This window comes from Chitinophaga sp. 01L420 (genome assembly GCF_056399985.1).
The window spans coordinates 1-57,671 of the sequence record NZ_JBFTSK010000027.1; the positions used below are offsets into that span (position 1 = coordinate 1).

48 protein-coding genes (1 of these 48 running past the window's edge) are annotated in these 57,671 nt (G+C 44.8%); 36 read left to right on the top strand and 12 right to left on the bottom strand.

The window, feature by feature from the left end:
- Window positions 1-455: cupin domain-containing protein (locus tag AC1DP6_RS22990; RefSeq protein WP_477056926.1), on the bottom strand; the 455-nt coding region annotated here is incomplete at its 3' end.
- A gap of 314 nt (window positions 456-769) precedes the next feature.
- Here AC1DP6_RS22990 and AC1DP6_RS22995 point away from each other — a divergent pair.
- The 5 genes from AC1DP6_RS22995 to AC1DP6_RS23015 all read left to right on the top strand — a co-directional run bounded on the left by AC1DP6_RS22995 (window position 770) and on the right by AC1DP6_RS23015 (window position 12,343).
- Window positions 770-1,789 carry a LacI family DNA-binding transcriptional regulator gene (locus tag AC1DP6_RS22995; protein WP_477056927.1) on the top strand — a complete coding sequence of 340 codons (1,020 nt, stop codon included), beginning with the start codon at window positions 770-772 and terminating at the stop codon, window positions 1,787-1,789.
- Between the two features lie 214 nt (window positions 1,790-2,003).
- Window positions 2,004-5,114 (top strand): SusC/RagA family TonB-linked outer membrane protein, encoded by a 3,111-nt coding sequence (locus tag AC1DP6_RS23000; RefSeq protein ID WP_477056928.1) that lies wholly within the window; start codon window positions 2,004-2,006, stop codon window positions 5,112-5,114.
- Between the two features lie 11 nt (window positions 5,115-5,125).
- On the top strand, window positions 5,126-6,694 hold the full coding sequence (locus tag AC1DP6_RS23005) for a SusD/RagB family nutrient-binding outer membrane lipoprotein (RefSeq protein ID WP_477056929.1): 1,569 nt from the start codon (window positions 5,126-5,128) through the stop codon (window positions 6,692-6,694).
- A gap of 666 nt (window positions 6,695-7,360) precedes the next feature.
- Window positions 7,361-10,612 (top strand): SusC/RagA family TonB-linked outer membrane protein, encoded by a 3,252-nt coding sequence (locus AC1DP6_RS23010; protein ID WP_477056930.1) that lies wholly within the window; start codon window positions 7,361-7,363, stop codon window positions 10,610-10,612.
- 30 nt (window positions 10,613-10,642) lie between these two features.
- Window positions 10,643-12,343 (top strand): SusD/RagB family nutrient-binding outer membrane lipoprotein, encoded by a 1,701-nt coding sequence (locus AC1DP6_RS23015; protein WP_477056931.1) that lies wholly within the window; start codon window positions 10,643-10,645, stop codon window positions 12,341-12,343.
- 82 nt (window positions 12,344-12,425) lie between these two features.
- On the opposite strand, the gene mutS is transcribed toward AC1DP6_RS23015, so the two are convergent.
- Window positions 12,426-15,035: a DNA mismatch repair protein MutS gene (gene mutS, locus AC1DP6_RS23020; RefSeq protein WP_477056932.1), complete on the bottom strand. Its 2,610-nt coding sequence runs from the start codon at window positions 15,033-15,035 to the stop codon at window positions 12,426-12,428.
- A gap of 46 nt (window positions 15,036-15,081) precedes the next feature.
- Here mutS and AC1DP6_RS23025 point away from each other — a divergent pair, with 46 nt between their 5' ends.
- The 9 genes from AC1DP6_RS23025 (at window position 15,082) to AC1DP6_RS23065 (ending at window position 22,000) form a co-directional block, all read left to right on the top strand.
- Window positions 15,082-15,621, top strand: a complete 540-nt coding sequence (locus AC1DP6_RS23025) for an RNA methyltransferase (RefSeq protein ID WP_441572353.1) — start codon at window positions 15,082-15,084, stop codon at window positions 15,619-15,621.
- 93 nt (window positions 15,622-15,714) lie between these two features.
- Window positions 15,715-16,581 (top strand): UbiA-like polyprenyltransferase, encoded by an 867-nt coding sequence (locus AC1DP6_RS23030; RefSeq protein WP_477056933.1) that lies wholly within the window; start codon window positions 15,715-15,717, stop codon window positions 16,579-16,581.
- A gap of 62 nt (window positions 16,582-16,643) precedes the next feature.
- Window positions 16,644-17,057 (top strand): Holliday junction resolvase RuvX, encoded by a 414-nt coding sequence (gene ruvX, locus AC1DP6_RS23035; RefSeq protein ID WP_477056934.1) that lies wholly within the window; start codon window positions 16,644-16,646, stop codon window positions 17,055-17,057.
- 94 nt (window positions 17,058-17,151) lie between these two features.
- On the top strand, window positions 17,152-17,730 hold the full coding sequence (def, locus tag AC1DP6_RS23040; RefSeq protein WP_477056935.1) for a peptide deformylase: 579 nt from the start codon (window positions 17,152-17,154) through the stop codon (window positions 17,728-17,730).
- 149 nt (window positions 17,731-17,879) lie between these two features.
- Entirely contained in the window at window positions 17,880-18,353 is a 474-nt protein-coding gene (locus tag AC1DP6_RS23045; protein WP_441572349.1) for an RNA polymerase sigma factor, read from the top strand.
- 66 nt (window positions 18,354-18,419) lie between these two features.
- Complete coding sequence (locus tag AC1DP6_RS23050; protein WP_477056936.1) at window positions 18,420-19,283, top strand: anti-sigma factor domain-containing protein; 864 nt, start codon at window positions 18,420-18,422, stop codon at window positions 19,281-19,283.
- A 204-nt stretch (window positions 19,284-19,487) separates the two neighbouring features.
- A complete protein-coding gene (locus tag AC1DP6_RS23055) occupies window positions 19,488-20,036 on the top strand; it encodes an RNA polymerase sigma factor (protein WP_441572347.1) in 549 nt (182 codons plus the stop codon).
- 60 nt (window positions 20,037-20,096) lie between these two features.
- Window positions 20,097-20,900 carry an anti-sigma factor gene (locus AC1DP6_RS23060; RefSeq protein ID WP_477021719.1) on the top strand — a complete coding sequence of 268 codons (804 nt, stop codon included), beginning with the start codon at window positions 20,097-20,099 and terminating at the stop codon, window positions 20,898-20,900.
- 149 nt (window positions 20,901-21,049) lie between these two features.
- Window positions 21,050-22,000, top strand: coding sequence for a hypothetical protein (locus tag AC1DP6_RS23065; protein WP_477056937.1), 951 nt, complete (start codon window positions 21,050-21,052; stop codon window positions 21,998-22,000).
- Here the strand turns inward: AC1DP6_RS23065 and AC1DP6_RS23070 are convergent, their stop codons facing one another.
- Both AC1DP6_RS23070 and AC1DP6_RS23075 read right to left on the bottom strand, forming a co-directional pair.
- Complete coding sequence (locus AC1DP6_RS23070; protein WP_477056938.1) at window positions 22,001-23,674, bottom strand: gliding motility-associated C-terminal domain-containing protein; 1,674 nt, start codon at window positions 23,672-23,674, stop codon at window positions 22,001-22,003.
- A gap of 170 nt (window positions 23,675-23,844) precedes the next feature.
- A complete protein-coding gene (locus tag AC1DP6_RS23075) occupies window positions 23,845-24,918 on the bottom strand; it encodes an RluA family pseudouridine synthase (protein WP_441572343.1) in 1,074 nt (357 codons plus the stop codon).
- Between the two features lie 118 nt (window positions 24,919-25,036).
- Between AC1DP6_RS23075 and lipB the strand changes: the two genes are divergently transcribed.
- Complete coding sequence (gene lipB / locus AC1DP6_RS23080; protein ID WP_477056939.1) at window positions 25,037-25,741, top strand: lipoyl(octanoyl) transferase LipB; 705 nt, start codon at window positions 25,037-25,039, stop codon at window positions 25,739-25,741.
- Window positions 25,742-25,816: 75 nt separating this feature from the next.
- Here the strand turns inward: lipB and AC1DP6_RS23085 are convergent, their stop codons facing one another.
- From AC1DP6_RS23085 to AC1DP6_RS23095, 3 genes are all read right to left on the bottom strand, one after another.
- A complete protein-coding gene (locus tag AC1DP6_RS23085) occupies window positions 25,817-26,548 on the bottom strand; it encodes a hypothetical protein (protein ID WP_477056940.1) in 732 nt (243 codons plus the stop codon).
- A 68-nt stretch (window positions 26,549-26,616) separates the two neighbouring features.
- Window positions 26,617-27,486, bottom strand: coding sequence for a 1-aminocyclopropane-1-carboxylate deaminase/D-cysteine desulfhydrase (locus tag AC1DP6_RS23090; RefSeq protein WP_477056941.1), 870 nt, complete (start codon window positions 27,484-27,486; stop codon window positions 26,617-26,619).
- Window positions 27,487-27,549: 63 nt separating this feature from the next.
- Complete coding sequence (locus AC1DP6_RS23095) at window positions 27,550-28,890, bottom strand: alpha-L-fucosidase (RefSeq protein ID WP_477056942.1); 1,341 nt, start codon at window positions 28,888-28,890, stop codon at window positions 27,550-27,552.
- A 130-nt stretch (window positions 28,891-29,020) separates the two neighbouring features.
- Between AC1DP6_RS23095 and AC1DP6_RS23100 the strand changes: the two genes are divergently transcribed.
- From AC1DP6_RS23100 to ilvA, 8 genes are all read left to right on the top strand, one after another.
- Window positions 29,021-29,920 carry a sugar phosphate nucleotidyltransferase gene (locus AC1DP6_RS23100; RefSeq protein ID WP_441572339.1) on the top strand — a complete coding sequence of 300 codons (900 nt, stop codon included), beginning with the start codon at window positions 29,021-29,023 and terminating at the stop codon, window positions 29,918-29,920.
- Window positions 29,911-31,008 (top strand): phosphotransferase enzyme family protein, encoded by a 1,098-nt coding sequence (locus AC1DP6_RS23105; protein WP_441572338.1) that lies wholly within the window; start codon window positions 29,911-29,913, stop codon window positions 31,006-31,008. The genes AC1DP6_RS23100 and AC1DP6_RS23105 overlap by 10 nt, the downstream gene beginning before the upstream one ends.
- 548 nt (window positions 31,009-31,556) lie before the next feature.
- Complete coding sequence (locus AC1DP6_RS23110; protein ID WP_477056943.1) at window positions 31,557-32,459, top strand: branched-chain amino acid transaminase; 903 nt, start codon at window positions 31,557-31,559, stop codon at window positions 32,457-32,459.
- Between the two features lie 313 nt (window positions 32,460-32,772).
- Window positions 32,773-34,452, top strand: coding sequence for a dihydroxy-acid dehydratase (gene ilvD, locus AC1DP6_RS23115; protein WP_477056944.1), 1,680 nt, complete (start codon window positions 32,773-32,775; stop codon window positions 34,450-34,452).
- Window positions 34,418-36,166 carry a biosynthetic-type acetolactate synthase large subunit gene (ilvB, locus tag AC1DP6_RS23120; RefSeq protein WP_477056945.1) on the top strand — a complete coding sequence of 583 codons (1,749 nt, stop codon included), beginning with the start codon at window positions 34,418-34,420 and terminating at the stop codon, window positions 36,164-36,166. Before ilvD ends, ilvB begins: the two co-directional genes overlap by 35 nt.
- Before the next feature lie 48 nt (window positions 36,167-36,214).
- Entirely contained in the window at window positions 36,215-36,754 is a 540-nt protein-coding gene (gene ilvN, locus AC1DP6_RS23125) for an acetolactate synthase small subunit (protein WP_477056946.1), read from the top strand.
- A 151-nt stretch (window positions 36,755-36,905) separates the two neighbouring features.
- Window positions 36,906-37,952, top strand: coding sequence for a ketol-acid reductoisomerase (gene ilvC, locus AC1DP6_RS23130; RefSeq protein ID WP_370912358.1), 1,047 nt, complete (start codon window positions 36,906-36,908; stop codon window positions 37,950-37,952).
- A gap of 162 nt (window positions 37,953-38,114) precedes the next feature.
- Window positions 38,115-39,371 (top strand): threonine ammonia-lyase IlvA, encoded by a 1,257-nt coding sequence (ilvA, locus tag AC1DP6_RS23135; protein WP_477056947.1) that lies wholly within the window; start codon window positions 38,115-38,117, stop codon window positions 39,369-39,371.
- Window positions 39,372-39,396: 25 nt separating this feature from the next.
- Here ilvA and AC1DP6_RS23140 read toward each other — a convergent pair whose 3' ends face one another.
- Together AC1DP6_RS23140 and AC1DP6_RS23145 are read right to left on the bottom strand one after the other, a co-directional pair.
- The gene (locus AC1DP6_RS23140) at window positions 39,397-39,921 is read right to left on the bottom strand and encodes a hypothetical protein (RefSeq protein ID WP_477056948.1); all 525 of its coding nucleotides are present in this window, start codon (window positions 39,919-39,921) and stop codon (window positions 39,397-39,399) included.
- Window positions 39,922-40,070: 149 nt separating this feature from the next.
- Window positions 40,071-41,117 carry an NAD(P)-dependent alcohol dehydrogenase gene (locus tag AC1DP6_RS23145; RefSeq protein ID WP_477056949.1) on the bottom strand — a complete coding sequence of 349 codons (1,047 nt, stop codon included), beginning with the start codon at window positions 41,115-41,117 and terminating at the stop codon, window positions 40,071-40,073.
- Between the two features lie 149 nt (window positions 41,118-41,266).
- Here AC1DP6_RS23145 and AC1DP6_RS23150 point away from each other — a divergent pair, with 149 nt between their 5' ends.
- Window positions 41,267-42,067, top strand: a complete 801-nt coding sequence (locus AC1DP6_RS23150) for an SDR family NAD(P)-dependent oxidoreductase (RefSeq protein WP_477056950.1) — start codon at window positions 41,267-41,269, stop codon at window positions 42,065-42,067.
- 9 nt (window positions 42,068-42,076) lie between these two features.
- Entirely contained in the window at window positions 42,077-43,216 is a 1,140-nt protein-coding gene (locus AC1DP6_RS23155; protein WP_477056951.1) for an NAD(P)/FAD-dependent oxidoreductase, read from the top strand.
- Between the two features lie 35 nt (window positions 43,217-43,251).
- Here AC1DP6_RS23155 and AC1DP6_RS23160 read toward each other — a convergent pair whose 3' ends face one another.
- Entirely contained in the window at window positions 43,252-44,298 is a 1,047-nt protein-coding gene (locus AC1DP6_RS23160; RefSeq protein ID WP_477056952.1) for a DUF481 domain-containing protein, read from the bottom strand.
- Window positions 44,299-44,763: 465 nt separating this feature from the next.
- Here AC1DP6_RS23160 and AC1DP6_RS23165 point away from each other — a divergent pair, with 465 nt between their 5' ends.
- From AC1DP6_RS23165 to AC1DP6_RS23190, 6 genes are all read left to right on the top strand, one after another.
- Window positions 44,764-46,449: a sodium/sugar symporter gene (locus AC1DP6_RS23165; protein WP_477056953.1), complete on the top strand. Its 1,686-nt coding sequence runs from the start codon at window positions 44,764-44,766 to the stop codon at window positions 46,447-46,449.
- 107 nt (window positions 46,450-46,556) lie between these two features.
- Window positions 46,557-48,035 (top strand): xylulokinase, encoded by a 1,479-nt coding sequence (locus AC1DP6_RS23170; RefSeq protein ID WP_477056954.1) that lies wholly within the window; start codon window positions 46,557-46,559, stop codon window positions 48,033-48,035.
- Window positions 48,036-48,077: 42 nt separating this feature from the next.
- Window positions 48,078-49,406, top strand: coding sequence for a xylose isomerase (gene xylA / locus AC1DP6_RS23175; RefSeq protein ID WP_477056955.1), 1,329 nt, complete (start codon window positions 48,078-48,080; stop codon window positions 49,404-49,406).
- Window positions 49,407-49,524: 118 nt separating this feature from the next.
- Window positions 49,525-50,478 carry an aldose epimerase family protein gene (locus AC1DP6_RS23180; protein ID WP_477056956.1) on the top strand — a complete coding sequence of 318 codons (954 nt, stop codon included), beginning with the start codon at window positions 49,525-49,527 and terminating at the stop codon, window positions 50,476-50,478.
- An 81-nt stretch (window positions 50,479-50,559) separates the two neighbouring features.
- The gene (locus tag AC1DP6_RS23185) at window positions 50,560-50,745 is read left to right on the top strand and encodes a CsbD family protein (RefSeq protein WP_133810180.1); all 186 of its coding nucleotides are present in this window, start codon (window positions 50,560-50,562) and stop codon (window positions 50,743-50,745) included.
- Window positions 50,746-50,926: 181 nt separating this feature from the next.
- On the top strand, window positions 50,927-51,649 hold the full coding sequence (locus tag AC1DP6_RS23190; RefSeq protein WP_477056957.1) for a carboxypeptidase-like regulatory domain-containing protein: 723 nt from the start codon (window positions 50,927-50,929) through the stop codon (window positions 51,647-51,649).
- A gap of 110 nt (window positions 51,650-51,759) precedes the next feature.
- Here the strand turns inward: AC1DP6_RS23190 and AC1DP6_RS23195 are convergent, their stop codons facing one another.
- Entirely contained in the window at window positions 51,760-52,893 is a 1,134-nt protein-coding gene (locus AC1DP6_RS23195) for a S1C family serine protease (protein WP_477056958.1), read from the bottom strand.
- Entirely contained in the window at window positions 52,868-53,443 is a 576-nt protein-coding gene (locus tag AC1DP6_RS23200) for an RNA polymerase sigma factor (RefSeq protein WP_477056959.1), read from the bottom strand. Before AC1DP6_RS23200 ends, AC1DP6_RS23195 begins: the two co-directional genes overlap by 26 nt.
- 132 nt (window positions 53,444-53,575) lie before the next feature.
- On the opposite strand from AC1DP6_RS23200, the gene AC1DP6_RS23205 reads away from it, so the two are divergent.
- The 5 genes from AC1DP6_RS23205 to AC1DP6_RS23225 all read left to right on the top strand — a co-directional run.
- Window positions 53,576-53,809: a hypothetical protein gene (locus AC1DP6_RS23205; protein ID WP_477056960.1), complete on the top strand. Its 234-nt coding sequence runs from the start codon at window positions 53,576-53,578 to the stop codon at window positions 53,807-53,809.
- Window positions 53,810-54,364: 555 nt separating this feature from the next.
- Entirely contained in the window at window positions 54,365-55,189 is an 825-nt protein-coding gene (locus AC1DP6_RS23210; protein WP_441572319.1) for a prephenate dehydratase, read from the top strand.
- An 8-nt stretch (window positions 55,190-55,197) separates the two neighbouring features.
- Complete coding sequence (locus AC1DP6_RS23215; protein ID WP_477056961.1) at window positions 55,198-56,361, top strand: pyridoxal phosphate-dependent aminotransferase; 1,164 nt, start codon at window positions 55,198-55,200, stop codon at window positions 56,359-56,361.
- Window positions 56,358-57,200, top strand: coding sequence for a prephenate dehydrogenase (locus tag AC1DP6_RS23220; RefSeq protein ID WP_441572317.1), 843 nt, complete (start codon window positions 56,358-56,360; stop codon window positions 57,198-57,200). Before AC1DP6_RS23215 ends, AC1DP6_RS23220 begins: the two co-directional genes overlap by 4 nt.
- 33 nt (window positions 57,201-57,233) lie before the next feature.
- Window positions 57,234-57,671: the 5' end (the start) of a chorismate mutase gene (locus tag AC1DP6_RS23225; protein ID WP_441572316.1), read on the top strand. Its footprint extends 666 nt past the window's final position; the window shows 438 of its 1,104 coding nt (coding positions 1-438); it begins with the start codon at window positions 57,234-57,236; its stop codon lies beyond the right edge, outside the window.

Below are 57,671 nucleotides of genomic sequence, written 5' to 3' on the forward strand. Positions count from 1 at the left end.
GAAATAATCCTGTCCAGCCCTTCTTTCCTGGGCAGCGCCAGTATTTCCGGCTTCAGCTGCTCATGGGTGGCACCGGTAATTTTCATACCCCGCTGGGCACGATGGAAAAGCTCACTGAGCGCCTTTGTTTCCGGCAATCCATAAAATTTCTCGCCGAAAATATCTTTAGGGAAATAGATCACTACAGACCTGGCTTTCAGGTTGTCATCTCCCTTATAATATTCTTCTTCATTATACCACACATGTGGTATATGCGGTCCAAGAAACACCATGTCGCCTTCTTCAAAGCTTTCGATGCTATCCCCCACTATTCTCTTCCCGTGGCTTTCCGTAACATATACCAATTCACATTCCGGATGGAAGTGGAAAGGTGTATTAAAATAAGGATCACTTCTCTCTATAATGGTGATCTGGTTATCGGCAAAAGCCCCAACTTTAATAAGGATGGGTTTCATTCATGTATTAATTTAAGCTACTATATTACTGTGGCAGTCCTATACTTTATTACCATAACCATTATTCCCACCAAGTGGAACCTTATGTGTGCAGGTGAGCAGTATTGAGATCGTCCTATGAATGATGCCAAATTAATAAAAAGTGGTTAAAAAAATATCATTCTCCCCAAAATAACCAATTTATGTGATAGAAAACTGACATGGTCGCTTTGAATAAGTTTTCAGTACTTCCTTGGAATAATTAGTACAACAACGTAATTTCCAAGTTCATTTTGTAAATTACGTCAGGCTAAATCGATGTAGCATTTTTTTCTATGAAAGGGATCTCTATTAAAGATATTGCAAAACAAGCCGGTGTATCTCCTACAACGGTATCTTTTGTACTCAACGGAAAAGCAAAGGAGAAAAGAATCAGTGAACAGGTGAGCAAAAAAATACAGAAAATTGCTACCCGGCTGAAGTATAAGCCTAACCAGCTTGCCCGTGGCCTGCGCACAGGAAAAACAAAAACAATCGGTCTCATTGTGGAAGATATCGCCAACAACTTCTTTGCCTCACTGGCCAAAGTAGTGGAAGACGAGGCCGACAAGTACGGCTACAAAGTACTCTACGGCAGCACAGAAGATAATACAGAGAAAGCAAAAGGCTTACTGGAAGTGCTCAAATACAGGCAGGTAGATGGTTACATCATCACACCCACCAAAAACCTGGACAAGGAAATAGAACTGTTGCAAACAGCTGCCAAGCCAATCGTACTCATGGACCGCTACTTCCCGCATGTAAGCAGTCATTATGTAGTACTCGACAACTTCAAAGGCGCTTACGATGCTACTGCTCACCTGGTGAAACAAGGCTATAAAAAAATTGCCATCGTTACTATCGCCTCCGAGCAAACACAAATGAAAGACCGCCTGGATGGATTTACAGCCGCACTCAAAGACAATAAAATTCCTTTTAATAAATCATTGGTGAAACGCCTGCCATTTGACCTGGACAGGGAAAGCTTTAACAATGAAATAAAAAAATTCCTGACTTCGGTGAAAGATCTCGACGCCGTTTTCTTTGCTACCAACTACCTGGGTATTTCCGGTATCGAAAGTATCCGCTCTCTGGGATGGAAGATAGGTAAGGAAATAGGCCTGATAGGATTTGATGACCATGATCTTTTCCGTCTCCACAGCCCGTCTATCACCTGCGTATCACAACCCATAGGCGCCATCGGCAAACATATTGTAGAAGTACTGATGAATGAATTGAATCATCCTTCAGCCTCTCCACAACAAATTGTACTGGCACCGGAACTGATCATCAGAGAATCTTCTTCACTCACGTAATCATCTCTTTTTATATTTTATTCTAAACGCTGGCATCACGCCGGCGTTTTTTTATGTCTGACCGGCAACACTTTTTTACTTCACGGTGTTAATAATATTATTACCAAAACAATCTAACTACCAAATGACCATGTAGAATGATCGATCCATCTTTCTATTTCCTGTTTTCCCTCGCTATGGCATTAATTCTATTCTTCACTTTATTCATTTAAGCATGATCCGGAAATCTATTAACCTTATTTTACTGGCCGTGTTATTCCTGTTGGCCACCCCTGCTGCATGGGCGCAACAGGCTATTACCGGTAAAGTAACTGACACAGGTGGCCAGCCGCTGACTGGTGTAAATATCCTGGTGAAAGGAACTTCGAAAGGCACCGTTACTTCGGGCGATGGTAACTTTTCCATCACAGTGGCAGCGGGAAGTACACTGGTCTTTCGTTACCTTGGCTATCTTACGCAGGAAGTACCCGCGAATAACAGTCCCCTCAATGTTGTCCTGAAAACGGATGAGAAAAATCTCAGCGAAGTAGTGGTAACCGCACTCGGCATCCGCAAGGAAAAGAAAGCCCTGGGATACGCGGTATCTGAAATAAAAGGAGATGAGCTTACACAAGCCCGGTCTACCAATATCGCTAACACTCTCTCCGGTAAAGTGGCCGGCTTGAATGTTACCTCCACGGCCACCGGCCCTGCAGGATCCAGCCGCATTATCCTGAGAGGAAATACCTCCATTGATAAAAACAGAAATAACCAACCTCTCATTGTGGTAGATGGGATTCCTATCAATAATGATAACCTGGGGCAAGCCAATGAGTACGGCGGCACTGATGCCGGCGATGGTATTTCCAGCATCAACCCGGATGATATTGCCACTATGTCTGTACTGAAAGGGGGGACTGCCGCTGCTTTGTACGGTTCACGTGCATCCAACGGCGTGATACTCATCACCACTAAAAGCGGCGCCAAACGAAAAGGCGTAGGCGTGGAATTCAGCAGTAACATTACCATCGACAAGCCTATTGTGAATAACCTCGACTGGCAATACGACTATGGAATGGGTACCAACGGGCTGAAACCACAAACACAGGCAGAAGCCACTTCTACTGGCCTGATGAGCTGGGGTGCCAAACTCGATGGATCTCCCGTGATCCAGTTCGATGGCAAAATGCATCCTTATAGTGCGGTAAAAGATAATTTCAAGAAATTCTATAAAAGCGGATATACTTTTACCAATTCCATCGGTATGAGTGGTGGTACCGATAAAATTAATTATCGCTTTGGTGCCACGGATATGAAGAACGAAGCCATTCTGCCTAACTCCGGCATCAGAAGAGATAACCTCTCCCTGAATGTATCAGCGCTGCTGGGAAAGAAGTTAACGCTGAATGTATATTCCAAGTACATCCGGGAACGTACCTATAACCGCCCCCGTGTATCGGACTCCCCGGGTAACGCCAACTTCTCTTTGTATATGCTGCCTACCAGTCTGGCTGTACAAACACTCAAGGATAGTAAACTGGGCCCAGATGGCTTCGAGCGTTACTGGAATGCAAATCAGTATATCACCAATCCCTGGTTTTCCGTATATGATTTTGAACAGAATGATAAAAAAGACAGATTCATTAACTCCGCAGAACTGCGCTACGACATCCTCCCATGGTTGTATGCCAAAGGACGCATAGGAGCGGATATGTACAACAGAAGCAACTTTGCCATTACGCCAACCGGTACAGCCTATAATGTGGGTGGCCAGATCAACGATCAGACACGACAAACCTTTTATGAACTGAATGCCGATGTAATGCTGGGGGTAGATAAACAATTTAATGACGACTGGCGCCTCACCGCTTTTGTAGGAGCCAACGTGATGCACAACAAAAATGATAAACTGTACCTCACCGGTAATACTTTCAATATTCCTTTCTTCTACGACCAAACTAATCTGCAAACAAAAACAGTCACTAACGATATCTTTGAAAAGAAGATCAACTCCGTATATGCATCAGCGGAATTGGCCTTCAAAAGCTATCTGTACCTGACTTTAACGGGTCGTAACGATTGGTTTTCCACATTGCCGCTCAATAGCAACAGCATCTTCTATCCTTCCGCAGGATTAAGCTTTGTATTGTCTGATGCAGTAACGATGCCCAAATGGATTAACTACGCTAAAATCAGGACTTCCTGGGCACAGGTGGGTGGAGATACGGATCCTTACCGTTTGAGATTGTCTTACAATGTGCAAAATCCACTATCACTGGGCACTACCAGCTACCCTGTGGCCGATGTGAAAAAAGCGCAGGATGGTACTTATGCTGTAGCAAATCCCATCCTGAAACCATATGTTAACACCAGCTTTGAAGCCGGTTTCGAAACGCGGATGTTCGACAACAGACTGAATATAGACTTCTCTTATTATACCCGTACTACCAAAGATGATATTGTACAAACTACCATCTCCAATGCTTCCGGTTTTAATACCGCATTCATCAATGTGGGTAAAGTGAGTAATAAAGGGGTAGAAGTAATGATAACTGCTACGGCTATACGCACTAAAAATTTTACCTGGGATATCACCCCTAACTTCGCTTACAACAAAAGTGAGGTCATACAACTCGCAGCCGGGCTGAAAGCATTGAAAGTATCAGATGTACGTACTTTTAACGCAACCATACAACAGGTGCCCGGACAGCCTTTTGGTGTAATAGAAGGATATAAGTTCAGGAGAGATGCGCAGGGTAATATTCTCTTCAACAGTGCCGGTAAACCGCTGCAGGGTGACTACACCATTTTTGGAACCGGTGTGGCGCCTTATACACTGGGCTTTAATAACAACTTTACCTACAGGGATTTCTCGCTCGGTATACTGGTGGATGCCCGCTGGGGAAATAAAATATATTCCGGTACCAACGACTACGCTACCTATTTTGGTTTGCAGAAAAATACATTGGAAGGACGTAGCGGAGGGGTAACCGTGAAAGCGCAGGATGCGGCCGATCCTACCAAATATGTGGATAAAGTTATTCCTGCACAGGACTATTATCAAAATATTGCATTCAATATTGCTGAGCCATTTATTTACGATGGCAGCTTTATAAAGCTCCGTCAGATTATCCTGACTTACAGTCTGCCTGCACGCATTATGAGTAAATCACCTTTTACCGGTGCTTCACTTTCTTTTGTAGCCCGCAACCTGTGGATCATTTACAAAGATATCCCTAACGTAGATCCTGAATCTACTTACAGCAACGGTGCTGGTCAGGGTGCTGAGTTAATGGGCTATCCGCAGACCAGGAGCTTTGGATTAAATCTGAATGTGAAATTTTAAATCAACTGATTATGGCTAAGTCAATATATAAACTACTGTTACTGCTCATGGCAGGTACGCTGGCATGGAGCGGATGTACCAAAAATTTTGAGCAAATAAATACAGATCCTACAGCAGCGCCTATTATAGCCCCGAGCATTTTACTCACCAGGGGATTATTATTTACTTCCGGTGGAGAATATGAAGCATGGCGCGCCAATCTTATTTATTGTGGCCCTATGGTACAGCATACTTCTTCCCTGAGTTTAACTTATGTGGGAGATAAATACCTGTACAACGATGATTATTCCGGTGCGGCCTTTAATTCTTTTTATCCGAATGCCACCAAGATCCTGGCAACGCTGATGAATCAAACGGCCAATGATGCTGTACAGAAAAACTACAATGCCATTGCGAAAATTGCGCGGGTGATTGTATTGCAAAGGCTCACGGATCTTTACGGAGATGTGCCCTACTCTCAGGCTGACAGAGCTTATCCGGACCTTGTGTTTTTACCACAATACGACCACCAGGACGCTATTTATACCGGGTTGGCAATGGAGCTGGAACAGGCGGCAGCAGCAATAGATGTGAACAGTAACGTAGCCGGTGATATCTCCGGTTATGGTGGAACCGCATCACAATGGAAAAAGCTGGCTTATTCTGTTATGCTGCGTATCGGCATGCGGTTATCTAAGAAAACAGATCCCACCGCAGCCAGGCAATGGGTGCAGAAAGCCATTGCTGGTGGGGTATTCACTGCTAATGAAGATGCGTTTTACATTCAGCATGCACCAGGTGATTATGATAACCCCAACAGTCACGTAATAGGTACTTATCCTAATAGCAGGGCAGAAACAGGTAAAGCGAACCAGGGGATTAAACTGTCCAGGTTCTTTGTGAATATGCTCAAAACGAAAGGAGATCCCCGGCTAAGGATTATCTCCGAATTGCCGAAAGCAGATTCTACACCGGGTGGAGATGATACCCCAGCCAATCAGAAAGGGTTGCCCAACGGGTATGATAATTCCTCTGATCCGGTGTATGGTATTGGTTCTACAGGAGATGCGAACATCGCGCACTATTCGCAGCCTAAGCAAATTATTGCGCAGCCCAATTCTCCCAATATCTTCATCACCTATTCAGAAGTACAGTTGATGAAGGCAGAAGCAGCAGCCAGGGGCTGGATTGCAGGTGACCCGGTACCCTTTTTTATCAGCGGTGTGAAATCCGGTATCTGGCAATGGGGTTTATATTCCAGCAGTATAGTATATAATGATGTGACGGCAACGGCTTATGCTACTGCACAATCTTTAGCCGTGGCATCCGGTAGTTTGGCGGCTAAACTGGAAGCGATCAACACCCAATATTACATCACTACCTTCCTGAATGAGTATGAAGCGTATGCTAACTGGCGTCGCAGCGGTTATCCGGTACTCACGCCTGTGAATTATAAAAACAATGAAACCAACGGGCAAATTCCGCGGAGATTACGTTACCCACGTAGTGATTATGATGTGAACAGAACGAATATAGAAGCAGCAAATGCGGTTCAGGGACCAGATGTTTTTATGACGCCGGTATGGTGGGATAAGCCATAAAAAATGCTATTGAGCGCATTTAAAATCAAAAACATTTTTAGTTATTAATAATAAAAAGGTGGCTATCTCATTTGGGAGATAGCCACTTCTTTATACTGGGATTAGACGTAAATCCTTTACAGATAAGAGATGTAGGGGTGTATTTGCTGTTTTCGTCAGGTTATTTAGGCTGAAGGTTTCGTATTTGTTCATACGGAATCGATCCGATAAATGTATTCGTTACGTTTATTTTAAGGCATTTTTAACAGTGCGACTTACCACAGATTGTGATGCTATTTTAATAGCTAAGAATAGTATTTTCTCTTTCTTAACGAGCTGTTAACTGAAAATAAAAAAATTGTTAAATCTTTTTTGCACTTCTCATAATTATCCCTAAGTTTGAAACCATTATTCTGACGGGTATGATAAACTTGGTGTGAAAAAGAAAAGTGAAGAGATACACCAGTTTTTTTTTAAGGTAGCATGCTAAAACGTTTTACCACTAATAAGATGTCAAAATAACAATTAATGCCAATGGAGTAATTCCATTTTTTATTTAAGGACGGAAATCACGTATTTATCATAAGGATACCTGTGCAATGCAGGTAACTATGATAGCGGAACCTCCGTGTCTTTTGCTTATGTGTCTGATTCACTTGTTATAATTCACTAAACCAAAAGGAAGCTATGCGAAGATCACTTCTTCTCACCACGTTGCTTTTCTTATGCTGCTGTATCACTGCGTGGGCGCAGGATAAGAAAACTTTTACGGGAGCCGTAAAAGATGCACAAGGAACGCCTTTGCCAGGCGTAACTGTAAAAGAGAAAAACGCCTCCAACGGTGCTACCACAGGCGCCGATGGAACATTCAAAATCCAGGTAGCACCTACTGCTACACTCGTTTTTTCCTATATCGGATTTATCAACCAGGAAGTAGCTGTTAATGGACAGTCTACTGTAAACATTGTATTAAAAGAAGACAACAAGAATCTGAACGAAGTGGTGGTTACCGCACTCGGTATTAAACGCGAAGCGCGTAAACTTGGTTACGCGGTGACTGAGTTAAAAGGTGCAGATGTGGCTAAAACCAATTCCATCAACCCGGTAGCTGCGCTGCAGGGTAAAGTAGCTGGTGTGGATATCTCCTCTGCTGCAGGTGGCCCACAGGCTGCCCCACGAATTGTATTGCGTGGCGCTAAATCCTTAACAGGTAAAGACCAACCTATTTTCATTATTGACGGAGTAATTTTTGAAAATGATGTATCTGCCAATGATGTAAACTTTGGCAACGTACTGAAGAACTTCAATCCGGACGATTATGAATCCGTATCTGTGTTGAAAGGTGCTGCCGCTACTGCTTTGTATGGTTCCCGTGCTATCAACGGCGCCATTCTGATCACCACTAAAAAGGGAATCCAAAGAAAAGGTATAGGTGTTAACGTTAGCCAGACCGCCCAGATGGAAAAAGTATACCGTTCACCTATTGCTATGCAGAATAGCTATGGCCAGGGCCTTGATGGTACCTACGACAATACTGCCGGTGGCTTTAGCTTTGGCCCTAAAATGGATGGTCGTGAGGTAACACTACTGGATGGCTCTAAAGCTAAGTTTGTGGCACGTCCGGATAATGTGAAAGAGCTTTACCAGACAGGTAAGTACTTCAATACAAATGTGGCGATGGAAGGTGGTAGCGACAAAGGAACTTTCCGTTTGTCTTACTCTCACCTCGACAATAACAGTGTATCTCCCAACAATAGTTTTGGCAGAAACAGTTTTGCTTTCCGTGGATCTTCTGTAATATCCAAAGTACTGACAGCAGACGTTGGTATGACTTACTCTACCAGTAAAACATTGAATCCTGATCGTCAGGGTGGAGACTATACCGGTTATAACATTGGTCGTAAATGGGTATATGTTTTTCCTCGTAACTATGATCCAAGCTATTGGGGACAGGAGAAAAACTTTATTGCTCCTAATGGAGGTCGTGCTGATTTAGCTACGCATCCCGGTGCTGATTACTTCTTCCAGAATGCATATAACAGCTGGACCAGAAAAGAAACATTGCTCATGGGTAACTTTGCGCTGACTGCTACCACTACAGACTGGCTGAAATTTATATTGAAAGGTAACTTCAGTAACGAACAAAGTGCCGACGAACGTAAAGAAGCTGGTACAAACACCAATTTCTCGGGTAGTGATGGCTATTATTCACAGGCAGGAGTAAATAAATCACAATACACATTTACCGGTTTGGCAATGATTACGCCAAAGCTGGGTAAGAAGTTTGATGGTAATTTAACCCTGGGTGCGGAAGCCTGGAACAGTGGTATTGGTAAACAATACAACAACTATACGGATGGTGGCTTACGTATGCCATTCCTGTACGATATCAGTAATAGCATAAACGCTGCAAGGGTGAGTAATGATCCGTTGTTGCGTAAACGTATTAACTCCCTATTCTTTGCAGCCAGCATCAGCTACAACAATGAACTGTTCCTGGATGTTACCGGACGTAATGACTGGTCTTCTGCATTGACTTATCAAAAGAAAAGTAATGGAAAGACCTCTAATTCTTACTTCTACCCATCCGTGAGTGGCGCCTGGGAATTTACCCAAACATTGAAAGACCAGATGCCTGCGTGGATCAGTTATGGTAAACTCCGTGCGTCATTTGCCAGTGTAGGTGGAGATACAGATCCGTACTCCATTAATACCGGTTATTATACGTCAGATTATTTCAGAGGCGCTTCTACCGGAAGTAATCTGCCGCTGATTAATATATACAAGGGAGATGTTTTACCTAACATGTTCCTTAGACCATCTCTCGCTAACACGATAGAATTAGGTACCAATATACGTTTTGCCAATAACCGTATTGGGTTGGATTTTGCCTGGTATCGTACCAATGTTACCAATCAGATCATCAACCTGGGTACAACAGCTGAAACCGGTGTTACCTCCCGCTTGATTAATGCAGGTAGTATGGTGAACAGAGGTATTGAAGTAGCTATCAACGCTACCGCAATTCAACACAAAAACTTCACATGGGAAGTAAACTTAAATGGTAGCCGTAATAAAAATAAAATCGTTTCACTCGCACCGGGTATAACCCAATTCCAGTTGAACGAAGACCAGGGCGTAAGAGCTATGGCGATCGTTGGTGGTTCTTATGGTGACTTGGTAACTGACTACGGTTTTACCCGTGACGCAAATGGTAAAGCGCTGATAGCACTGAATGGTTCTGATCAGCCTTACAAATTTGTTCGCGGAAATGCGGTTGTAGGTAACATCATGCCGGACTTTAACCTGGGGCTGTCTAATACTTTTACATATAAAAACTGGACATTGGGCGTACTGGTACAGGCCCGTATCGGTGGTGACTTCTTCTCTGCTTCCCATCAATATGGCACGGGTCGTGGTACTACTGCCAATACAGAATTTGGTCGCGATGCCGCACATGGCGGTATCACCTATACAGATGCTTCTGGTGTTAAACGTGATGACGGTATGATTCCGGATGGTGTATTCCAGAAAGGAACTTCCATTACTAAAGACGGTCAGAGTATTCAATTGGATGGAATGAGTTATCAGGATGCATATGCCAAAGGTTATGTTACTCCGATTACGCCATATCAATATTATAGCATGCAGGGCGACTGGGGTATCGGTATCCGTGAGACTTCCGTATTCGATGCTTCTTATGTAGCATTGCGTGAGGTTTCCATCGGGTACTCTCTGCCAACTCAGATGATACAACGCTGGAAATTGAACAGCCTCCGTGTATCACTGGTAGGCCGTAACCTGGGTTACCTGTTCAATAACCTGCCTGATCACATCAATCCTGAAGCAGTACGTAATAACGCGACCTCTGCATTCTCTGAATATGGTGCGGTTCCTTTCATCCGTAATATGGGAGCAACTATACAAGTAGGATTCTAATCATGCTGTTTAACAACAAAAAATATTAAAATGAAAGCTGTTAATAAATGGGGGATAGGAGCGGTGCTTGCTGGTATGATGCTGGGCTCCTGTACTAAAGGTTTCGAAGATCTTAATAAAAGTCCTAATATCAGTGATAACACCTCGCCGGAACTGCTGATTACACAATCTGTAAAGAGCATTGTGGATCGTGATTTCGACTGGTTCTACGATTCCTATCAATATCAGATGCAATGGATGCAGTTTGTAACAGCTGCGCCTACCTCTTCTGTTGGGGGATTGTTTAATCCAACCAATACCAACAATTTCTATTTTGCATTATATAACAATATTGGCCGTAACCTGGTGGATATTGAAGATATGGTGGGCAAAATGCCGGAAGATCAGAAAGCAAAGTATGCTGAACTGGTGGCCATTGCCAAAATCATAAAAGTGTATTCCGCCTGGCGCGTATCAGATGCCAATGGTAGTATTCCTTATACACAGGCATGGGGCGCACGGTACAATGGTACCTTTACACCAGTATACGATACGCAGGAAGCCCTGTTTACCACTTGGGATGGGGAGTTGAAAGCAGCCCTGGCTACGCTGTTGCAGAAATCACCGAATGAGGTGAGTTACGGTGCAGGTGATATTTTTTATAACGGTAATGCAGCCAATTGGGCCAAAGCGGGTAACGTTTTACGCCTGAAACTGGCGATGCGTCAGATAAAAAGAGCGCCAGACAAAGTAGGTCCTATTGCTAAAGAGGTGCTGGCAAGTGCTGCCGGCCTGTTTACAGGACTGGATGATGAATGGAAATTTGTTTCCGCAGAATCCAACTTTGCCCGCGGTGGTAACTGGTCTATGGCTAACAGTCCGATTGTAGCGGCAAAGAATATGGTAGACTACATGAATGCTAACAAAGATCCACGCCTGGGGCTGTTCTTCGAAAAGAATAGTTATACCAAAGCAGCTTTCGACAGTTTGAAAGCTGGTGGAGCTTTACCTGCTGGTGCTACCTATGATGGCGTACGTTATGTGGGATTACCTGCAAGCCCTGACAAGCGTACTAATGCAGCGTATACCCCGCTGTTTGCCAAAAAAACATATAAACTTAATTTTGGTGGCACTACCGTTGAAAAAAACTACGATACAGTATCTAACATACAGAGACGTTTGTTCGACCTGAATCAGGAAGGCAACGGAGCCGGTAAATACACACAACCAATTCTGACTTATGCAGAAATGTGCTTTATGTTATCCGAACTTTCGGTACGAGGCATGATTGGTGAGGACGCGAAAACCTGGTACGAAAAAGGTATCGCAGCTTCGGTGAGTGCATATGATAAAATGGGTTCACTGGCAGCGATCCAGGATTATGTATCATTGGATCCTACTGCTGTGCAAGCATATATCAGTATGCCTGCTGTAGCTTTCACCGGTTCCACAAATGTGTTACTGGAGAAAATCAACATTCAGAACTTCCTGAACCACTACAAATCTCCATGGGAAGCATGGGGTGCCTGGAAAAGAGCTGATGTTCCTAAAGTTGGAGGTATTCTTCCTTTTGAGCCATTCATCTCTTTGGGACAGAATGTGGAGGTACCGCGTCGTTGGGCATTGCCACAACCAGGTACGATTGATAATATGACGAACTGGAGAAATGCCATTTCTGATATGCAGAAAACCGGTGAGTATGGTAATGATGTAAATGCATATACCGGCCGTGTTTGGTGGGATAAGAAATAGTATAGTCACATAAGTTAAGACAATAAAAAAAGCGTCCCGGATTTTCCGGGACGCTTTTTTTATTGTAATTATCTGAAAGATGTTATCCGATCATATTCTTAATCTCACTGAGCTTCAGCAAGGCCTCTACTGGTGTTAACCGATTAATGTCCACTGTTTCCAATTTTTCACGAATTTCCTTGAAAGTATCACTATGCGCATCAAATATATTCAACTGTAATTTCTGCGAAGGCGTATTGAGTTGTTTTACATTTTTCTGTAAAGGCGCGTCAATATGTTTTTCTTCCAGGTTCGCCAATACTTCGTTGGCACGGTTAATCAGCTCCGGCGGCATCCCTGCCATGCGGGCCACGTGAATACCAAAGCTGTGGCGGCTTCCACCCGGCGCCAGTTTACGCAGGAAAATGATTTTATTGCCGGATTCCATATTGGTGATATGGAAGTTCTTCACCCGGCCATGTTTATTTTCCAGTTCATTCAACTCATGATAGTGGGTAGCAAACAGTGTTTTAGGGCGATGCTCCGTCATATCGTGGAGGTATTCCACAATGCTCCAGGCAATGGAAATACCATCGTAAGTGCTGGTACCACGGCCTATTTCATCGAGTATCACCAGGCTGCGCGCGGTGATACTGTTGATGATGCTGGCGGTTTCGTTCATTTCCACCATGAAAGTAGATTCTCCCCCACTCAGGTTATCAGAAGCGCCTACGCGGGTAAATATTTTATCCGTCAGGCCAATGTCTGCGCTGGTAGCTGGTACAAAACTGCCCATATGTGCCATCAGGGTGATGAGGGCTGTTTGTCGTAGCAGGGCGGATTTACCACTCATGTTGGGACCGGTAAGGATAATGATCTGCTGGTTTTCTTTATCTAACTGCAGGTCGTTGGCTACATACGTTTCACCGGCAGGCAGTCCTCTTTCTATTACCGGGTGCCGTCCTTCTTTGATCAGCAGGTCAAAACCATCGGTGATATTGGGGCGGCGGTATTTGTATTGTACTGCATTTTGTGCAAAGCACAAGAGGCAGTCGATGCGGGCAAATACCTGCGCATCTTCCTGTACCGGTTGAATAAATGCCTGCAGGGCCAGGACGAGTTCTTCAAACAGCCTGCTTTCGAGCACCTGTATTTTATCTTCTGCCCCTACAATCTTTTCCTCGTATTCTTTCAGTTCGGGGGTAATATATCGTTCGGCGTTGGCGAGCGTTTGTTTACGCATCCAGCGATCCGGTACTTTGTTTTTATGCGTGTTGGTTACTTCCAGGTAGTAGCCAAAAACATTGTTGAAGGCTATTTTCAGGGAAGGGATGCCGGTAGCTTCTGATTCTTTTTGTTGTATTTGCAGGAGGTAGTCTTTGCCTTTGTTGGCGATGTTGCGTAGTTCGTCCAGTTCAGCATTCACACCTTCTTTGATACAGCCGCCTTTGTTCACCAGTACTGGCGGGTTCTCCATGATTTCATTGAGAATACGGTCCAGCAGGGGAGTGCAGGGATCCAGTTTTTCGTTCAGGCGTTTCAGGTAGTCGCTGCTGCTGTCAGCCAGGAGTGCCTGTACTGCCTGCACCTGTTGCAGGGAGCGGGCTAACTGCATCACTTCGCGTGGATTTATTTTCCGCAGGGGTATTTTGGATACCAGTCTCTCCAGGTCGCCGGTTTGTTTCAGGTGATGTACCAGTGATTTGGAAAGATCTGTTTCTTTGATGAAGTATTCTACGGTATCCAGTCTTTCGTTGATTCCTTTGATATCGCGGAGCGGGAATACCATCCAGCGTTTGAGTAACCGGGCGCCCATGGGCGTTACGGTGTTATCCAGTACTTTCAACAGGGTATGGCCATTTTCCACACTGCTGTTCAGCAGTTCCAGGTTACGCACCGTGAAGCGGTCCATCCAGAGGAAGTCTTCCTGGCTGATGCGCTGCATGCGGGTAATATGCTGGAGGTGGGGGTGTTCGGTATCTTTCAGGTAGTGGAGAGTGGCGCCGGCAGCGATGATAGCGGCTGGCAGTCCTTCTACACCATAACCTTTCAGGGAATGTGTTTCAAAATGTTTGAGCAGTATTTCTTCTGCATAGGTGGTGGTAAAGATCCACTCATCCATGGTGTAGGTATAGAAGCGGGTGCCGAAAGTAGCTTTAAAATGTTTCTGCTGCTGTTTAGCGAATAGTACTTCTGCGGGGCGGAAGCTCTGCAGGAGTTTATCCACATATTCTATACTGCCTTCTGCGATAAAAAATTCGCCGGTAGAAATGTCCAGGAAAGACACGCCGGTGGTATCTGTTCCAAAATGTACCGCCGCCAGGAAGTTGTTGCTGGAATTTTCCAGGAGCTTATCATTGATCGCTACCCCGGGAGTCACCATTTCGGTAACACCACGTTTCACAATGCCTTTAACTGTTTTGGGATCTTCCAGCTGATCGCATACGGCTACCCGGTAGCCGGCTTTTACCAGTTTATGCAGATAAGTATCTAACGAATGGTGTGGAAATCCTGCCAGGTCTACATAAGAAGCGGAGCCATTGGCTCTCTTGGTTAATACGATGCCCAGTACCCGAGCGGCTATAACTGCATCCTCATTAAACGTTTCATAAAAATCGCCAACACGGAATAACAGTACGGCATCAGGGTATTTATCCTTGATGGCTTTATGTTGTTGCATGAGCGGTGTTTCTTCCGTTTTACTTTTTGCCATGGCGCAAATATATAAAACTCATCCCATCCTATTATCTTTGCAGGTGATGAGAAAATTAAGCATGGATGAACTGGGCCGTAAAACGGTGGCTGAGTTCAAGGCGGCCGATAAAACGCCTATCGTACTGGTACTCGATAATATACGCAGCATGCACAATGTGGGCTCCGTATTCCGTACTGCAGATGCTTTTTTGGTGCAAGGCATCATTCTTTGCGGATATACGCCGGTACCTCCGCACCGGGATATCAACAAAACAGCGCTGGGTGCCACTGAAACGGTGGAATGGCAGTATTTTGATACTACAGTGAATGCGGTAGAAGAGCTGAAAGCGGCTGGTTACAAAGTGATGGCCATAGAACAGGCGGTGAACAGTCATATGCTGGATAGTTTCCAGCCTCCGGCAGATCAGCCACTGGCACTGGTTTTTGGCAATGAAGTGAGCGGGGTAGACGGCGAAGTGATGAAAATAGTGGACGGCTGTATCGAAATTCCTCAGTTGGGTATGAAACATTCTTTGAATATTTCGGTGACGACGGGTATTGTGGTTTGGGATATCTTTGTAAAACTGTTAGCTATTAGCCGTTAGCTTTTAGTTATCAGAAAGCAGTAATTATTATTATTAATAAGCGGCTATTAGCAGTTTAACACTAAAAGCTAATAGCTAAAACCTAAAGCTAGTATGATTTCTACGGTTAACAAATACTTGTCGCTGGTAAAGTTCAGTCATACCATCTTTGCCATGCCTTTTGCCCTCACCGGCTTTTTCATGGCTACAACCAAAGGTGGTGGCAGCTTTAGCTGGGCTACATTTGGCCTGGTGATATTATGTATGGTGTTTGCGCGCAGCGCCGCCATGGCATTCAATCGCTGGCTGGATGTGGATATTGATAAGCTCAACCCACGCACGGCGAAAAGAGAGATACCGGCAGGTATCATTTCTCCCAAAAATGCCCTGTTCTTTATTATTGCCAATGTTGTTTTATTTATTGTAACTACCTGGTTTATTAACCGTGTCTGCTTTTTCTTATCACCGGTAGCTTTACTGGTGGTACTGGGATATAGCTATACCAAGCGTTTTACAGCCCTGTGTCACCTGGTATTGGGTGTTGGGCTATCGTTGGCGCCAATAGGTGCTTACCTGGCTGTAACGGGCGAATTTGCCCTGTTACCGGTACTGGTATCTTTCCTGGTACTGTGCTGGGTGTCAGGTTTCGATATTATCTACTCCCTGCAGGATGAAGACTTTGATAAGTCACAGCAATTGAACTCCATTCCGGCCTGGCTGGGGCTTTCCGGAGCGCTGCGTTTTTCGGAATTATTACATGTGGTGGCGGCAGCGTTGGTGGTGACTATCGGGTTAACCGGCCATTTTCACTGGTTGTTCTGGATAGGTGCTGCCGTATTTGTAGTGATGCTGGTATCGCAACATCTGCTGGTGAAACCGGATGATCTCAGTAAAGTCAATATTATGTTTATGACCACCAATGGTATTGCCAGCGTGGTATTTGCCGTATTTGCCATCGCGGATATGCTCATTTTTATATAAAACCGGCGGATCGCTTATATCTGCACCGCATTTACTAAAAGCTAACATCTAAAAGCTCATTCATGGCCCGTTTAATGGCAATAGATTACGGAAAAAAAAGAACCGGACTGGCCGTAACAGATCCCTTGCAGTTGATTGCCAGTGGGCTTACCACCGTTGCTACGCATGAACTGATCCCTTTTCTCAAAAAATACCTGGCTGCTGAACCCGTGGAAACGATTGTCATCGGCGAACCTAAAAACCTGGATGGCAATGCTACCCATGCTACGCCACTGGTAATAGAGTGTATCAGGATCCTTAAAAAGAACTTCCCTGATATTCCGATAGTGAAAGTAGATGAGCGGTTTACGTCAAAAATGGCATTCCAGACAATGATTGACAGCGGTCTGAAGAAAAAAGACCGCCAGAATAAAGCCCTGGTGGACGAAATCAGTGCTACTATTATATTGCAGGAGTATCTTCGGAATAAAATATAGTAAAAAATAAATATAACAACCATCATCAGGCAATCCCGGCACCAGACAGAATTCTAAAATGTCTATCTTTGCGGATTAAACCAAGTATTTGAACATGATTTTGCCAATAGTAGCTTACGGGCACCCGGTTTTAAGGAAAGTAGCGGAAGATATCACACCAGAGTATCCTAACCTGAAAGAATTAATTGCCAATATGTGGGATACCATGTATGGTTCAAATGGCGTGGGCATTGCGGCTCCGCAGGTAAATAAAGCCATTCGCCTGTTTGTAATTGATAGCGAACAGATTATTCATAACCTGGAAGAAGAAGAGAAAAACGACTATCCCGGCGATACCGGCGCGAAAGGTGTATTTATCAATGCACATATCGTGGAAACAGGAGGAAAAGACTGGGCGTATAACGAAGGCTGCCTGAGCATTCCTAAAGTACGGGAAGATGTAAACCGCGCAGAAACCGTTACCTTGAGCTACGTAGACGAAAATTTTACACCACATGAAAGAACATTCACAGGTGTTACCGCCCGGGTAATCCTGCACGAATACGATCATATAGACGGGGTTTTATTTATCGATCACCTGAAGCCATTAAAGCGCAGGATGCTGAAGAGTAAACTGGATGACATCACAAAAGGCAAAATCCGGGTAGATTACAAAATGAGCTTCCCTAAATAGGAAATAATTTTGTAATGTAAAGAAAACCTGTTATTTTGGTATCGTAAAGTATAACATCCATATCCTCAAACTTGGGAGCGACCTTAACATACACTGAAGTTGAATTGATTCAGGGCCTTTTGGCCAGGGATGAGAAAATATTTACTTATTTGTATGACCATTACTCACCGGCACTCTATGGTGTAGCCCTCAAAGTAGTAGGAGAAGAAGCCGCAGCAGGAGATGTTTTACAGGAAGTCTTTGTAAAAATCTGGCGCAATATTGATCGTTACGATGCCTCAAAAGGACGTTTGTTCACTTGGATGTTGAATATTACGCGCAATACAGCAATCGACAGTCTTCGCTCAAAAAATCACAAACTGGAACAACGGGTACAAGATGTAAACAGTGTCTCACTGATGTATGAACCGCAACTGGCGGTGCATCTGTCGGTAGACCATCTCGGCCTCACCAAAGTGATTGAACGCCTGCAAAAAGATCAACGCATTATTATAGACATGGCTTATTTCAAGGGACATACCCAGGAAGAAATAGCCAGGTCCCTTGAAATACCATTGGGTACCGTGAAAACGCGTATGCGCAATGCTATTATACAATTGAGAACACTCTTAAAACAATTGTAACTTTACAAAATAGTGGATGTACAACGCTACATATCATCCGGAATTCTTGAAAGCTACGTATTCGGTATGTTACCGGAAACGGAGCAGAATGAGGTGGAAACGGTCGTACTACAATACCCTGATGTAAAAGCTGCAGTGGATTCGCTGCAACTGGACAAAGAAAGGTTTGTACAACTATACGCTGTTCCGCCACCCGCTGGAATTAAGGAGCGCCTGACAGAAATTATTCGTCAGGAAAATACGCAGGAAGGCAACGACCGCCTGCCTGAAGAACTACGCGCATCCCTTTCAGCCACTACTCCCGCAAAAAAGAACGGCAAACAGGTATTAGCGAAGGAAACACCAGTGAAAAAGCTGCCCGCCGCAAAAAACTCTTCTGACCGCATCTGGAAATATGCCACCGCCGCCATTGTAATTCTGTTACTGGGCAGTGTGATCATGAATTTCTTTTTCTTCCAGAAATCCACCGACTATAAAAGCCGTTATAAATCATTAATAGCCACCAAAGAAAAACTGGAGGCAGATAAAGAACACCAGGCACTTACAAGTTTAAAAGAAACAAATCCTCTTCCCAAAGATCCGGATCCACTCACTAATCCTGATTTTAAATGGACCAGGATGCAAGGTGGTGGCGAATTTGCGGGTAAGTCCATTTCCGTTGGCTGGAATGCACGTACACAAGCCGTTTACCTGCAGGCACAACTCATGCCCCTGCCTCCTTCAGGTAAGCAGTTTCAGTTATGGGCCATCGTGAATAAAAAGCTGATAGATGCAGGCGTTTTTGATACAGGCGCCAACGTATCCCAGCAATTGCAACAAATGAAAGCCATTGCCGTAGCCCAGGGTTTTGCAGTTACATTGGAAAGAAAAGGCGGCAGTCTGGAGCCATCCATGGACCAGGTATGCATGTCTGCCAAAATAGCCAAATAAAAAACGAGTGATTATTTAAGAATCTGTTTACGACTAGAAATCATTATATTGCTTAGATAATAAGCCCCGTTAATTAAGACACAAGTACAATAACTATTGAAAGATATCCTTGAAAGCTGAAGTCATGAAGATGAAGTCCCGTTATGTCATGTGCAGCACTCAGTTTCAATATTAAAACACCCATAAAATTATATCCAATCTGTTTTGGAATACGCTCCTACATATACAGAAGCTGAACTGGTACAAGGCCTAAGAGCCCGTGACCAGAAGGTTTTTAGTTATTTATATGATCACTATTCGCCGGCTTTATATGGTGTGATCGTAAAAGTGCTGAACGATAACAGTTCTGCAGGGGACGTGTTACAGGAGGTATTTCTCAAAATCTGGCGTCATCTCGATCGCTACGATGAGGAAAAAGGACGTCTTTTTACCTGGATGCTGAATATTGCACGTAATACTGCCATAGATATTCTCCGCTCCAAATCTCATAAGCTGGAACAAAAAATCCAAAATATAACAGATGCCGTACATTCAGTCAACGGACCATTATCCGTTCATCCATCTACCGACTACATAGGTTTTTCCCGGATCCTGGAAAAGCTAACCAAAGAACAGCGTACCCTTATAGATTTAGCATATTATAAAGGCTGTACTCAGGAGGAAATCTCCCGGGTATTGGAGATCCCTTTGGGTACAGTGAAAACAAGAATGCGCAATGCAATCATTCAATTAAGAAATATTTTAAACAAGTAAATTTTTATAACAATAGTGGACTCACAACACTTCATATCGTCCGGAATTATTGAGCTTTATATGGCAGGCATAGCTACCGAAGAAGAGGTACGCGAGCTGGAAGCCGCTATGGCACAATATCCGGCTGTGGCAGCACAGGTAGAAGCCTACCGCCGCAGTATGGAGGCATATATCGAGATGCAGGGGATAGATCCGGAACCGGATATCAAAACAAGTTTATTCTCTAAAATCAATAATGAACCCAATTTGCAGGAGGGTGAGCCTGTACCCGATCAAGAACTGCAACAACCAAAAGTAGTGTCCATGCAAGAAACTAAAAGCCTATCCTGGAAATGGATTGCCACCGCCGCCGCCGTGCTGCTGATCGGCAGTCTAGTCCTAAACTATGTGTTCTTTAACCGGTACAAAGAATTCAGAGAGTACAAAGACAAATATCAGTCTTTACTCGTATCTCAGAACTCCATTTTGTCAAAGAGCAATCTTTACAAAACCCGTCTAGAACAAATGCAGGAATCTATGGAAATTATCCAGGATCCTAAAGTATTGAAAGTGCCGATGCCAGGTACCAAAGCGTTCCCTGAAGCATTAGCCACCGTATTCTGGAACCCGTCAAGCCAGCAGGTGTATCTGAAAGTTAATAAACTGCCAGAACCAACCGCTGACAAACAGTATCAACTCTGGGCTATCGTAGATGGTAAACCAGTTGATATGGGCGTGTTCGAAATGGGTGATACGGCCAGCCTCCTCCAGAAAATGAAAGTAACCGGCAAAGCACAAATGTTTGCCATTACCCTGGAGAAAAAAGGTGGTGCGCTGTCTCCAACTATGGAACAAATGTACGTGGCCGGGAAAATCCCTGGTTGATTGAAGAGCTGAAAGCGTAAAGCATAAAGCAAAAAGCTATTATAGCGAAGATTTAAGCGATATTATAGAAATATAACCGCTTTTATCCTCGCTATAATAGCTTTTTGCTTTATGCTTTACGCTTTCAGCTTTTTTATTAAATTGCAGCTATGTCACATTTATGGAAAAGTATAGGCGGAACCGTGGTGCTCTGTCTGTTAACCTACTTACAACTTACAGCTCAGGACACTGCCAGGTATAAAGGAATGACTGTTAACCTGGATGAAGTGATTGTTGCTGCAAAACGTATAGGCTTCGACGTTAATAGTTTTATTAAAAGGGTGGAAGATGACACCACCTTTTATCGTGCATTCAAAAATTTACATATTGTAGGTTTCGATGCCGTAAACGATATACAGATCCTGGATAAAAAGGCAGCCATACAGGCATCCCTGTTTAATGAAACCCACCAGGAAGTAAAAGGGAAATGCATGACCATGAAGGTGGCCAATGAAAAAATAACCGGCGACTTCTACACCCGCAAAGGCAATTACAATTATTACACCGCAGAATTATATGCTAACCTGTTTTTTACCAAAGGCACTATTTGTGTAGATGATGCCGGCGAAGCACCGGAACGCTCTAACGGGAGCCTGGCCAGGCATAAAGCCCAGTTGAAACAACTGATCTTTAATCCCGGAAAACCTATCCGCGGCGTACCTATCGTAGGACAAAAAGTAGCTATCTTCAGCAATGAAGTGATGCGCTTTTATGACTTCTCCATCTCCGCAGAAAATTATGTAGATGGTACCCCTTGCTATGTCTTTGCCGCCAAAGCAAAGCCCGGTCTGAGTCGTATTGATAGAGCCGATGTGGTAATTGATGAACTGATTACCTGGTTCAACAAAGATAATTTTGAAATTGTAGGCCGTAAATATGCCCTCTCCTATAAAACAATGCTGTTTGACTTTAATGTGAAGATGAATGTGCAGATGACCAAATTTAACGGACTACTCATACCTTCACTGGTTACCTATAACGGTACGTGGAATGTGCCTTTCAAAAAAAGAGAAACCGCCATTTTCGTAGCGAAATTTGTAAATTTTACTGCCACACAGTAGTTAATTAATCAGCGTAATCGTCCCGGACTTATGTACCGGTATTTTTGTGTCTACCTCTTTATAATCTACTACCCATACATAGGTAGCAACATCCGCCATTTTACCATTTACACGCCCTGTCCAGCCCACCTGCGGATCGGTGGTGTAAAACACCCGTTCTCCCCAGCGATTGTAAATACTGATGGTATAATCGTATATGGGACACCGGTAGACCGGCCGGAAATAATCATTCCTGCCATCGCCGTTAGGGGTGAAGGCGGTCGGGAAAAATAACTGACAGACACAATCATGGTACCGTACTACAACGGAATCGGCAGTTTTACCGCAACTATTATAAGCTACAATGGCGTACAAACCAGGCTGCGTAACCGTATACATAGGTGTGCTGGTACTGTCCTGCCATTTGTAAATACCGCCACCAGCACCGGTAGCGCGTAACTGGTATACTTCATTTCTGCAGAGCAGGGTATCCGGACCAAGGTTCACCCGCAGGGTATCTTCATATGATACGGAGATACTATCGAAAGATTCGCACCTGCCTATTTTGGCATGCACATAATAGTAACCCGGCTTGGTAACATAATAGGTGGCCTGATCAGATCCATCCTGCCAGAGATAGGTGCCATTGCCGAAATCCGCTGTCAGCACAAGGAAATTGCCTTTGCAGATAGTGGTGTCATTGCCCAGGTTCAGTTTCTTGAGCCGGTTATAATTAATGAAAATAGTATCGACAACGCTACAGATGTGATTGATTTCCACCAGTGCCCAAAGATTGGTGGTGTTATTAATCGTTACTGCTGGTGTGGTTGCGCCGGTACTCCATTCCCATTTGGTGGCTTCCGGAATGTTGGGGGCTATCCTGATAGATTCACCCGGACAAAGCAGGGTATCCGCTCCCAACGAAAAAGGATAGGGGGGGCCTGTAAAGGTAATGGTGATATCGTCCGAAATCGGGGCGCAACCTTTCGGAAACACATCTACATGATAGGTGCCGGATGTTGTTACCTCCTGTGTAGGCTCTGTATTACCGGTGTTCCATTTATATGTACAGTTCTGCGCTGTAGCATCCAGTGCAATATGTTCTCCGGTACATAAAATAAGATCCTTACCCAGATCTATTTTTGGAATAGGAGTATAGAAAACGTTCACAGAATCGGGATTAGGACATCCGTTGATGGATACTTTATAGGTTTTAGAGGTATCCACGAGGATGCTGCTACCAGTAGAACTGTCTTGCCAGAGATAGGTAGCGCCGGGTATTACTGGGGCATTCAGCGTCATGGTAGCACCCTCGCACAAAGTGACATCCTGTGGACCGAGATCAAAAAAAACAGGCGTTACTATCGTGATTTGTTGGATGGTAGTATCCGGTATTCCTCTGCGCCAGGCCACCAGCGTATCTGTATAAGTACCAATATTATGGTAGATATGGAACGCGCGTATGGTTTTGGAAGAATCTTTATCAGCGGATAATGGATCTCCGAAAAACCACTTTACAGAATCTATGCCTGCCGGGGTGATTATCTGGAAGAAGGAAGTATCATTCACACAGGTAGATGATACCGTAAATGGTGTTTTGCCTTGTGCGGCGGTGCTGTTGGTAAACAGGCAGCATACCAGTAAAACCGGTAAAAGATATAGGATGCGAAAGGATCTTGGTAATTGGCTTCTCATGCAGTGACATGGTAATTGCTGCTAAGATAGCTTAAAGTATGTAGAATATTTATAATAATAACAATGAATTATCTGATTTCTTTGTTAAGTAAAGTGCTAAGTGTATGAAACTAAAAGGCGTCAGATGGTTTATCAACCGCTCTGACGCCTTTTAAATAACAATTATATCATTATACCTCATCGTCTTTCAGCGGTCTCGCTGAAATATATCTTTTCCACTTTTCCAATACGGAGGTAAAGTCAGAAGGTAAAGCACTTTCGAAATACATCTGCTCGCGGGTGCGGGGATGTATGAAGCCCAGCTGTTGTGCATGCAGGGCGTGACGAGGCATGATTTCAAAACAGTTTTCTACAAACTGTTTGTATTTGGTGTATACCGTTCCTTTTACAATTCGGTTACCACCATAGGTTTCATCATTAAAGAGGGAGTGACCTATATGTTGCATATGTACACGGATCTGGTGGGTGCGGCCGGTTTCCAGTCTGCATTCCACCATCGTTACATAATTAAAGCGTTCCAGTACGCGGTAGTGGGTAATGGCTTCTTTACCATATTCCCCATCAGGATATGCGTCCATGATTTTACGTAACCGTTGGTGGCGGCCTACGTGGGCTACTACGGTTCCTTCATCTTCTTCAAAATCGCCCCAAACCAGCGCAATATACCGGCGATGCACGGTGTGATCAAAAAATTGTTTCGCCAGGTCGTTCATCGCCTTGGGAGATTTGGCGATGACCAGCAAGCCGCTGGTATTTTTGTCGATACGGTGTACCAGTCCAAACCGGGGTATTTCCGGTTCTGTGACCTGGGTTTTATCGCCCAGGTACCAGGATAATCCATTTACCAGCGTACCATCGCGGTTACCGCAGCCGGGATGTACTACCAGGCCGGCAGGTTTGTCGATGATCATGATATCCTCATCTTCAAATACAATATTCAGTGGTAACTCCTGTGGGATAATGTCCGTATTCTCCGGGTTCCGGTTAGAAAACACAACAATCTTGTCCAATGGCTTGATCTTGTAATTGGCTTTAACGGGTTTATCGTTCACAATTACCATTTCACCATCGAGGGCTTGTTGTATCTTATTGCGGGTGGCGCCTTCTATGCGGGCCGTGAGGAATTTATCAATACGCAGTGGCTCCTGACCTTTGTCCACCACCATATTGATTTTCTCATATAGTTCCTCGCTGCCATCACCATTATCCAGCTCATCTTCCAGTTCCAGCAATTCTTCAGCCATTAATATAATTTTTTGCAAAGGTAAAGTTTAGTTGTCAGTTTAGCAGCCATCTGTGCAAATGTTCCGTATCACGGCGATTTGGCGTACCTTTGCGCAGCTGAAAAGACCAATAATGACCATGGAAAAAGTAAAGCAACAGATTGTAGTAAAAGACCTCGGCGTAATAGCATACCAGGCAGCCTGGGATTACCAGGAGCAGTTGTTGAAGGAAAATGTGCAGTTGAAATCCCAAGCGGCCGATCAGTCACCCAAGCCTACTGCTAATTACCTGTTGTTTTGCGAACATCCTCCGGTATATACCATTGGCAAAAGCGGGCATATGGAAAACCTGCTGATCTCTGAAAAGGAGCTGCAGGAGCAGGGGATAGGCTTTGTGCCTACCAACCGTGGCGGAGATATTACCTTTCATGGCCCCGGTCAGGTAGTCGGCTATCCGATTATAGACCTGGAGAATTTTTTTACCGACATCGGCAAATACCTGCGCTTTCTGGAAGAAGTAATTATTCGCACCCTGGCGGATTACGGCGTAACAGGTGACCGCTCCAAAGGTGAAACCGGTGTATGGCTCGATCCCCACGATAAAGAAAAGGCCCGTAAGATATGCGCCATGGGCGTGCGTTGCAGCCGCTGGGTAACCATGCACGGCTTCGCTTTGAATGTAAATACCCTCATGGATTATTTTAATAATATCATCGCCTGCGGGATAGCAGATAAGAAGGTGGCTTCACTCGACAAAGAGCTGGGCCGGGAAGTAAGTATGGAAGAAGTGAAAGCAAGACTGAGCAAGCACTTCGGAGAAGTGTTTGAGGCAGAGATGGTGTAACCTAACAATATAAAAATGGAGGCCCGTATGGAATTCCATACGGGCCTCCATTTTTAAGCCAGTGCGGCAAATTAATTACATTTTATAGTTCAGTGGAATAAACAGGTTCCACTTCTCTTTCAGTTTACCTTCTTCAAATATTTCAAAGTTAAACCAGCCTGCATGCATGAAAATGGCTTTCTCCAAAATAAGGAAAGGGGCTTTGATACGATCTATGTCAAAAAGAAAGGCGCCGTTGGATTCGTAAAACTTAACGGAGTATTTTTTTTGCAGGGCATCCGGCAGTTTGATGTTGATGTTACCATCGGCAGTAGTATAAATATAGTTAGATGGGTGCCACAGCACTCTTTCCGGTTCTTTGTTTTCCTGCTCTTTACCTCTCAGACCTTTGGCGGCATCTTTAATATCAGCATACTGCAGTTTCTGATCAGCACGGATGGTGCTGTCTGACAGTGCCAGCACGGTTTTGCTATACATGAACCGGCCATTGGTGAATAAAATGAACAAACGATAATAGTTGCTGCCAGGTAAAGGCTTGTTGTCCAGGTAAGCATTCCTTGTTTGAGTAGGATAGCTGGCGTAGCCAATGGTATTGAAGTTCAGTACGCTGTCGAGCGACCGCTGTATACCAATTTCTTTTACCTGTGTAAAGCCGGAGATCCAGTCCAGCTGTATTTTGCCGGTTTTAATGGAGGCCGCGAAGTTAGGGAGTACCGGTGGAACATACTCCTGTTCCTGGGCCTGTCCTGTAAATGCGGTCAATAAAAATATTCCAATAACAAAAGTTATACGCACTAATTGCTTCATACTGATTATTCCGTGAGGCGCTTTAAGTTGGCAAAAATACACTACCGTTCAAATATAATGAACAGTTTTTAAAAGGATAGAACGCCGGGTGATAGGGAAAGATTGCCCTGTAGTCCGCCGGTATGTATTAATAATACTTTGCTGTTGTCCGGAAAGTAGCCCTGCTGGGCCAAATCACGGAAAGCCATGACAAGTTTACCGGTATAAATTATATCAGTAGGAATGCCGGTGTCTGCATAAAAAGTATTGATAAAATCTATAAGTGCCGGTGATTTCTTCGCATATCCACCACCGTGATAGTCATGTAATAGCTCCCAATGCGTGGTAGTACCGGGGTGTAGCAGGTCGCTGACTTCCTTTTCCAGGTATTGTGCTCCTTTTAATACCGGGATACCAATCACCTGCTGATGTGGCAATGCACTATTGATAAGGCCCGCAAGGGTGGTACCGGTGCCTGCCGCACAGAGGATATGTGTGAAATCAGTAGTGGGGAAGATGGAAAGAATTTCTTCGCAACCTCTGGCGCCCAGCGCGTTATGGCCGCCTTCGGGAACTACATGGTAGTCGAGATAAAAGGTTTCCCATAACTCTTTTGCTTTGCCGTTGCGATAATCTTCCCGGCTAACGAAAATCAACCCCATGCCGTTATCGTCTGCTGTTTGAAGTGTGTGGTTCAGTTGGGGATAATGTTCTTCCCCCCGAATGATCCCCACACAGGGTAGTCCAGCTTCCTTACAGGCCAATGCAGTGGCGGCAATATGATTGGAATAAGCACCGCCATAAGTGAGCAAACCGTTGTTCCTATGGGAGATAGCCGTTGTTATATTTTCTTTCAGCTTAAACCACTTATTCCCTGATACTTCCGGATGAATCTTATCCAAACGCAGCATGGCTGCCTGGATACGATCCGGCAGCCATGTGGTATGAACTGATTCCAAAGTAATATTATCGTAAGTGAGCATTGTCAATTATCTGAGTTGCGAAGGTCAGACAAACTTCACTTAATCATTCGTTAAAAATCCGCCCTGTCCTCTGTACAGCTTCACTGCCTTATCCAGCTTCAGTTTCAGCACGGTGATGTATTTATCCTGTCCTTGTTCTGGTACATCTATAAATACGAGTCCGGGTACCGGGCTCCAGGAAATTTTACCAACTACTTTGTGGGTCAGCTGTTGTCCGCTGCCTAACATCGTAATGCTTTCAATTTTATTGGTGAGTCCTTTCACCATTACCTGGCCACTGGTTTTAGCGGGCAGGAACAGGTAGAGGGTGCTGGAATCTTTAGAAAGGGTGGTTGGACCATAGAAGTGACCCTGCGGAATACCGGCGTTGGTATTGAATACTGCTTCTCCGTTGCGTTGGTTCCAGGCGCCCAGTTCTTTCAACATTGTTACTTCTTCTGCAGGGATAGTACCATCGGCTTTAGGGCCTATGTCCAGCAGGAGGTTACCGCCATTGCTGACAGCATCTACGAAGATGGTAATGATTTCGAAAGGTGTTTTCCAGTTGTTGTCCTGTGGCTGCCATCCCCAGTTGTTGTTGATGGTCATGCAAAGTTCCCACCAGTGGTACTTTGGACGGGACACCGGAAAATTCTGTTCTGGTGTTTCATAATCTCCATAACCCTGTAAACGCCCGTTGATGATGGTTTTGGGGTTATGGGTGGTGAGCATGTTACGCATTTTAGGGGCTTCCCATTCTTCGGGAGAGTGTTCCCAGTCGCCGTCAAACCACCACAGGTCCGGGTTGAACTTGGTCATCACCTCGGCCATTTGTCCTTCGTAGTACTTCAGGAAGCGCTGCCATCTTTCGGGTTGGGCCTTGATATCGTAGCGGTTACTGTCTTTCAGGAACTGCGGATAATCGTTATGACTCCAGTCGATCAGGGAAAAATAGGCACCACATTTGATACTATCGCGCCGCAATGCAGCGTAGAAGGGCGTGAGCACGTCTCTTTTAGCGGGAGTACTGTTAGCAACATCCAGTTTGCTGTATTTGCTATCCCACAAAGCCACGCCATCGTGGTGTTTGGTGGTCATTACTGCATAACGGGCGCCGGATGCTTTGATCAGATCGGCCCAGGCTTGTGGATCGTAATTACTTGCAGTAAAGCCTTTCAGCTGCTGCATGTAGTCAGGATAAGATATTTTTTTGTTGTGGAATGACCAGGATTCATCGATTCCGTTAACTGAATAAATGCCCCAGTGGATGAATATGCCCAGTTTGGCATCGGCAAACCATTGCATTTTTTCTTTAATCTCTTCCGGATTTGTTTTCTGTTGCGCATTGGCAGTAGTTAGAAGCTGCATGGCAAAGGCTCCCAGCACTAGTAATCTCTTCATTGTTCGGTTTAATTAATCTTTAAAAAAGTGTTCTCCACAAAAAGAAAGTGTGAAAATAGTTTTAATGATTAAATTTAACGCCGATATTTTTAGGTAAATAATTGACAATTATAAAACTAATATCAAAAAAATGCAACCGACTTTATTGATTTTGGCGGCCGGTATGGCCAGTCGATATGGCAGTTTAAAGCAAATCCAGGAATTTGGCCCCAGCGGAGAAACTATCATAGACTACTCTATTTACGACGCTATCAGCGCCGGTTTTGGAAAAATAGTGTTCATCATCCGCGAAAATTTTGCAGCTGATTTCAAAGAAATCTTTGAACCTAAGCTCAAAGGCCGCGTGGCTGTTGATTATGTATACCAGGAGATGGATGCATTTGTAGGTGACCATGCGGTTCCTGCCGACAGGACCAAGCCATGGGGCACCGCTCATGCTGTCCTTTGCGCGAAAAACGCTATCAATGAACCATTTGCGGTAATTAATGCAGATGATTTCTATGGTACCGATGCTTTCGTTAAAATGGCTGCTTTCCTGAATAATGAATGCAAGCCGGACGTATACAGCGTGGTAGGCTATGAACTGGGCAAAACGATCAGTGAGCACGGTTCTGTTTCCCGCGGCGTATGCGAAGTGAGTGGTGGCAATCTTGCTGCTATCAACGAAAGGACAAAAATATACCCGGAAAACGGTCAGATCGTTTATGAAGAAGCAGACGGTAGCAAACATCCGTTGGCTGCAGATACTCCGGTATCCATGAACTTCTGGGGATTTCATCCGAGTGTATTTGAACTGAGCCAGGGCCTTTTCAACGAATTCCTGGATAAAAACCTCAGCAACCCTAAATCGGAATTCTTTATTACGATCGTTGCTGACGAATTTACCCGCCGGAATATAGGCCAGGTAAAAGTAATACCTACCAGCGCTAAATGGTTTGGTGTTACTTACAAAGAAGATGCACCTGGAGTGCAGGCCAGCTTATCGGCGCTGGTTGAGAATGGAGAATATCCAGACAATTTATGGAAATAAAACCCAACACGAAGATCCTTCAGGCTTTCGGACTTGAGCCTGAAGGATTAAATGTCCGAAAATTTGGATCAGGACACATCAACAACACTTTTTTGCTCGAAAAAAAGCAGGACGGCAGTAGATACGTTTTACAAAAAATCAATGTAAACGTATTTAAGGAACCAGATGTTATCGCCGCCAACCAAAGAATGGCAGCAGATTACCTGGCAGTTCATCATCCCGGCTATCTGTTTATTACGCCGATCCCCACGGTTAATGGGGAAGAGCTCTTTGTAATTGACAACGAATACTGGAGAATGATCCCTTTTATTGCGGATTCCGTAACGGTAGATCAGGCCGACAACCCAAAGCAGGCGTTTGAAGCAGCCAAACAGTTTGGCCGCCTCGCCAGTTACCTTTCGGGAATTGACCTGAAGCCGTTTAAAGCTTCTATTCCAAACTTTCACAACCTTACCCTACGGTACAGCGCCTTCCAGGATGCCATCCGTACTGCTAAGGAAGACAGGAAAGCCGAAGCAGAAGAGATGATTGAAGAATTCCTCCGCTATTCTGACATCGCTGTAACGTATGAACAACTGAAAACGAATCCTGAATTCAGGGACCATCTGATGCACCACGATACCAAAATCAATAACGTATTGCTCAACAAGGATACTTATGAAGGTATATGTGTTTGCGACCTGGATACCCTGATGCCCGGAAAAATCATCTCAGATCTTGGTGACATGGTACGCACTTATGTTTGCCCGGTTTCCGAAGAAGAAAGAGATTTCAGCCAGATCGTTATCCGCGAAGAATACTACGAAGCCCTGATGCAGGGGTACCTCGCAGAGATAGGCGGTACTTTAACAAAAGTAGAAAAAGAACAACTGTTCTTTGCCGGGAAGTTCATGATCTACATGCAGGGTATCAGGTTCCTCACCGACTACTTAAACGGTGATGTATACTACCCAATCAAGTATCCGACACACAATTACGACCGCGCCAAAAACCAATTGGTACTATTACAGCGGCTCATGGAAAAAGAAACGGTGCTGCAGGGAATCATTGACAAATGCCTGCACGTCAGCGTAACAAGTGAACAGTAAATGAAATCATTTTTAGAACGTGAACAGTAAGTGAAATGAAATCATTTTATCCCGGTGCTTCCTGCACCGGGATTTTTTTGCTCCCAATTTCCCCCTGCTTTCTGAAAGCAATGCCCAAAATCCCCCTTATCCGCGTCTTTTGTACACAAAATCAGTAGATTAATTTATAACGATATATTGATTTGTTTAGAAAACGCACAACTATCGACCTCTTTTTTTAAATATTTTCAAAAACGCTTAATGTGATTAATTTTTCACGAAATATTGGGGAGGTTATTGTTTTTTATTTTTTTCACGAATACTTTTGTAGAAACACTAAAGAAAATAAGACCTCCCATGTGGGTAAATAAAGACAACATAAAACTTAATCACATCGTACCTCAGCTCAACTGGGCTATCACGAAGGTCGTGATTATCGTCGTTGTCATTATTAGCCACCAGTATGGAGGATAGGTAAACGTGCATATAATCACAAAATATAACGCCTTCCTCCGCAAAGAGGAAGGCTTTTTTTTGGACTGTATATTCCCTTGTATAATTTCAATTTTATGTATAGCTATTACAACGACAACACCTTTCTTTACATCAACGGTGAGTACACCAAGGCAAACGCAGCTACAACAGACCTGTATGGCCAGTCACTCCACTACGGTTACGCAGTATTTGAAGGCATCCGCGCCTACAAAACCGCTAATGGTGAAGTGAAAATCTTTAAAGCGAAAGAACACTTCGATCGCCTGAAGCGCTCCTGTGAGCTGATCCACATCCCGTACAAATTTGATAACGAAGAGCTGACTGCCGCCTGTTACAAATTACTGGAGATGAACAACATGGAAGAAGCTTACATCAGACCCCTGGTTTTCTGTCCGCCTAACATGACCCTGAAAGCCGCTGCAGAATCACAAATCCTGATCTGTGCATGGGAATGGGGAGCTTACCTGGGAGAAAAACTGTTGCGCGTAATGACTTCCTCTTACGAACGACCCAACCCCAAAGCCTTCAAAATTGAATCCAAATCGTCAGGTCTCTACGTAAACTCCATACTGGCCTCGCAGGAAGCAAAAGAAAAAGGCTACGATGAAGCACTCCTCCTCGATATGAATGGCTACGTTGCAGAAGGCCCCGGTGCTAACATCTTCTTCGAAAAAGACGGCAAAATATATACTCCCCCCGCCGGTAACATCCTCCCAGGCATCACCCGCGCCACTGTTATCGAACTTTGCCAGGAACTGAATATCCCACTGGAAGAAAAATTATTTACCATTCCTGAACTCAAAGAAGCTGAAGCTGCTTTCTTCTGCGGTACCGCTGCAGAACTTATTGGCCTCGATTCCCTGGATGGTCAGTCTTTCAGCAAACCATGGGCACAGTCACTGGGTAAAGTGCTCCAACAGGCCTACAAAGCCAGAGTATTGGGAAAAGTATTTCAACGCGAAGCGCAGTTGGCGTAAAGCGTAAAGCAGAAAGCAAAAAGCTATGGAAGAGGATGCCTTTAGCGACTGTTCTAACAAATAATGGCAAAAGGCCTTCAGACCACACAATAGCTTTCTGCTTTCTGCCTTCAGCTTTCACCTCTTGAAGGTTGTAAATCGAAAAACTTACAATCCTTTACTGTAAAGGATATGAAGACTCAAAAGACAGATTTGAAGACCGGTATATTGGAAATTGTTAGTTTGAATATGAGGACGCTACCGGGTAATTTGTGGAGAAGTTTTAAAATAGGGTTACTATAAATAGCAGTAACCCCGGTAATAACTAAAAGCAATGGAATTAAATAAGTATAGCAAAACGATCACACAAGACCCTACACAACCAGCTGCCCAGGCTCAGTTGTACGGAATTGGTTTAACAGAGGAAGACCTGAAAAAAGCACAGGTGGGCATCGTCAGCATGGGCTATGATGGTAACACCTGCAATATGCACCTGAATGACCTGGCTCAGGACGTGAAAAAAGGCGTCTGGGCAAATGATCTGGTAGGACTTATTTTTCATACCATCGGGGTCAGTGACGGTATGAGCAATGGTACTCCAGGTATGCGTTATTCCCTCGTTAGCCGTGATCTGATTGCAGATTCCATTGAAACTGTTGCAGGCGCGCAGTACTATGACGCCCTGATCACCGTTCCAGGCTGCGATAAAAATATGCCCGGTTCCCTGATGGCTATGGGTCGCCTCAACCGCCCTTCTATCATGGTGTACGGCGGAACCATCGCTCCCGGAAAATACAAAGGCCAGGATCTCAACATCATCTCAGCATTTGAAGCTTTAGGTCAGAAAATGGCCGGCAAATTGGATGAAGCCGATTTCAAAGGCATCGTACAAAATTCCTGCCCCGGTGCAGGTGCCTGTGGTGGCATGTATACCGCTAATACGATGTCTTCCGCTATCGAAGCACTCGGTATGAGCCTACCCTACAGCTCATCCAACCCCGCGTTGAGCAAGGATAAAAAGGAGGAATGCCTCGCTGCAGGCCAATACATCCGCCTGCTCCTCGAAAGAGATATTAAGCCAAGAGACATCATGACGAAAGAAGCATTCGAAAATGCACTCACCGTTATCATGGCTTTAGGTGGCAGCACCAACGCTGTACTGCATTTCATTGCTATCGCAAAATCAGTAGGCGTTTCCGTTAGACTGGAAGATTTTCAGCGCATCAGCGATAAAACACCGCTGATCGCCGACCTTAAACCAAGTGGTAAATACCTGATGGAAGACCTGCACAACATTGGCGGCGTTCCATTGGTAATGAAATACCTCCTGAAGAAAGGATATATACACGGCCATTGTATGACCGTAACCGGTAAAACAATCGCCGAAAACCTGGAAAACGTGGCAGATATAGATTTCAGCACACAGGACATTATCGTTCCGCTGGAAAAACCACTGAAACCAACTGCACACATACAAATCCTCTACGGTAACCTCGCTACAGAAGGTTCCGTTGCTAAAATCACCGGCAAAGAAGGCGAGCGCTTCAGAGGCCCTGCCCGCGTATTTGATGGCGAATTTGAACTGATTGCCGGTATCACCTCCGGTAAAGTGAAAGAAGGAGATGTGGTGGTGATCCGCCAGGTAGGCCCTAAAGGTGCACCCGGTATGCCGGAAATGCTGAAACCTACCAGCGCCATCATGGGCGTGGGATTAGGCAAAAGCGTGGCACTGATCACCGATGGCCGCTTCTCCGGCGGTACCCACGGATTTGTAGTAGGACATATTACCCCCGAAGCTTTTGAAGGTGGTAACATTGCCCTCGTAAAAGACAACGACATCATCGAAATAGATGCAACAAAGAATTTTATCAATGTGGAAGTAAGTGAGGAAGAGCTGGCTGCCCGCAGGGCACAGTGGATACAACCCGCATTGAAAGCATCCAATGGAATCTTATTTAAGTACGCAAAACTTGTTAAAAATGCAACAGAAGGATGTGTTACCGATGAAGCCTGAGATAGCAGATAAGCAATTAACTGTTAAACCTGTGATTACAGGCTCCGAAGCAGTGATCCGCGCCCTCGTAGAAGAAGGTGTAGACACGATTTTCGGTTATCCCGGCGGGGCGATCATGCCTATTTATGATGCCCTCTACGATTTTCAGGATCAGGTTCGTCATATACTCGTCCGTCATGAACAGGGTGCTACACACGCCGCTCAGGGATATGCACGCAGTTCCGGCAAGGTAGGAGTGGCATTTGCTACTTCAGGTCCTGGCGCTACCAACCTGGTAACAGGTTTGGCAGATGCCTACATGGACAGTACCCCAATGGTATGCATAACCGGCCAGGTGGCCGCTGCCCTGTTAGGTACCGATGCTTTCCAGGAAACAGATGTGATTGGTATCACCATGCCTATCACTAAATGGAATATTCAGGTAACCCGCGCAGAAGATATTCCAGGCGCCATGGCCAAAGCATTTTATATTGCCCGTAGCGGCCGTCCAGGCCCGGTACTGGTGGATATCACCAAAAATGCCCAATTCGGCGAGTTCGAATACGAATACAAAAAATGCGATTATATCCGCAGCTACCGCCCCGTTCCTGAATTAAATCTGGAAGCAGTAGCCGCCGCAGCAGCACTGATCAACAGCGCGAAAAAACCATTCATTCTTTGCGGTCACGGTGTATTATTATCCGGCGCCGAAAAAGAACTGATTGCATTGGCTGAAAAAGCACAGATTCCTATGGGGATTACACTGCTGGGCCTTTCCGCTGTACCGGTAGATCACCCGCTGTATGTAGGTTTACTGGGCATGCATGGTAACTACGGTCCTAATATGCTCACCGGCGAAGCCGATGTGATCATTGCCGTTGGGATGCGCTTCGATGACCGTGTAACCGGTGATGTGGAAAGCTATGTACCAAACGCCAAAGTGATTCACATCGAAATCGATGCCGCCGAGATACATAAAATCATTAAAGCGGATGTACCCGTACACGCAGATGCTAAAGAAGCCCTGACAGCATTGATACAACAGGTAAACCCTGCTGAACATGCCGCCTGGCTGGAAGAATTCCGCGCCGCTGATAAAAAGGAATACGATAAAGTACAGCATGCAGAACTGTATCCGCAGGAAGGTGAACTGAAGATGGCAGAAGTAATCCGTCTTATCTCAGAAAAAACCAAAGGCGAAGCAGTACTGGTAACAGATGTAGGTCAGCACCAGATGGTGGCTTCCCGCTATTACCGCTTCAAAAATCCTAATACCAATATCACTTCCGGTGGTATGGGTACCATGGGCTTTTCGCTGCCGGCTGCTATGGGCGCCAAAACAGGCACCCCCGAAAAAGAAGTAGTAGCGATCATCGGTGATGGTTGCTTCCAGATGACCCTGCAGGAACTGGCCACTATTCACCAGTCTCAGATCGGTGTGAAAATAGTGATCCTGAATAACAATTTCCTTGGCATGGTAAGACAATGGCAGCAACTGTTCTTCGACAAACGCTATTCCTCTACTGAAATGGTCAATCCCGACTTTGTACAGGTTGCCAAAGGATTTTATATCCCCGGCAAAAAAGTAACTGCAAGGGAAGATATATCCGCCTGCATTGACGAAATGCTGGCTCACCAGGGCGCTTATCTGCTGGAAGTAGTGGTGGAAAAAGAAGACAACGTATTCCCCATGGTGCCTGCCGGCGCTCCTGTCAACACTATCCGGCTCGAGTAGCATTGCAGGAAGGATTCATATTGATCATTTGTAATTCACAACAGGTATATGCAAAAAGAATATACAGTAACGGTATATACGGAAGATCGTATAGGTATAACCAACCGTATCACCATTATATTTACCCGCAGGGGCATCAATATCACCAGCTTAACAACAGCTGAAACGGAGATCCCCGGCGTATATAAGTTCATCATAACGGTGATGTCTACACGTGAAAAGCTGGATAAAGTGGTAGGCCAGATAGAAAGACTCATCGAAATACACCGCGCCTTTGTACACGAGGAAGAAGAAGTCGTTTACCAGGAACTGGCGCTGTACAAGATTTCTACCAAGTCATTACACACCGGTGATGTAGAAAGACTGATCCGCGAAAATAATGCGCGTATTCTGACGATCACCGCTGATTATTTTGTCATTGAAAAAACAGGCCACCAGCAGGAACTCACAGATTTCATTAAGAAACTGGAACCATACGGCCTGATCGAGTATTCAAAGAGCGGTAGGGTAGCCATCGTAAAATGGAGCCGCCGTTTCCACGAACACCTGAAAGAACTGCAGGAACAAGACGTAGAAAACAGTCTTTAGCTTTTTAGCATTTAGCCATTAGCTTTTAACAAGCATGCTAAAAGCTAACTGCTAATGGCTAGACGCTATCAAATTATAAATCATTATTCATTCAAATCAATCCTCAGCTAATAGCTAACTGCTAATAGCTAACAGCTAAAAAAAACTACACATGGCAACCATCAATTTTGGAGGGGTACTCGAACAAGTAGTAACCAGAGAAGAATTCCCTATGGAAAAAGCAAGGGAAGTGCTGAAGAACGAAGTGATTGCAGTAATTGGTTACGGCGTACAAGGTCCCGGCCAGGCACTGAACCTGAAAGACAATGGCTTTAACGTTATTGTAGGTCAACGTAAAAATTCTAAAACCTGGGATAAAGCAGTAGCTGATGGCTGGGTTCCTGGTGAAACTTTATTCGATATCGAAGAAGCTGCTCAGAAAGGTACTATTCTTCAGTTCCTGTTGTCTGATGCCGGACAAATCACCCTGTGGCCTACTTTAAAGCAACACCTGACTCCTGGTAAAGCATTATACTTCTCCCATGGATTTGGTATCACGTATAAAGAACAAACCGGTATTATTCCTCCGGCTGATGTAGACGTTATCCTGGTAGCACCTAAAGGCTCCGGTACTTCTCTCCGTCGCCTGTTCCTGGCTGGTCAGGGTCTGAACTCCAGCTACGCTATCTTCCAGGACGCTACCGGCCGCGCTAAAGAACGCGTTGTAGCACTGGGTATCGGCGTTGGTTCCGGTTACCTGTTCGAAACAGATTTCAAGAAAGAAGTATTCTCCGATCTGACCGGCGAACGTGGTTCACTGATGGGTTGTATTCAGGGTATCTTCGCTGCTCAGTACGAAACACTGCGTAAGAATGGTCACTCACCTTCTGAAGCTTTCAACGAAACAGTAGAAGAACTGACACAATCCCTGATGCCACTGGTAGCAGAAAACGGTATGGATTGGATGTATGCTAACTGCTCTACTACTGCTCAGCGCGGTGCACTCGACTGGTGGAAGAAGTTTAAAACTGCTACCCAGCCAGTATTCGATGAGCTGTACGCCAGTGTTGCTGCAGGTAAAGAAGCTGCCCGTTCTATCGCATCCAACAGTACACCTGATTATCGCGAAAAACTGAACGAAGAACTGAAAGAACTGCGCGAAAGCGAAATGTGGCAGGCAGGTGCGGCTGTACGTAAGCTGCGTCCTAACAACGCGTAATAGCAACTATTATAAATTACAATGGCAAAGCATTTTCGAATTATTGAAATTATTGGTACTGGTATTTAGTACAGAAGAAAAATATTCTTGCTGTTTACTAAGTACGGTTCCATGATTTCGATAGCCCCGGAAATGCTTTGCCATTTGTATTAATTACATTTTATGTCTGAAGTAATGAGTAGTGTCAATTCCCTGAATATCCTCGATGCTGCAGTGAAGCTGAAGCCAGTGATCACACGCACGCCGCTGATGTATAGTGCCAATCTTTCCCGGCGCTATAACTGTGATGTATATCTGAAAAGAGAGGACATGCAGATTGTACGCTCTTATAAATTGAGAGGCGCCTATAACCTGATCAGCAGTCTGCATGGGGATATCCTGGCCAAAGGCGTTACCTGCGCCAGTGCCGGAAACCATGCCCAGGGCTTCGCTTACGCCTGTAAAGCCATGAACATTAAAGGTGTGGTATTCATGCCTGTCATTACACCGAAACAAAAAGTTAACCAGGTAAATATGTTCGGCGGCGATAATATAGAAATCCGCCTCGTAGGTGATACTTTTGATGATTGCTCTGCGGAAGCCCAGGCTTTCACGAAAGCAAATGGTATGACCTTCATTCCACCATTCGATAATCCAAAAATTATAGAAGGACAAGGTACCGTTGCGGTGGAAATACTTGAAGATCAGTCAGCGATCGACTACCTCTTTGTGCCCGTTGGCGGCGGCGGTTTGGCTGCCGGCTTAGGCACTTACTTTAAAACCTATAGTCCCAAAACCCACATCATTGGCGTAGAACCGGAAGGCGCTCCCTCCATGCTCCGCGCGCTGGAAAACGGTGCACCCGTTACCCTCGATGAAATTGAGCGCTTTGTAGATGGTGCAGCTGTAAAAAGAGTAGGTACCCTCAACTATGAAATCTGCAAAGATGTACTGGAAAGAATGCACCTGGTTCCGGAAGGTAAAGTATGCTCTACTATCCTCCGGTTATATAATGAAGATGCAATAGTGGTGGAGCCCGCCGGCGCTTTGTCCATCGCAGCACTGGACGATTTTGCAGAAGAGATAAAAGGTAAAAAAGTAGTATGCGTGATCAGCGGCAGCAACAACGATATTGACCGCATGCAGGAAATAAAAGAACGCTCCCTTCTCTACGAAGGATTAAAGCATTATTTTATTGTACGCTTTGCACAGCGCCCCGGCGCACTGAAAGAATTTTTGAATCATATCCTCGGCCCTACTGATGATATCACCCGCTTTGAATACATACAAAAACATAACAAAGAAATCGGCCCCGCCCTGGTAGGTATAGAACTCAAGTACCGCGAGGATTACGACAAGCTCATGGCCAATTTCAAAAAGTATAATTTTCAGGTCACTGAACTGAATAAGGATGACAGCTTATTTGGGTATCTGGTGTAATAGTATAGCTCCTGTAAACCGGGAGCTATTTTATTTTAGCTGTAGTTACGGGCATATCCAGCAATTCACAGCCTTCAATTTTGAGGTCCCATATCTGTCCCCGGCAGTACCCCTTTATTAACAAGGGACTGCCCTTCACAAGGTTCACTTCCTTATGATTCGATGGAAAACATTTAATGGCATGAAACCGGTCATTACTCCTCAGGAGCATATATACAGCTCCCATTGGATCCAGACCCGTACCAATATAGGTTCCCGTGATATAAACCGTTTTATTGGTATACTTTTCATTGGCTTCGGGATCATTGGAAAGATAGAGCTTTTGTAATGCCATGACACCGATCGGGTACTGCAGGCATTTGCCAATACTGGTATCTTCAGGAGAAACATCCAGCACGATGTTAGCGGAGTCACTCAGAGAGACGGTATCTGGCTGGTGAAAAAAATACCATGCAATTACTCCTGCTACGAGGAGTAGTAATAATCCGACTGTAACAGTTATCAGACGACTGGACCTGTGATAGGTATTGGAGGTAATCTTCGTCATCATTTGAGGTTTTGGGATATAGCGGTTGTAAAGGTATCGACAAAATTGTATGACAGGCTTTGCTTAACTAATGTATAACAAAAAAAGACCCGTTACGGTTCAATCGTAACGGGTCTTTTTACTATTAGTATGCCCTACTAACCTGGGCAGGGTTATTTTAAACTCGCGATATCAATCACAAACCGGTACTTCACGTCTCCTTTCAACATGCGCTCATAAGCCGTATTGATTTCATTGATATTGATCACTTCCACATCACTGGTAATATTATGCTCGGCACAATAGTCCAGCATCTCCTGTGTTTCACGGATACCACCAATCAATGACCCCGCAATACTACGGCGACCCATGATCAGGTTGAAAGCCGGTACTATAGATGGTTCCGGAGGAACACCCAGGCAGATCATCACCCCATCCAGGTTCAACAAATTCAGATAGGTAGTATAATCATGTGGTGCAGAAATAGTGTTGATAATAAAATCAAATTTGCTCCGCAATTGTTTCACCTGCTCTTTATCGGTCATCAGTGCAAAATGATGAGCGCCGAGTCTTTTAGCATCTGCTTCTTTGGAAGGAGAAGTACTTAACATAGTCACCTCTGCCCCCATAGATGCCGCCAGCTTTACCGCCATATGGCCCAAACCGCCCAAACCTACTACTGCTACTTTATGGGCTTTGCCAACTTTCCAGTGACGCAGGGGAGAATAAGTAGTAATGCCAGCACATAATAATGGCGCTACACCTTCCAGTGGTAATTTATCAGAAATCTTCAGGGTATATTTCTCATCTGTTACAATATGCGTCGAGTAGCCGCCGTAAGTATGTGTTTTACGATCCATCTCATACCCGTTGTAAGTACTGGCGCCGCCGGTTACACAGTATTGCTCTTCACCTGCTTTGCAGGGATCACATTCGCGGCAGGAGTCTACAAAACAACCAATACCTGCCAGATCTCCTACTTTGAAGCGGGTAACATGATCTCCTACTTTGGTAATGCGGCCTACTATTTCATGGCCAGGCACCATTGGGTAAATGGAATTGCCCCATTCATTTCTTACCTGGTGTATATCGGAATGGCATACACCGCAATATAAAATTTCAATCTGTACATCATGCGGACCGGGTTCTCTGCGCTCAAAGTTCCATGGACCCAGCGGTGAAGCAGCATCCTGCACAGCGTAAGCTTTTGTTGCAATCATGGTGTAAAATTTTAGGCCCCGAAGCTACGTAATTTGTATAATTCGGGATAAGTTCACCTCCGCACTCCCGTCTTTTTACCTTTTTTTCAATAACTTATACTGTAAATCCCCTCATCGCATCTTTACTTTTGATATAAAATAATAGAATCATGGAACTCAATTTAAAAGGAAAGGTCGCCATTGTTACAGGTGGCAGTAAAGGTATAGGCAAAGGCATTGCCACGGCTTTACTGAAGGAAGGCGCTATTGTGGTAATCACCGCCCGCAATGCAGATGAACTGGAAGACACTGCCGCCATGTTCCGCTTACAAGGTAATGAGGTATTGGCAATAGTAGCGGATATGGCAAAAGAAGCTGACCTGCAGCGCCTTGTCACCACTACCATACAGCAATACGGACATATAGATATACTCGTAAATAATGCAGGTGGTATAGATGCTTTTGGTCCGCTGGAAACCATTACAATGGATCAGTGGCGACGTATTTTTGAAGTGAATTTCTTTGGCCAGGTAGCACTCACCAACCTGGTGATCCCTCATCTGAAAAAACAAGGTGGTGGACGTATCATCAATATCTCCTCCGAAAATGCAGAGCAGCCTGATCCTAACATGGGCCACTATAATGCTACCAAAGCTGCACTGAATAATTATTCCAAAACCCTATCGCAGAATTATGGTAAGGATAACATACTGGTGAACACCGTTTCTCCGGCATTTATTAAAACACCTTTGGTAGATGATATGCTGGAAGGCATCTCCAAAGAAAAAGGTATTTCCATCGCGGATGCAGCTAAACAGTTCCTGAAAGAAAACCGCCCTTACCAGGTGCTGGGGCGGGTAGGATTGCCGGAAGAAACTGGCGGTATCGTGGCTTTTCTGGCGTCAGATCATGCGGCTTTTATCACAGGTGCCGTATTCCGGGTGGATGGAGGATCTGTAGGAACAGTGTAAATTACAGGTATGCTCAGCTATTGGGAAAAACAAAGTCTTTTACAATACGACTATATCATCATCGGCAGTGGTATAGTAGGGTTGTCTGCTGCCATCAGTCTGAAGGAAAAGGCGCCGCAAAGCCGTGTAATGGTGCTGGAAAGGGAAGTGCTGCCTACCGGCGCCAGCACAAAAAATGCAGGCTTTGCCTGTATTGGAAGTCTCACCGAAATCCTGGCTGATCTGCAAACCATGCCGGTGGAAGCGGTACTGAACCTGGTAACCCTTCGGTTGTCTGGTCTGCGTTTACTACGTAAGCGTTTGGGAGATGACCGTATCGGATATCGTGAAAATGGCAGTTTTGAACTCATCGGCTCCCGGGAAGAATGGGCGCTGCAGCAACTCCCCGAAGTCAATAAAATACTGGGTAGCCTGTTCGGTGAACAGCCGGCCTTTACACGAACAGATGAAAAGCTGACAGCTTTTGGCTTTGAGCGGGAATACATCAAAGCACTTATCCGTAATAATTTCGAAGGCGAACTGCATACCGGTAAAATGATGCGTGCCCTGATAGACACGGCTATCGCCTGCGGCGTGGAAATTAAAACAGGATGCACCGTGAGCAGCATCGAAGATTTTCATACAGGGGTGAACGTTATTGTGCCCAATCATACTTTGAAAGAAGACATTATATTCACCGCCCATAAAGTACTGATCTGTACCAACGCTTTTACCCGGCAGCTGCTGCCGGAGGAAGAGGTGGTGCCAGGCAGGGGACAGGTGCTGATCACCTCGCCTGTGAAGGATTTGCCGTTTAAAGGCATCTTTCACCTGGAAGAAGGGTATTACTATTTCCGGGAGCTGGATGGTCGGGTACTGCTGGGCGGTGGCCGTCAGCTGGACTTTACCGGCGAAACCACCACCGAATTTCATTTCAACGATCGTATTCAGCACGAGCTGGAAGCGTTACTGCATACTATCATCCTGCCCGGCCGAGAGGTAACGATCGCCGACCGGTGGACAGGTATCATGGCTTTCGGCAAAACCAAACAACCTTTGGTGAAAGCACATACAAAGAATGTCATTATGGGAGTGCGCATGGGAGGAATGGGCGTAGCCATCGGATCTATGATCGGAGAGCAGATTGCAGTGATGGCGCTGAACAGTTAGAGCCTGATGGAACTACTGATCTGAAACACTAATAGCTAAAAGCTGTATCCTATCCCAAACACCAGACTATAATCCGACTTCGAAAATATTTTCGCCGGCGGTTGATTATCATAGCTATTATAAAATATCAGGTTCACGCTAAAAGTGTCTATGATATCGTAAGCCGCGCGGATCAACCCTTCTCCCCGTATTCTTCCTCCTTCATTCAATCCAGCAAAAACACCCTGCACCAGCTGCAACCGGAAATTATTATCCTTCAGGAGATAGAGGTTATATTGTAAGATGATGGGCGCTTCCAGCAAGCCTTTGTGAAAAGTTCCCTGGAAAGCACTCTCCTGGGTGGTCACTACACCGGCTATCAGTTGGGCATCCATATGTTGCCGGACCAGGAACTGATGGCCTATGCCGGCACCTTCTATAAATCGTTTGGACGTTCCCAGTTCCAGGTTACGCTGATAACTGAATATCCCCGCTACCTGCCAGGACGCGGTAAAATAATAGCCTGGTGTAAGCCATACATACTCCCGGATCCTTTTGGTACCATCGGAAGTAAACCCGGTAATACCACTCATATTCAGATCCCCTGTAAACCGGCCGTCGAAGTAACGGATATCGTTATACGCATTTAATACTCCCAGGGAGGCAGATTTTGTGAAGACATACCCCAACGCCAGGGTACCGGACAGGTTATGAAAGAAGCCTGTATCATAAGAGGCAATAACAGATAGTTCCTTCAGTGGAAGCAATAGCGTATCGGTGCCCGTAAGGATCCTGACCATACCACTATCTGCTTTGGCCAGTGTGCCGTAATACACCATATTCCGGATGGTCGTGATCCGGTAGGAATAGGAGCTGGCAGCCAGCGTGCTTATTTTATAAGTACTGATTTCCTGATCGTCCAGTTCATCGGAAGAAAAAGAAATCATACCTCTTTCCATATGATCAAGCTCACCGGATAGCTTTAAGCCGGTTTTGAAATACAGCGTGTCGGCAGACTGGGCCTGCAAGGCACCACTGCATAACAACCATACGAGGGTGAGCAGTAAGAGGGGCTTATGTAAAAGGGAAAAAACTTCTTCCATAATAACCTCCAAACACGGCCACTGGCCAAAATGTTTGTGCACTCCGATCGGCCCTCCCAAATAACAGAGTAACAGCAAACGGTAGGCTAACAGCTAATAGCTAACAGCTAACAGCTAAAAAAAAGCTTGCTTCCCGAATATCTCTTTTCTATATTTAAATTTTATTTCCACGCTATCAGGCATTCAGTTGACCATTCCCACCTCATAAACGAAAGGAAATCAAGCTGAAAGAATATTTATTATAGTGTTTACAGGTACCTTTTGTGTAAGTAAAGGGTATTAATTGTTTCTTTTTTTATAAACAAGCTATGACAAGTAATTTAAATCAATAGTTTTATCATCCGGAGAACCGCGGCAGCTGTCGCGGTTTTACTTTTCGCGTTAAAAAAAAACTTTGTAAGCGTATTTTTTACATTTATTATGTATATTGATTCGCTAAATTTTTTATAACCACGTTTGAACGTTATGCAAACAAAATCCTTACACATCTTTGATTACCTGGTATTCCTGGTATATTTTGTAATAGTGGCAGGCTATGGCTACTATATTTATCGCCGGAAGAAGAAGGCGACCACGGATTCGAAAGACTTTTTCCTCGCGGAAGGATCTCTTACCTGGTGGGCAATTGGTGCCTCCCTGATCGCTTCCAACATTTCTGCGGAACAATTTATCGGGATGTCCGGAAATGGTTTCAGTATAGGATTAGCCATTTCTACTTATGAATGGATGGCTGCTGCCACGCTGATTGTGGTAGCGGTATTTTTCCTGCCCATTTATCTGAAGAACAAGATCTATACGATGCCCCAGTTCCTGGAGCGAAGGTATAATCAAACCGTAAGTACCATTATGGCCGTGTTCTGGCTGTTGTTGTATGTGGTGGTAAACCTTACCTCTATCCTGTACCTTGGTGCATTGGCGGTATCTACTATTTCCGGTATTAACTTTTATGTCTGTATGGTGGCACTGGCCTTCTTTGCCATCCTCATTACACTGGGAGGCATGAAGGTGATTGGTTATACGGATGTAATACAGGTGTTCTTCCTTATCCTGGGTGGTCTGGCTACTACTTACCTCGCCTTACAGCTGGTATCCGAGCATTTTGGTACTACAGGTGTACTGAAAGGCTTCTCCCTGATGACCCAACATGCCAGCGAACATTTCCACATGATCCTGCACAAGGAAAACCCCAAGTACCTGGATCTGCCCGGATTGAGTGTATTGATTGGCGGTATGTGGATTGTGAACCTGAACTACTGGGGTTGTAACCAGTATATCACGCAACGTGCACTGGGCGCGGATCTGAAAACAGCACGCAGTGGTTTACTGTTTGCCGGTTTCCTGAAATTGCTGATGCCTGTGATCGTGGTATTGCCTGGTATTGCGGCTTATGTACTGTATTCTCAGAACCATGGCGATTTTGCGCAGTCCATGATGAAAGGTGGCTCGCTGAATGCAGATAATGCTTACCCGGTATTGCTGAACCTCCTGCCTGTTGGGTTGAAAGGTCTGGCATTTGCTGCACTCACAGCGGCGGTAGTAGCTTCTCTGGCAGGTAAAGCCAATAGTATTTCTACCATTTTCTCTTTGGATATCTATAAGAAGATATATAACAAAGAGGCCGATGAGAAGAAGATTGTAAGTGTAGGCCGTTTGGTGGTGGTAGTGACTATGATCATTGCGATCGTGATTTCCAACTTCCTTGGTATTGATAAAAAAGGAGGCTTCCAGTTTATCCAGGAATACACCGGTTTTGTATCCCCGGGGGTATTTGCTATGTTCGCCCTCGGATTTTTCTGGAAACGTACTACTTCCAGCGCGGCGATGTTTGCGATGATTGGTGGTTTACTGCTCTCTTTCTTCCTGAAATTTATGCCGGCATGGGTCAACCTGGAGCCTCTGCACCAGATTGGTTTCTCCGCATTAAACCCGGACAGCGGCTTATGGGAAATGGCTTTCATTGACCGTATGGGCCTTGTGTTTGTGGTATGTGTAATTGGTATGGTGATCATTACCCTGAGCGATAAAGCCAGCGCTAATAATCCAAAAGGTCTGGCGATCGACAGCAGCATGTTCAAACCCAATATGGGCTTCACTGTTGGTGCATTGCTCATTATAGGTATACTGATCGCGTTGTATACGGTGTTCTGGTAATAGAAACATTTTGTTATTTTGTTGCCGGTCATTTCCCGGTTCTGAGCTGTTAATCGGAACCGGGAAATATACTGGTCTTATATTGATGATCGCTAATTTTTCACGTTATGTACTTTATTGGATACGATATTGGGTCCTCATCTATCAAGGCAGCCTTGCTCAATGCCGATACCGGCGTTTGCGTAGCTACTGCTACCTGCCCTGAAAAAGAGATGGCCATTGATGTGCCTCACCCAAGCTGGGCCGAGCAAAATCCGGATAGCTGGTGGCAGGAAATCATTAATGCCACAAGGATTTTGCTAAATCGATTTACGGTAGCTCCGGAACAGATCAAAGGAATAGGTATTGCCTATCAGATGCATGGGTTGGTATGTGTGGATAAAAACCAGCAGGTATTAAGACCCGCCATTATTTGGTGCGACAGCCGTGCCGTAGACATCGGCAACGCTGCTTTTAAAGCACTGGGAGAGCAATATTGTTTGTCACACCTGTTGAACTCACCCGGCAACTTCACCGCCTCCAAACTGCGCTGGATCCAGGAAAACGAACCGCATATCTATGAGCGCATTCATAAAGTAATGCTGCCCGGCGATTTCATTGCCATGAAATTAACCGGTGATGCCTGCACCACTATTTCCGGTCTTTCTGAAGGCACCTTCTGGGACTTCGCGGAAAACAGTGTATCCAAAGCATTGCTGAAACATTATAATATTGACGAAAACCTGTTGTCCGCCGTGGTACCCACTTTTGGGGTGCAGGGACAACTAACCGCTACTGCCGCAGCCACGCTGAAACTGGCTCCAGGCATACCAGTCACCTATCGTGCCGGTGATCAGCCAAACAATGCTTTCTCTCTCAATGTACTGCAACCCGGTGAAGCTGCTACTACCGCAGGTACTTCAGGCGTGGTATATGCTGTGCATGACAAAAATAGTTTCGACCGCCAGAGCCGTGTTAATGCGTTTGTACATGTTAATAACGATGACGCACATACGAGAAACGGCGTGCTCATGTGTTTGAACGGTACAGGTATTGCCAACAGCTGGCTGAAAAACCTGGTAGGGGATATCACCTATCCCGAAATGAATGCCCTGGCTGCGCAGGCGCCCATCGGCGCGGACGGTCTGCAGGTATTTCCTTTCGGCAACGGCGCCGAACGAATCCTGGAAAACAGGAGTATAGGCGCTACCGTTAGTCACCTGAATTTCAACCGCCACCAACGCCCACATATGATGCGTGCAGTACAGGAAGGTATTGTATTCGGGCTCAACTATGGCATGGATATCATGGCGGAAATGGACCTGAACATTCACCGTGTAAGGGCAGGTCATGCCAACATGTTCCTCAGCCCCCTGTTCCGGGAAGCATTTGCCAATACCGCCAATGTTGTCATAGAATTATATAATACAGACGGCGCCCAGGGCGCTGCCCGCGGAGCCGCGGTAGGAGCAGGCTATGTAAGTACTGCAGATGCTTTCCGCGGCATGGAATGCCTGTCTGTAATAGAACCGGATGCTGCCCTGCAATCACAATACCGTGATGTATACGGCAACTGGCTAAACGGACTGCGTACTTTGATGCATTAACGGAAACATATAAGTCAAGCATTTTAAAAAACCACACTAGTTATGAGTATTACATTAGGAAACAACGAGTATTTTAAAGGGATTGGTAAAATACAGTTTGAAGGAGTACAGTCAGATAATCCACTTGCCTACAAATGGTATGATGAAAACCGCATCATTGCCGGCAAATCCATGAAGGAACTGTTCCGCTTCGCAGTATCTTACTGGCATACCTTCTGCGGTACCGGTGGAGATCCTTTCGGTCCGGGTACTAAAAACTTCCCCTGGCTGGCATCAGCTGATGCAAATCAGAGCGCGAAAGACAAGATGGACGCAGCTTTTGAGTTCATCACCAAAATGGGCCTTCCTTACTATTGCTTCCACGATGTGGATCTGGTAGATGAAGGCGCTAACATAGCAGAATACGAAAGCCGTATGCAGCAGATCGTTGCTTACGCAAAACAAAAACAACAGGCCAGCGGCGTAAAACTGCTGTGGGGAACCGCTAATGTATTCAGCAATCCACGCTACATGAATGGTGCTGCTACCAACCCCGACTTTGCTGTACTGGCATACGCAGGTACACAGGTGAAGAACTCCCTCGATGCTACTATCGCATTGGGTGGTGAAAACTATGTATTCTGGGGCGGTCGCGAAGGTTACATGACCCTGCTGAATACAGACATGAAACGCGAACAGGAACACCTGGGCCGTTTCCTTGGTATGGCCCGCGATTATGCGCGTGCACAGGGTTTTAAAGGTACTTTCTTCATCGAACCTAAACCTTGCGAACCTACCAAACACCAGTACGATTATGACGCAGCTACCGTAATCGGCTTCCTCCGTCAATATGGCCTGGATAAAGATTTCAAATTAAACCTCGAAGTAAACCACGCAACACTGGCAGGACATACCTTCCAGCACGAATTACAGGTAGCCGTAGATGCAGGCATGCTGGGTAGCATCGACGCCAACCGCGGTGATGCACAGAATGGCTGGGATACAGACCAGTTCCCAACCAACCTCAATGACCTCATCGAAAGTATGCTCGTTATCCYGGAAGCAGGTGGATTTGCAGGTGGTGGCGTTAACTTTGATGCTAAAACACGCCGTAACTCTACCGACCTGGAAGATATCTTCCACGCACACATCGGTGGTATCGATACTTTCGCAAGAGCTGCGATCGTTGCAGAAAAAGTGCTGACAGCCACCCCCTATAAAAAATTCCGTCACGATCGTTACGATTCTTTCAACAGCGGTAAAGGCCAGGAATTTGAAGCCGGTAAACTGACACTGGAAGACCTCCGCAACTTTGCAGCTGCAAATGGAGCGCCTAAACAAACCAGCGGTAAACAGGAATGGCTGGAAAATCTGATCAACGCCAGCATCTGATGATGTGGTAAATAATATAACAGCAAGCATCTGTCCTACAAGGCAGATGCTTGTTCGTTTAATCCCTTCATCTCAGTAAAATTTTTATTATTTTGTCTGGAATTCAAAATATTGAACAATGAAATTTGGCATCCATTCTTTTAAAGAAGCAGGATTTGATATCATCGCATTACAGGATCTGACAGCAGGAACACAGGTGGAAATCATCCCTGCCTACGGCGCACTGCTGCACGCATTTAAGGTAACGCGCCAACAGGAAACCCTCAACCTGATCGACAGTTATAAAGATCTGTCTGACCTGGAAGCAAATCTTCGCATCAGCTTCAAAAGTGTAAAACTGAGCCCTTATGCCTGCCGCATCAAGGATGCACAATATACCTGGGAAGGAACTTCCTATAGCATTCAGAAAACGCTTGCTCCCGGCAATGCCATCCACGGCTTATTATACGATGCACCTTTTACTATTACCGCACAACAGGCAGATGATCAACAGGCAACGGCTACCCTGACACACCATTTCAAGCAAACAGATGATGCAGGATATCCTTTTGCTTACGATTGCATTGCTACGTTTACACTGCGCGCCAATAATGAGCTGCAGATGAATACCACCATCATCAATCAGAGCAGCAGTACCATTCCGGTAATGGATGGTTGGCATCCCTACTTCAGTACCGGTACACATGTAGATGAACTGGAACTTACTTTTGCCTCCAAACAAATAGTAGAGTTTAACGAAAAACTATTGCCTACCGGTAATCTCCTGCCATACACAGAATTTGTTGCAGGTAAATCGCTGAAAGGGGTAGAACTCGATAACTCCTTTATACTGGACCAAAGCAAGGCACAACCGCTGGCCACAATCCACGATCCGAAGAAAAATATCAACATCGCATTCTATCCCGGTAACAACTACCCGATACTGCAAATATATATTCCACCTCACCGCACCAGCATCGCAGTGGAGAACCTCAGCGGCGCGCCGGATGCCTTTAACAATGGGCTTGGACTGGTTCAGCTGGCTGCAGGTGAAAGTCGTGTTTTTGATACCCGTATCCAGGTATCCTTGTGACCTTGTTTGGCGGATGGCATAGTTGTTGGCTTCCCTCCTTTGTAAGTAACCAGATTATATCACCATATAAATTGAAAAATTATGGACAAGTTACAGATCAAAGGAAAGTGGAATGAACTCAAAGGTACCCTCAAACAGAAGTATGCAGATTTAACCGACGATGACCTGTTATATGAAGAAGGTCAGGAAGATAAGTTGATCGGAAAACTTCAGCAGAAATTGGGTAAAAGCCGTGAAGAAGTGATCAGTTTACTGAAATCAGCCTGATTGGTATATATCCTGAAATGCAATTACAACAATCCTTCTGCCATCGGCAGAAGGATTTTGTTTTTTAACACCGGGGCATTTCCTTTAATTTGTAACTTCAAATAAGGATATGAACAATGTCCATATTGATCTGTTTGTAAGGAGAGGAAGGGATTCAACAGTTAAATTTATTATACTCTATATGAAGGTTTTATTACGCATCATAGCATTGGGCTGTATTTTCAGTATGGCATTTRCTCCCCTGGTGAATGCACAGGTGACGGTTACAGGGATGATTTCGGACAGCAATAAACTGGTGCTACCCTATGCCACTGTCAGCAACCTTAACTCCGGCAAACGTTCGCTCTCCGATCAGGGCGGATATTATAAAATAACCGGTAACCGCAACGATCGCATCGTTATCACATTTGTAGGCTATGTACCGGATACGGTGATCGTGACCCAAACAATGGGTACCCAAACGACTAATGTAATCCTGGTATCTGCCGGTAAATTTCTGAAAGGGGTGGAAGTTACTTCTCAGTATTCACCCTACCAGATAGATTCTATAGAAAGACGTAACCAGTACGGTTATATTCTCGATAAGCCCAACCAGCAGCTGGCCGGTGGTAGCACACCACAGGGGGCCGGTATCGTCATTAGCCCTATCACCCGCTTCTCTAAAAAAGAAAAACAAAAACGGCAGTTTAAGACGAATTATGAGAAGATGGAAAAAGAAAAGTATATCGACTCCCGCTTTACACCAATACTGGTAAATAAAGTAACAGGCCTTACCGGTGACTCCCTTCAGTTATTTATGCGGGATAATTATCCTGATTATAATACCATGCGTACTATCGGAAACAATGATCTGCTTTATTGGATCACAGATAAGTACAAAGCGTGGATAGCGAAACAGCATTAAGCTTTTAGCCATTAGCCATTAGCTTTTAGCTTTTAGCAAAAAATGCAGCGTAGATCATATCTACGCTGCATTTTTTGCTAAAAGCTAAAAGCTAATGGCTAAAAGCTATTTCAATTATAGACCTTCACCATATATACAAAGTCTTCGAGTTTCTTAATCTGATCCACCCTGTTCATCCCGTCCAGGTGGCTTTTATGACTCCAGTCTTTCCGGGCCTGCTTGTCTTTCGGCATTTCATCCAGCAGGTGTTTGAGATGGGCAGACTTTACCGCAAAGGCAATACCATCGGAGGTAGTTTGTTTGCCGGTAACGATACCTACTACATCACCTTTGCTGTCGAGCAGGGGAGCGCCGCTGTTACCGGGATTCACCGGAATGGATACCTGGTAGGCAGTAGTATCGCCGTTAAATCCTGTTTTGGCGCTGATATAACCTTTGCCATAAACAATTTCATCGCGGGGGAAGCCCATAGTAAATACTTCTTCACCCAGTCTGACATTCTGTGGTTTTAAAGCGTAGGGCAGTGGTTGACTTTTAAAAGTGGAGTCAGCTATCTTTAATATGGCCAGGTCACTGGAAATATCTTCAAATATGCTCACTGCTTTAAAAGCCTCTCCTTTATTATTTTGAACATATACAGAGTCGGCGCCGGCTACTACATGATAGTTGGTGACGATATAACCATTGCCGGATACCGCGAAACCAGTACCACCATAGGTGCCGGGGTTTAACGGTGCCTTGCTTTTACTGTTCATATCATTAATGAGTGCATTCTGAGAGCGTTGAATATTATTCAGCACTCGTCTTACATCTTCATATTGAGCAGTAGATTTATTCCTGGCTACATTCTGTATTACCGCGATGGTAGACAGAGAGGTGACCAGAGCAATACAGGCGGCAGCTGCCAGGTTGGTGATGGTTCTGCGGCGGATAGACAATCTTTTTGCAGCCTGGTTTCCTTCTTGCGCTTGTTTGCGGAGAGTAGGCATATCCAGTTGCTGATGTATCTTTTCCAGTTTGGCCTGTAAGTTTTGTCTTTGCCCATAATTCCCCAAGTGCTGTAGAAACAACTGATGTTCTTCTACTTGCCGGTTAATCAACGGGTTAGTACGGCGTAATTCATCGAAAGCAGTTTTTTCCTGTTCGCTCATTTCCCCTTCCAGGTAACGCTCAATTTCACGTAATAAGATCATATCTTCTTTCATGGCTGCTTTCTTCTTATAATGGTGTATTGTACTGATCAAAAAATAACTTCTTCAAACGCATCAGACACTTATATTTCTGGTTCTTGGCATTTTCAGCGTTGGTGTATCCAAACTTCTCCGCTATTTCCTGCATCGATTTCTTGTGCAGGTAATAATCTTCGAGGATGGTTTGGCAGGGCTGACCAATACTGCTCATCGCCCCTTCCATGATCCTGAATTCCTGATCCCTGGCATAATGTTCTTCCAGTTCCTCTGTAGCAGGAATAACTTCTTCCAACTCAGGGGTTAAGGAGTATAGTCCATAAGTGCGTTGAACTTTTTTAAGCCACAGGTGGCGGCAAACCGAATAAAGGAAGGTTTTGAGCCTGCTGCTGAGCGTAAAATCATTGTTTTGCACCTTTTCATATAAGACTATAATAGCCTCCTGGAACACATCTTTGGCATCATCTTCTGAACCGTTGTGCTGAAGGATCATTCTCAAAACCACCGGAAAATTCTCTGAATAGATGATTTCCAATGACTTATCTTCACCTTTTGCCAGTCCCAGCAATAATTCCCTATCTCTTGTTATGTCTTGATTTTGCTTCACTCTTAATACAGTTATTAGGCATTTGGTAACCCAAAGTACCGAAAAAAAATATTTTTAAAAGTTTGGGTTACCTTTTAGGTGATCCCGGTATAAAGGTTAAATCATTCAAAAAACAACTTAAATAATTGTATCATGAAGAACGTAATTAAAATCGGTTTCCTGGCTCTGTCTTTCGGTATTTTCGCAGTTGCTTGCGGTGGTGGTGCTGCAAAAACTGAAGGTGATTCTACAGCTACTGCTGCTAGCAATGTTATCGATTCAGCTGCAAAAACTGCAACCACTGCTGTTGATTCAGTAGCTACTGCTGCTAAAGCAACCGTTGATTCTGCTGCTAAAACTATCGATTCAGCTGCTGCAAAACACTAATTTAACTTTAGGTTTTATAAATAACCGTCCCGGCTTGGCCAGGACGGTTTTTTTGTGCCCGGTAGATTTATAGATCACGTTTTCTTGAAAGTTATTCAATAAATGCCCTTTATTATTAAAAAAAGTATATTTTTTGATATTACCCCTTGGATAATTAAAATCGTGCCGTATTTTTGTTCTACACTCAAAAGGATTACAATAATTACATGAAACAACAAACGACTTTTGGATTTTTTGGCTTTTATTATTTCTGGTACCAGAAATAGGAAGGTCGTTTGTGTAAAATAAAAGATACTACAAAAGGGCCTTCCGGTAAATCGGAAGGCCTTTTTAATAACATTAATAAACAGTAGGTATATGTTACAGCCAGCTTTAGGCAATTCTTTTTTTTATTACTTCTCTTACTTCTTTTATGCGAAGAAGCAGGGGACTCGTTTGCAATAATATACTTACAACATAAAGTACTACGCAAAAGGGTCCCAACAAGGGGCCCTTTCCGTTTTTAATAGCTAGTTGCTACAGCAACTATAAATAAATAAAATCAATCACATACACATGAAAATTGCCATACAGGGGTTTGAAGGATGTTTTCACCAGGTAGCTGCCCAGGGATATTTCGGGAAAAATGTCGAAATAGAATGCTGTGCCTCCTTTTCGGAACTGGTTAAGAAAGCAAAACAGCAACCCGATGTGGATGCAGGTATCATGGCCATCGAAAACTCTATTGCTGGCAGCATTTTACCCAACTACAGCCTCATCAAAAATTCAGGCCTGCATATTACCGGTGAAATCTACCTGCAGATTAATCAGCACCTGATGGTATTACCGGGTCAAACAATGGAAGACCTCCGGGAAGTACATTCTCACCCGATGGCATTATTACAGTGTATGGACTTCCTGGAAAAATACCCACACATCAAACTGGTAGAAACAGAAGATACCGCCCTCAGCGCCAAACATGTAAGACAGAAGAAACTGAAAAGTACCGGTGCCATTGCAGGTAAACTGGCGGCAGAAATCTTCGAGCTGGACATCATCGCTCCTAATATTCATACAAATAAAAATAACTATACCCGTTTCCTGGCTGTATCCCGCACACCAATGGCTACACCAGAAGATGCCAACAAAGCTTCGGTATATTTTCAGACCAGTCACGACAGAGGAAGTCTGGCTAAAGTACTGACCCAGATCGCAGTAGCAGGTATTAATCTCTCTAAACTGCAATCATTCCCTATCCCGGCAAAAGAATGGAACTATTACTTCCACGCCGATATGGAATTCGATAACGCCGCTCACTTTGAAAAAGCATTGTCTAAAATAGAGCCACTCACCGAACACCTCACAGTACTTGGTATTTATAAAAAAGGGAAAACACATTAATCAGTTTTATGCAGATACAGGTTGCTAAAAGATTACAAGGCACAGAAGAATACTACTTCTCCAAAAAACTCAGGGAAATAGAGGAAATGAACCAAACAGGTACAAAGGTGATCAACCTGGGCATCGGTAGCCCGGATCTACCTCCTCATCCTTCTGTGGTGGCTGCATTAAACGAAAATGCTGCTTTGCCCAATACCCATAACTACCAGGGCTATAAAGGTATTCCTGCCCTGCGTAAAGCAATGGCGGAATGGTATCAGCGCTATTATAACGTAACCCTGAATCCAGATACAGAAGTATTGCCACTGATAGGTTCCAAGGAAGGGATTATGCATATCTGCATGACCTATCTGCAGGAAGGAGATGAAGCGCTGATTCCTAATCCAGGTTATCCAACCTACCGGTCTGCGGTAAACCTAAGTGGTGCTACCGTAGTGGATTACGACCTGACAGCAGAAAACAGCTGGTTGCCCGATCTGGATGTTCTGGCAAAAAAAGACCTGAGCCGTGTAAAACTGATGTGGGTAAATTATCCGCATATGCCTACCGGTGCCAAGGTAAACAAGGAGTTCGCCGCTAAGCTGATCACTTTTGCAAAGCAACATAACATCCTCATCTGCCACGATAATCCATACAGTTTCATTTTAAATGAGCAACCGGAAAGTCTGCTGCAGTTTGAAGGCGCAAAAGATGTGGTACTGGAACTGAACTCTCTCAGCAAATCTTCCAACATGGCAGGCTGGCGTATAGGCATGCTAGTTGGTAAGGCAGAATGGATTGCAGAAGTATTGCGCTTTAAAAGCAATATGGATTCCGGTATGTTCCAGCCTATGCAAATGGCCGCAGTAAAGGCTTTGCAACTGGGAAAAGACTGGTACGATGATCTGAATAAAATATACCGTGCACGCCGCGAAAAAGTATTTCAACTACTGGATCTGCTGCATTGCACTTATGATAAAAACCAGGTAGGAATGTTCGTATGGGCAAAAATACCTGCGACTAACGAAAATGGCTATACGCTGACTGATGAAATACTACAAAAAGCCCGTGTATTCATTACACCCGGAGGAATATTCGGTAGTAACGGTAACGGCTATATCAGGGTGAGTCTTTGCCAGGATGAAAAAGTTTTCCAGGAAGCGATAGAACGCATCAAAACAAGCATACAATGATTGTAACAATAATAGGTACCGGATTAATAGGTGGCTCACTCGCCATCACGCTGAAAGAAAAAGGCGTGGCGGAGCGGATCATCGGAGTAGATCAGAACCAGGAACACCTGCAGCGTGCCCTGGACCTGAACATCATCGATGAGGGGGCTACGCTGGAAGAAGCGATGCTTCGCTCCGACCTGGTAGTACTGGCCATTCCTGTGGATGCAGTACTGCAGGCGTTGCCCGGTATTATGGACAAAGCACGCCCCGGCCAGGTAATTATGGATGTAGGTTCTACGAAAGAAAAAATATTGCAACTCGTTGCCGGTCATCCCCACAGAGGTCGCTTCGTTGCTGCCCATCCGATGGCCGGCACCGAGTATTCCGGTCCTGATGCTGCCGTACGCAATCTTTTCGTACACAAAACCATGGTATTATGTGACGTGAAAAACAGCGATGAAGATGCCCTGGAAGTAGTGGAAAACATGGTAGACCAACTGCAGATGCGTACTGTATATATGAATGCGGAAGAACATGATCTGCACACGGCCTATGTATCACATATTTCTCACATCACCTCTTTTGCACTGGCACTCACCGTGCTGAAAAAAGAGAAGGAATCAGGCCGCATTTTCGAACTGGCCAGCGGTGGTTTTGAATCTACCGTGCGCCTTGCGAAAAGCTCTCCTGATATGTGGGTGCCCATCTTCAAACATAATCGCAACAATGTGCTGGACGTACTGGAAGAACATATCAACCAGCTACAGCAAATGAAAACATTGCTCGAAACAGAAGACTACGATACCTTTTATAAGCTGATTCAAAAATCCAATAAAATCAGGAAGATCCTGAAATAATTTAATTCTGATAATCTACTTAACTTCAATACTATGGTACAGACAATGGAACAGATATTATCTAAAACCAAATTCTCCGATCCGTCTTCCGATAAAAAGCCGTTGATCATTTCCGGACCCTGCAGTGCAGAAACCGAAGAGCAGGTATTAGCCACCGCACTGGCCCTGCAAAAAACAGGTAAAGTAGACGTGTTACGCGCTGGTATCTGGAAACCACGTACCCGTCCCGGTTCCTTCGAAGGTATCGGTACCAAAGGTCTCGCATGGCTGCAGAAAGCCCGCGAAATCACCGGTTTACCACTGGCAGTGGAAGTAGCTACTGCTAAACAGGTAGAAGATGCGCTGCATTTTGGTGTAGATATTCTGTGGGTAGGTGCACGTACTACAGTAAACCCTTTCTCCGTACAGGAAGTAGCTGATGCGCTGAGAGGTGTGGATACTACTGTGTTAATTAAGAATCCTATCAATCCT

Coding starts and splice junctions, on each gene's coding strand:
- mutS (WP_477056932.1), bottom strand. CDS start 15,035: ATGGCAAAAAGTAAAACGGAAGAAACACCGCTCATGCAACAACATAAA.
- AC1DP6_RS23160 (WP_477056952.1), bottom strand. CDS start 44,298: ATGGAAGAAGTTTTTTCCCTTTTACATAAGCCCCTCTTACTGCTCACC.
- AC1DP6_RS23185 (WP_133810180.1), top strand. CDS start 50,560: ATGGACAAGTTACAGATCAAAGGAAAGTGGAATGAACTCAAAGGTACC.
- AC1DP6_RS23075 (WP_441572343.1), bottom strand. CDS start 24,918: ATGGCTGAAGAATTGCTGGAACTGGAAGATGAGCTGGATAATGGTGAT.
- AC1DP6_RS23210 (WP_441572319.1), top strand. CDS start 54,365: ATGAAAATTGCCATACAGGGGTTTGAAGGATGTTTTCACCAGGTAGCT.
- ilvA (WP_477056947.1), top strand. CDS start 38,115: ATGTCTGAAGTAATGAGTAGTGTCAATTCCCTGAATATCCTCGATGCT.
- AC1DP6_RS23095 (WP_477056942.1), bottom strand. CDS start 28,890: ATGAAGAGATTACTAGTGCTGGGAGCCTTTGCCATGCAGCTTCTAACT.
- AC1DP6_RS23025 (WP_441572353.1), top strand. CDS start 15,082: ATGAGAAAATTAAGCATGGATGAACTGGGCCGTAAAACGGTGGCTGAG.
- AC1DP6_RS23060 (WP_477021719.1), top strand. CDS start 20,097: ATGGCAGGCATAGCTACCGAAGAAGAGGTACGCGAGCTGGAAGCCGCT.
- AC1DP6_RS23015 (WP_477056931.1), top strand. CDS start 10,643: ATGAAAGCTGTTAATAAATGGGGGATAGGAGCGGTGCTTGCTGGTATG.
- AC1DP6_RS23180 (WP_477056956.1), top strand. CDS start 49,525: ATGAAATTTGGCATCCATTCTTTTAAAGAAGCAGGATTTGATATCATC.
- ilvC (WP_370912358.1), top strand. CDS start 36,906: ATGGCAACCATCAATTTTGGAGGGGTACTCGAACAAGTAGTAACCAGA.
- AC1DP6_RS23010 (WP_477056930.1), top strand. CDS start 7,361: ATGCGAAGATCACTTCTTCTCACCACGTTGCTTTTCTTATGCTGCTGT.
- AC1DP6_RS23205 (WP_477056960.1), top strand. CDS start 53,576: ATGAAGAACGTAATTAAAATCGGTTTCCTGGCTCTGTCTTTCGGTATT.
- AC1DP6_RS23215 (WP_477056961.1), top strand. CDS start 55,198: ATGCAGATACAGGTTGCTAAAAGATTACAAGGCACAGAAGAATACTAC.
- AC1DP6_RS23085 (WP_477056940.1), bottom strand. CDS start 26,548: ATGAAGCAATTAGTGCGTATAACTTTTGTTATTGGAATATTTTTATTG.
- AC1DP6_RS23050 (WP_477056936.1), top strand. CDS start 18,420: ATGTTACCGGAAACGGAGCAGAATGAGGTGGAAACGGTCGTACTACAA.
- AC1DP6_RS23000 (WP_477056928.1), top strand. CDS start 2,004: ATGATCCGGAAATCTATTAACCTTATTTTACTGGCCGTGTTATTCCTG.
- AC1DP6_RS23105 (WP_441572338.1), top strand. CDS start 29,911: ATGGAAATAAAACCCAACACGAAGATCCTTCAGGCTTTCGGACTTGAG.
- AC1DP6_RS22995 (WP_477056927.1), top strand. CDS start 770: ATGAAAGGGATCTCTATTAAAGATATTGCAAAACAAGCCGGTGTATCT.
- AC1DP6_RS23150 (WP_477056950.1), top strand. CDS start 41,267: ATGGAACTCAATTTAAAAGGAAAGGTCGCCATTGTTACAGGTGGCAGT.
- AC1DP6_RS23170 (WP_477056954.1), top strand. CDS start 46,557: ATGTACTTTATTGGATACGATATTGGGTCCTCATCTATCAAGGCAGCC.
- AC1DP6_RS23145 (WP_477056949.1), bottom strand. CDS start 41,117: ATGATTGCAACAAAAGCTTACGCTGTGCAGGATGCTGCTTCACCGCTG.
- AC1DP6_RS23005 (WP_477056929.1), top strand. CDS start 5,126: ATGGCTAAGTCAATATATAAACTACTGTTACTGCTCATGGCAGGTACG.
- AC1DP6_RS23030 (WP_477056933.1), top strand. CDS start 15,715: ATGATTTCTACGGTTAACAAATACTTGTCGCTGGTAAAGTTCAGTCAT.
- def (WP_477056935.1), top strand. CDS start 17,152: ATGATTTTGCCAATAGTAGCTTACGGGCACCCGGTTTTAAGGAAAGTA.
- ilvN (WP_477056946.1), top strand. CDS start 36,215: ATGCAAAAAGAATATACAGTAACGGTATATACGGAAGATCGTATAGGT.
- lipB (WP_477056939.1), top strand. CDS start 25,037: ATGGAAAAAGTAAAGCAACAGATTGTAGTAAAAGACCTCGGCGTAATA.
- AC1DP6_RS23220 (WP_441572317.1), top strand. CDS start 56,358: ATGATTGTAACAATAATAGGTACCGGATTAATAGGTGGCTCACTCGCC.
- ruvX (WP_477056934.1), top strand. CDS start 16,644: ATGGCCCGTTTAATGGCAATAGATTACGGAAAAAAAAGAACCGGACTG.
- AC1DP6_RS23155 (WP_477056951.1), top strand. CDS start 42,077: ATGCTCAGCTATTGGGAAAAACAAAGTCTTTTACAATACGACTATATC.
- AC1DP6_RS23065 (WP_477056937.1), top strand. CDS start 21,050: ATGTCACATTTATGGAAAAGTATAGGCGGAACCGTGGTGCTCTGTCTG.
- AC1DP6_RS23140 (WP_477056948.1), bottom strand. CDS start 39,921: ATGATGACGAAGATTACCTCCAATACCTATCACAGGTCCAGTCGTCTG.
- AC1DP6_RS23100 (WP_441572339.1), top strand. CDS start 29,021: ATGCAACCGACTTTATTGATTTTGGCGGCCGGTATGGCCAGTCGATAT.
- ilvB (WP_477056945.1), top strand. CDS start 34,418: ATGCAACAGAAGGATGTGTTACCGATGAAGCCTGAGATAGCAGATAAG.
- AC1DP6_RS23070 (WP_477056938.1), bottom strand. CDS start 23,674: ATGAGAAGCCAATTACCAAGATCCTTTCGCATCCTATATCTTTTACCG.
- AC1DP6_RS23110 (WP_477056943.1), top strand. CDS start 31,557: ATGTATAGCTATTACAACGACAACACCTTTCTTTACATCAACGGTGAG.
- AC1DP6_RS23165 (WP_477056953.1), top strand. CDS start 44,764: ATGCAAACAAAATCCTTACACATCTTTGATTACCTGGTATTCCTGGTA.
- ilvD (WP_477056944.1), top strand. CDS start 32,773: ATGGAATTAAATAAGTATAGCAAAACGATCACACAAGACCCTACACAA.